The organism is Caulobacter sp. LjRoot300 (genome assembly GCF_964253875.1).
Classification (GTDB): Bacteria; Pseudomonadota; Alphaproteobacteria; order Caulobacterales; family Caulobacteraceae; genus Caulobacter.
Map to the genome: position 1 here is coordinate 795,976 of NZ_CAXUSA020000003.1, position 57,671 is coordinate 853,646.

The 57,671-nt window shown below is 68.2% G+C and carries 31 protein-coding genes and 3 pseudogenes (2 of these 34 only partly in view); 14 read left to right on the top strand and 20 right to left on the bottom strand.

Annotated features, from left to right (window positions below):
• On the top strand, positions 1 to 127 hold the 3' portion of the coding sequence (locus tag ACSQ2G_RS13840) for a type I secretion system permease/ATPase (RefSeq protein WP_436031729.1). It extends 1,670 nt beyond the left edge of the window; the window shows 127 of its 1,797 coding nt (coding positions 1,671–1,797); its start codon lies beyond the left edge, outside the window; it ends in the stop codon at positions 125 to 127.
• A complete protein-coding gene (locus ACSQ2G_RS13845; RefSeq protein WP_436031730.1) occupies positions 124 to 1,500 on the top strand; it encodes an HlyD family type I secretion periplasmic adaptor subunit in 1,377 nt (458 codons plus the stop codon). Before ACSQ2G_RS13840 ends, ACSQ2G_RS13845 begins: the two co-directional genes overlap by 4 nt.
• 90 nt (positions 1,501 to 1,590) lie before the next feature.
• Here the strand turns inward: ACSQ2G_RS13845 and ACSQ2G_RS13850 are convergent, their stop codons facing one another.
• From ACSQ2G_RS13850 to ACSQ2G_RS13875, 6 genes are all read right to left on the bottom strand, one after another.
• Positions 1,591 to 3,795: a beta-glucosidase family protein gene (locus ACSQ2G_RS13850; protein WP_436031732.1), complete on the bottom strand. Its 2,205-nt coding sequence runs from the start codon at positions 3,793 to 3,795 to the stop codon at positions 1,591 to 1,593.
• 405 nt (positions 3,796 to 4,200) lie between these two features.
• On the bottom strand, positions 4,201 to 6,195 hold the full coding sequence (locus ACSQ2G_RS13855) for a TonB-dependent receptor (RefSeq protein WP_436031733.1): 1,995 nt from the start codon (positions 6,193 to 6,195) through the stop codon (positions 4,201 to 4,203).
• 195 nt (positions 6,196 to 6,390) lie between these two features.
• Entirely contained in the window at positions 6,391 to 8,082 is a 1,692-nt protein-coding gene (locus tag ACSQ2G_RS13860; RefSeq protein WP_436031735.1) for a peptide-N4-asparagine amidase, read from the bottom strand.
• Positions 8,083 to 8,117: 35 nt separating this feature from the next.
• Positions 8,118 to 11,288 (bottom strand): TonB-dependent receptor, encoded by a 3,171-nt coding sequence (locus tag ACSQ2G_RS13865; protein ID WP_436031737.1) that lies wholly within the window; start codon positions 11,286 to 11,288, stop codon positions 8,118 to 8,120.
• Between the two features lie 128 nt (positions 11,289 to 11,416).
• Positions 11,417 to 12,373: a FecR family protein gene (locus tag ACSQ2G_RS13870; protein ID WP_436031739.1), complete on the bottom strand. Its 957-nt coding sequence runs from the start codon at positions 12,371 to 12,373 to the stop codon at positions 11,417 to 11,419.
• On the bottom strand, positions 12,351 to 12,926 hold the full coding sequence (locus ACSQ2G_RS13875; RefSeq protein WP_436031741.1) for an RNA polymerase sigma factor: 576 nt from the start codon (positions 12,924 to 12,926) through the stop codon (positions 12,351 to 12,353). The genes ACSQ2G_RS13870 and ACSQ2G_RS13875 overlap by 23 nt, the downstream gene beginning before the upstream one ends.
• 388 nt (positions 12,927 to 13,314) lie before the next feature.
• Between ACSQ2G_RS13875 and ACSQ2G_RS13880 the strand changes: the two genes are divergently transcribed.
• Positions 13,315 to 16,233: a TonB-dependent receptor domain-containing protein gene (locus tag ACSQ2G_RS13880; protein ID WP_436031743.1), complete on the top strand. Its 2,919-nt coding sequence runs from the start codon at positions 13,315 to 13,317 to the stop codon at positions 16,231 to 16,233.
• A gap of 126 nt (positions 16,234 to 16,359) precedes the next feature.
• Here ACSQ2G_RS13880 and ACSQ2G_RS13885 read toward each other — a convergent pair whose 3' ends face one another.
• The 11 genes and pseudogenes from ACSQ2G_RS13885 to ACSQ2G_RS13935 all read right to left on the bottom strand — a co-directional run bounded on the left by ACSQ2G_RS13885 (position 16,360) and on the right by ACSQ2G_RS13935 (position 37,720).
• Complete coding sequence (locus tag ACSQ2G_RS13885; RefSeq protein WP_436031745.1) at positions 16,360 to 18,435, bottom strand: alpha-L-fucosidase; 2,076 nt, start codon at positions 18,433 to 18,435, stop codon at positions 16,360 to 16,362.
• Positions 18,436 to 18,500: 65 nt separating this feature from the next.
• A complete protein-coding gene (locus tag ACSQ2G_RS13890; RefSeq protein ID WP_436031747.1) occupies positions 18,501 to 20,828 on the bottom strand; it encodes a GH92 family glycosyl hydrolase in 2,328 nt (775 codons plus the stop codon).
• Positions 20,825 to 22,276: a glycoside hydrolase family 125 protein gene (locus ACSQ2G_RS13895; RefSeq protein WP_436031749.1), complete on the bottom strand. Its 1,452-nt coding sequence runs from the start codon at positions 22,274 to 22,276 to the stop codon at positions 20,825 to 20,827. The genes ACSQ2G_RS13890 and ACSQ2G_RS13895 overlap by 4 nt, the downstream gene beginning before the upstream one ends.
• A complete protein-coding gene (locus tag ACSQ2G_RS13900; protein WP_436031751.1) occupies positions 22,273 to 24,900 on the bottom strand; it encodes a glycoside hydrolase family 3 C-terminal domain-containing protein in 2,628 nt (875 codons plus the stop codon). The genes ACSQ2G_RS13895 and ACSQ2G_RS13900 overlap by 4 nt, the downstream gene beginning before the upstream one ends.
• Positions 24,901 to 24,909: 9 nt before the next feature.
• Positions 24,910 to 26,883 carry a beta-mannosidase gene (locus ACSQ2G_RS13905; RefSeq protein WP_436031976.1) on the bottom strand — a complete coding sequence of 658 codons (1,974 nt, stop codon included), beginning with the start codon at positions 26,881 to 26,883 and terminating at the stop codon, positions 24,910 to 24,912.
• A 63-nt stretch (positions 26,884 to 26,946) separates the two neighbouring features.
• Positions 26,947 to 27,549: pseudogene (locus ACSQ2G_RS13910) on the bottom strand (glycosyl hydrolase 2 galactose-binding domain-containing protein); the annotation flags it as partial.
• Positions 27,550 to 27,567: 18 nt separating this feature from the next.
• A complete protein-coding gene (locus ACSQ2G_RS13915) occupies positions 27,568 to 29,883 on the bottom strand; it encodes a beta-N-acetylhexosaminidase (RefSeq protein WP_436031753.1) in 2,316 nt (771 codons plus the stop codon).
• Positions 29,884 to 29,892: 9 nt separating this feature from the next.
• Entirely contained in the window at positions 29,893 to 30,966 is a 1,074-nt protein-coding gene (locus ACSQ2G_RS13920) for a glycosyl hydrolase family 18 protein (RefSeq protein ID WP_436031755.1), read from the bottom strand.
• 14 nt (positions 30,967 to 30,980) lie between these two features.
• Positions 30,981 to 32,630 carry an alpha-L-fucosidase gene (locus ACSQ2G_RS13925; RefSeq protein ID WP_436031757.1) on the bottom strand — a complete coding sequence of 550 codons (1,650 nt, stop codon included), beginning with the start codon at positions 32,628 to 32,630 and terminating at the stop codon, positions 30,981 to 30,983.
• On the bottom strand, positions 32,630 to 34,786 hold the full coding sequence (locus ACSQ2G_RS13930) for a glycoside hydrolase family 2 protein (RefSeq protein WP_436031759.1): 2,157 nt from the start codon (positions 34,784 to 34,786) through the stop codon (positions 32,630 to 32,632). The genes ACSQ2G_RS13925 and ACSQ2G_RS13930 overlap by 1 nt, the downstream gene beginning before the upstream one ends.
• Before the next feature lie 189 nt (positions 34,787 to 34,975).
• On the bottom strand, positions 34,976 to 37,720 hold the full coding sequence (locus ACSQ2G_RS13935; protein WP_436031761.1) for a TonB-dependent receptor: 2,745 nt from the start codon (positions 37,718 to 37,720) through the stop codon (positions 34,976 to 34,978).
• A 554-nt stretch (positions 37,721 to 38,274) separates the two neighbouring features.
• On the opposite strand from ACSQ2G_RS13935, the gene ACSQ2G_RS13940 reads away from it, so the two are divergent.
• A complete protein-coding gene (locus tag ACSQ2G_RS13940; protein ID WP_436031763.1) occupies positions 38,275 to 39,015 on the top strand; it encodes a GntR family transcriptional regulator in 741 nt (246 codons plus the stop codon).
• Between the two features lie 96 nt (positions 39,016 to 39,111).
• The gene (locus tag ACSQ2G_RS13945) at positions 39,112 to 39,303 is read left to right on the top strand and encodes a hypothetical protein (protein ID WP_436031765.1); all 192 of its coding nucleotides are present in this window, start codon (positions 39,112 to 39,114) and stop codon (positions 39,301 to 39,303) included.
• 118 nt (positions 39,304 to 39,421) lie between these two features.
• Here the strand turns inward: ACSQ2G_RS13945 and ACSQ2G_RS13950 are convergent.
• A pseudogene (locus ACSQ2G_RS13950) lies at positions 39,422 to 42,305 on the bottom strand (TonB-dependent receptor).
• Between the two features lie 39 nt (positions 42,306 to 42,344).
• On the opposite strand from ACSQ2G_RS13950, the pseudogene ACSQ2G_RS13955 reads away from it, so the two are divergent.
• From ACSQ2G_RS13955 to ACSQ2G_RS13995, 9 genes and pseudogenes are all read left to right on the top strand, one after another.
• Positions 42,345 to 43,427: pseudogene (locus ACSQ2G_RS13955) on the top strand (phosphatidylinositol-specific phospholipase C1-like protein); the annotation flags it as partial.
• A gap of 183 nt (positions 43,428 to 43,610) precedes the next feature.
• The gene (locus tag ACSQ2G_RS13960; protein WP_436031978.1) at positions 43,611 to 44,090 is read left to right on the top strand and encodes a phosphatase PAP2 family protein; all 480 of its coding nucleotides are present in this window, start codon (positions 43,611 to 43,613) and stop codon (positions 44,088 to 44,090) included.
• A 1,103-nt stretch (positions 44,091 to 45,193) separates the two neighbouring features.
• Positions 45,194 to 45,751 (top strand): hypothetical protein, encoded by a 558-nt coding sequence (locus tag ACSQ2G_RS13965; RefSeq protein ID WP_436031767.1) that lies wholly within the window; start codon positions 45,194 to 45,196, stop codon positions 45,749 to 45,751.
• A gap of 152 nt (positions 45,752 to 45,903) precedes the next feature.
• On the top strand, positions 45,904 to 52,479 hold the full coding sequence (locus ACSQ2G_RS13970; protein ID WP_436031768.1) for a YadA-like family protein: 6,576 nt from the start codon (positions 45,904 to 45,906) through the stop codon (positions 52,477 to 52,479).
• A 37-nt stretch (positions 52,480 to 52,516) separates the two neighbouring features.
• Entirely contained in the window at positions 52,517 to 52,969 is a 453-nt protein-coding gene (locus ACSQ2G_RS13975) for an outer membrane protein assembly factor BamE domain-containing protein (RefSeq protein WP_436031769.1), read from the top strand.
• A gap of 16 nt (positions 52,970 to 52,985) precedes the next feature.
• Positions 52,986 to 53,516: an OmpH family outer membrane protein gene (locus ACSQ2G_RS13980; protein ID WP_436031770.1), complete on the top strand. Its 531-nt coding sequence runs from the start codon at positions 52,986 to 52,988 to the stop codon at positions 53,514 to 53,516.
• 255 nt (positions 53,517 to 53,771) lie between these two features.
• A complete protein-coding gene (locus ACSQ2G_RS13985) occupies positions 53,772 to 54,584 on the top strand; it encodes an MlaA family lipoprotein (RefSeq protein ID WP_436031771.1) in 813 nt (270 codons plus the stop codon).
• Positions 54,584 to 55,141, top strand: coding sequence for a hypothetical protein (locus ACSQ2G_RS13990; RefSeq protein ID WP_436031773.1), 558 nt, complete (start codon positions 54,584 to 54,586; stop codon positions 55,139 to 55,141). The genes ACSQ2G_RS13985 and ACSQ2G_RS13990 overlap by 1 nt, the downstream gene beginning before the upstream one ends.
• An 89-nt stretch (positions 55,142 to 55,230) precedes the next feature.
• Positions 55,231 to 56,334: a sensor histidine kinase gene (locus ACSQ2G_RS13995; RefSeq protein ID WP_436031775.1), complete on the top strand. Its 1,104-nt coding sequence runs from the start codon at positions 55,231 to 55,233 to the stop codon at positions 56,332 to 56,334.
• On the opposite strand, the gene ACSQ2G_RS14000 is transcribed toward ACSQ2G_RS13995, so the two are convergent.
• On the bottom strand, positions 56,286 to 56,981 hold the full coding sequence (locus ACSQ2G_RS14000; protein ID WP_310080596.1) for a response regulator transcription factor: 696 nt from the start codon (positions 56,979 to 56,981) through the stop codon (positions 56,286 to 56,288). The genes ACSQ2G_RS13995 and ACSQ2G_RS14000 overlap by 49 nt on opposite strands.
• Before the next feature lie 5 nt (positions 56,982 to 56,986).
• Positions 56,987 to 57,671 carry the 3' portion of a MipA/OmpV family protein gene (locus ACSQ2G_RS14005; protein ID WP_436031777.1) on the bottom strand. It continues 116 nt past the right edge of the window, so only the last 685 of its 801 coding nucleotides appear in the window; its start codon lies off the right edge, out of view; its stop codon occupies positions 56,987 to 56,989.

The window sequence follows — 57,671 nt, forward strand, 5'->3', positions numbered from 1 at the left end:
GCGCGAGGGCGTGGTTGATCTCTACGGCCCAAGACGTGACGTGCTCAAGGCGCTGGAGGCCCGCGTCGCCAGCCTGCCGCGCGCCGCCAACAGCGAGGCCGACCTTCGCGCCACGAGGCAGCCATGACCAGTTCGCTGATCCGCTCGACCTATGACGACATCATCCCGGCCGGGGTGCTGGAGGACGACGGTCCCAGCGACGGGACCCGCTGGGAGCTGCGCGTCGGCCTGGCCGCGGCGGGGGCCTTCTTCGTCGGCTTCCTAGGCTGGGCGGCCCTGGCCCCGCTGGACGCCGGCGCCTACGCCCCCGGCGTGGTGGCGGTGTCGGGCAGCCGCCAGGCGGTGCAGCACCGCGAGGGCGGGGTGATCTCGGCCCTGCGCGTGCAGGAGGGCGACGTGGTTCGCCAGGGCCAAGTGCTGCTCGAGATCAATGTCCAGGACATCCGCGCCCAGGAGCGGGCCCTGGCCTCGCGGCTGTTCGCGGTCGAGGCCCAGCGGGCCCGGCTGATCGCCGAGCGCGACGGCCTGGCCGAGCCGCCGGTTCCCGTGGCCTTCATCGGTCTGGTGCCCGAGGACAAGCTACTGGCCGACGAGGCCCTGGCGCTGGAGCGCCGCCAGCTGGCCGCCCGGCGGGGCGCGCGGGACTCCCAGCACGGGGTGCTGGGCGAGCGCGCCAGCCAGCTCAGCGAACAGATCCATGGCTACGAGCGACAGCTGGACGCCAATCGCGAGCAGCAGCGGCTGATCGGCGAGGAGCTGGAGGGCATGAAGAAGCTGGCCGCCCAGGGCTATGCGCCCCTGACCCGGGTGCGGGCGCTGGAGCGCGCCGCCGCCGACCTAGCCGGGGCCGACGGCGCCTTCCGCGCCCAGGCCGCCAGCGCCCGCGAGGGCATCGGCGAGACCCGGATGCAGGCCCTGCAGGGCGACCGCCAGCGGATGGACGAGGTGATCGTCGACCTGCGCGCCGCCGAGGTCGACCTCAACGAGCTGAAGCCCAAGCTGTCGGCGGCCCGCGACCAGCTGTCCCGCGGCATGGTCCGCGCCCCGGCCTCGGGCCAGGTGGTGGGGCTGAAGGTGTTCACGGTCGGCGGCCTGGCCCAGCCCGGCGACACCCTGATGGAGATCGTGCCGCGCCGCGCGCCGCTGGTCATCGAGGCCCGGGTCGCGGCCAACGACGCCGACGACATCCATGTCGGCCAGACCACCGACGTGCGGCTGAGCGCCTTCCATGACCGCCACCTGCCGCTGCTGGAGGGCAAGGTGACCAAGCTGTCGGCCGACGGCTTCACCGACGAGAAGACCGGCGCCCGCTATTTCCGCGCCGAGGTCGCCGTGCCGCCGGAAGAGCTGGCCGCCCTCAAGCAGCCGGGCCGCGAAGCGCCGATGCTGAAGGCCGGCCTGCCGGTCGAGGTGGTGGTGCCGCTGCGCAAGCGCACGGCCCTGCAGTACCTGGTCGAGCCGCTGCAGCAGCGGCTGTTCCGGGCCTTCCGCGAGCAGTGAGCGCTGCGCGCATCGTCTTACGCGAGGCGTCCACTCCGCAACCGGGGTCCAAGTCTTCTCGCTAACGTCCGGCGGCTCCTATGCGACGAGTCAGGGTTTCAGGGTTCCGGCCTTGAGGTTCGCCGCGCCGCGCAGAGCCAGGTCGTTCGACGCGCCGCCGACGCCGACCTGATAGCGGCCGGCGTCGAGCACCCAGCGGTTGGCCTTGGCGTCGAAGCGGCCGAGCACGCGCGCGTCGGCGGTAAGGGCGACGCGGCGCGTCTCGCCGGGCCTGAGATCGACCTTGTCGAATCCGATCAGACGCTGAACCGGCCGGCCCGCCGCATCGGTGAGATAGACCTGCGGCGTGGCCTTCCCCGGACGCTGGCCGGTATTGGCGACATCGAAGCTCACCGTCAGGGTCGGGCCGCCGGTCACCGTCAGGTTCGCGAAGCTGAAAGTCGTGTAGGACAGGCCGTAGCCGAAGGGGAACAGAGGCTTCTCGCCCGTCCCGGCGAAGCGCCGGTAGCCGACCTCCGCCCCCTCGGAATAGACGACGTCGAAGCGCGTCTTTTCCGGCAGTCCCAGGCCTGGCAGTTGGGCGCGAGGATACTGGCCGATGGCGGCCGGAAAGGTCATGGGCAGGCGACCCGAGGGATTGACCGCCCCGAACAGGACGTCAGCGATCGCCTCGCCGCCCTTGGCGCCCGAATACCAGGCCTCGACGACCGCGCCGGCCTGGCCGAGCCAGGGCATCGACACCGGGCCGCCGGTCTGCAGCACCACGACGGTGTTGGGATTGGCGGCCGTGACCGCGGCGATCAGGGCGTCCTGGCCGTTCGGCAGCGACAGGTCGGGAGCGTCCTCACCCTCGCCCATCCATTGGTTGCCGAACACCACCACGATGTCGGCGGCCTTGGCGGCGGCGACCGCGGCGGACACGTAGCGCCCGTCGTCGAAGGTGACCTTGGCGTCCGGCGCGGCCTTGCGGATGGCGGCCAGGGGCGAGGAACCGTTGAAGTATTCGCTGCGGAACGGCCCCATCATGCCCTCGCCGCCCAGCGGCACCACACGCTTGGCGCCGCCCGGCGGCACGACCTGGGACGAGCCGCCGCCCGACAGCACGCCGGCGTCCGCGTGGCCGCCGATCACGGCGATGGTCTTGGCGGCGCCGGCCAGCGGCAGCAGGCCTTCGCGGTTCTTCAGGAGGACGATGCCCTCGGCCGCCGCGGCGTGAGCTATTTCGGCGTTGGCCGCGTAGTCGATCGCGCCGCCAGGCGCCACCGGCTTCTCGAAAAGGCCGACGGCGAACATCGAACGCAGGATGCGGCGACTGGCGTCCGACAGTCGCGCGGCCGGGATCTCGCCCTTCTCGACCGCGTCCCTAAGCGGCGCGCTGAACCAGACCTTGGCGTCCAGCTGTTCACCCGACTGCTGGTCCAGCCCCTTGACGATATAGTCGGTGGCATGGACCGCGCCCCAGTCCGACATCACCCAACCCTTGTAACCCCAATCGCGCTTGAGCACGCCGTTCAGCAGGTGGTCGTTGCCACAGCTGTAGTCGCCGTTGACCAGGTTGTAGGCGCACATCACCGAACCGGGCTGGCCCTTCTCGATGGCGATCTGGAAGGCCAGCAGGTCGCTTTCGCGGTGCGCGGCTTCATCGATCACCGAATTGGCGAAATGGCGGCTGGTCTCCTGGCCGTTCAGCGAGAAGTGCTTGATCGTCGAGACGATCCCTTGGTCCTGGATGCCCTTGATCGACGCGCCGGCCAGATTGCCGGCCAGCCAAGGGTCCTCCCCCAGATATTCGAAGTTGCGGCCGTTGCGGGGATCGCGCGCCAGGTTCACGCCGCCGGCCAGCTGGACGTTGAAGCCTTTGGCCCGCGCTTCGCGCCCAACCACCGCCCCGCCCTCATAGGCCAGCTTGGCGTTGAAGGTCGCCGCCAGCGACAGGCCCGACGGCAGCGCCGTGGCGCCGTCGCCCGGCCGCACGCCCAGCGGGTTGGTGACGCCGAGACTGGCGTCGCTTTCCTGCAGGGCCGGCACGCCCAGGCGCGGAATGCCGGGAATGTAGCCGGCCGAGCCGATCGCGCCCTCGGGCTTGGTGATGCCGAAGATCGGCATCGACATCGGCCCATGGACCAGCCCGATACGTTCGTCCAGGGTCAGCTCTTTCTCCAGCAGCGCCGCGCGTTCGTCCGGCGAGAGCTTCGGATTCATCCAAGGCCTGTCGGATGGCGTCGCCGCATGGGTCGAGGTCGTGGCCGCCAGGACGACGAGGCTTGAGGCGAGCGTGAGGGTGCGAATGATCATGAAATGCCCTGTGTTTCCTCCGGCCCCTCCGGCGGAGGCCTTCCGTCGGACGGGTTCGAGCGCCGCAACGACAACGTTGTCGTATGAGACTGCGACAACGTTGTCTATACCGCCCGCGAAAGACACCGCTGTCGGAAGCGTCGCGGGCTTCAAGCCTGTCAAATGATCGGCCGTGCCGGGCCAGCCCGGAGCCGCGCTTCGATTGGATCTAAACCCGTTTGTGACGCCCGTTGTACGAACGCCGCCAGGCCGCCCCGCCGTCCCCCGTCCCCCGTCCCCCAGAAACAAGACGACCGCATGATGTGGACGTCACGACGTCACATCATGCGGTCTATTGAGTCTCGAAAGCGAGCAGACCGGCTCGCCAGCGATCCCGCCTCGTGGGAAGGCGGGATCGCCGTCTCGTCAGAACTTGGCGCTGAGCACCAGGCGCACGTCGCGGCCCGGCATGACGACCGAATCCTTGTTCAGCGCCGTGGCGTTGCGGATCGTCTCGTCGGCCAGGTTGTGGCCGACGAGCGTCAGCGCGATCCCCGGCTTGGCCTTGAACGGCTTCCAGCGGACCTGGGCGTCGACCGAGGTGTAGCTGTCGGTCGCCAGGTCGGCCACGCCGACATGGTCCTGCGAGGACACGGCCAGCACCAGGAAACTGGCGTCGACGACGTCGTTGTCCCAGTCGAGGCCGCCGCCGAACCGGCCGGGCTGGATGCGCGGCACGTCGCCGCCGCCGCCCGTGAACTTGGCGCGGACATAGTCGCCCAGCACCTGGCCCGACAGCTTACCGCCGCCCACCGAGGCCAGCGGGAAGAACGCCTTGGCCTCAAGGCCCCAGAAGTTGGCGTCGCGCTGGCCGTAGTTGAGTTCCTTGAGCTCGCCGTCGCCGCCGACTTCGCAGACCCCATCCTCGTCGCACAGGCGCCCGGTCAGCGCGCCGTAGATGTAGTTGTCGAAATGCGCGGCCCAGGCCGAGGCCTCGATGCGGCCTTCCGAACCGAGCTTGTAGCGCGCCGTCGCCTCCAGAGAGTTGGCGCGCTCGATCTTCAGCTCCGGATCGCCGGTCTCGAACGTTGCCGGGCCGTCGTGCGGCCCCCGGGCGAACAGTTCGGTCTGGGCCGGCGCCCGCGCCGCCGAGGCGACCGTCAGGCCCAGGCGTAGGGCGTCGGAAGCGTCGTATGTGAAGCCGGCCGACAGGCTGAAGGGCGTGTAGTCGCGGCTCGTCTCGATCCCCGTGGCCGGCGTGCCGTCGATCTTGACGTGCTCGACACGCGCCGCGCCCTGGAACTGCAGGGCCCCGACCGGGGCCTCCACGAAGGCGAAGGCTGCGGCGCTCTGGGTGTGGGTGGGCAGCAGATAGTCGGCCCCTTCGCCCAGGGCGCTGAACTTTCGGTCCTGGAACTGGACGCCGAGCGCCGAGGCCGAGAGCGGGCCGGTGGCGCCGAACAGGGCCTCCATCCGTCCGTCCCACTCCTTGTTGTTGAAGGTCGACAGGACCGCGTTGGTCTCGGGATCGATCTCGCTGTGGGTGTAGTCCGCGTAGCCCGCGTCGACGTTGATCCGCTGCAGCAGGCCTTGGCTAAACTTGAACGACCCGCCCACGGCGCCCTTGTCCTGCTTCATGCGGATGAAGGTGTCGTCGGACGGAATGCCGTAGCGCGCTTCGTAGTGCGTGCCGCTGGCCCCGACGCGGCTGTCGTCGCCGAAGAAGTAGGACGCGCCGCCCGAATAGCCGTTGCCGCGGAAGAACGAGTTGGGCTGCACGCCGTCGGGCGTGTCGTAGTTGCTGGCCCGACGACCGAAGCCGTCCAGGTGGACCGCGAACGGTCCCTGCCCCGCGTCGAGGCTGACCGTGCCCTCGCCGGTCGCCGAACTGGTGGAATAGGCCGCCGTTGTTTCGCCTTCGATCCCGTCGATCGGCTTGAGCGGGATGCGGTTATTGATGACGTTGACCACGCCGCCGATCGCCTGGCTGCCGTAGCGCAGGGTGGCCGCGCCGCGAACCACTTCGATCTGCTGCGCCGCCAGCGGATCGATCGGCACGCCGTGGTCGGGACCGACGTCAGAGACGTCCGAACTGGACAGGCCGTTCTCGGCCAGCTTCACCCGCTGGGCGTCCATGCCGCGGATCACCGGGCGGCTGGCGCCCGCCGCGAAGCCCGTCCCGGCCACGCCCGGCACGTTGCGCAGGGCGTCGGCCAGGCTGGCCCCACCGTTGCTCAGAACCTGGTCACGGCTCACCTGTTCGACGATCGTCGCGAAGCGATCGGGGTCACCCGCCAGGGGCGAAGCGGTAATCACCACCTCGGACACCGAATGGCCTAGATCCTGGGCTCCGGCTTGGCTCGCGCAGGCCAACAGGCCCCCGGCTCCGGCCGCCGCCAGCAACATCGTACGCAGTCGCATTTGACCCTCATGAAAGAATGCTCACGCCTCCATTATGTTATACCGTAACGCTCTCCAAGCAAATTCTTGGGGCCATGAAAATGGCGGGTCTCGACGCCGCCGGCCGACGGCCGCCAATGTCAGCGGCCTCGGCCAGACGCCGTCGCGGAGTCTCAGGTCCGCTTCATGCGAGACGCCCGGTCGCGATCCTTCGGGTCAGCATCCGTCCCGCGCCGTGACCACGGCGTTGTCCTTCACGACGACGGTGCGGCCATAGCAACCGATGGCGCTGTCCTCGAGCCGATATCGCTGGACCGACGCTCCCGAAGCGTTCTGGAAGCGCCGGGCGGCGCGGTTGAACTGGCCATGGGCGGTGGGCGCGACGTGGTTGCTGAGCGCGCGGGTCCAGACCCGGCCGTCCGAAGCGACTTCGCGCTCGGTCCGGGCCAGGGTCAGGTCGACGGCGGCGGTCTGGTCGGTCCCGTCGGCCGTGACCGTCTCCTGGGTGACTGTGCTCAACGGGTAGGACAAGGTTTCCCGGCGCGTCGCGGTTCCGGACGGGTCGGTGCGCCGCGTGTCGATCCGCAGGCGCGTCAGTTGTCGCATCCGCCCGATCTGGGTCTTGTCGTTGGAGACGTAGTCCTGGCGGTTCGAGAACGACATGACGTAGCGCACGCGGGTGGCGACTTCGCCGTGGGAGGTCTGGAGGACGCCCGCCACTTCCCCATCCTGGACCAGGCGCGTGTCGATGCGCCCATTGAGGCCCTGCTTGTCGGCCTTCACGCGACGGGCGTCCGTGGTCTCGCGCGGCGCGGTCAGGGTGTTGCGCACCAGCCGTCCCCGGGTCGAGCTGGCCCCGGCATCACGCCAGACCAGCAGGCTGGCGGTGACCAGATAGTAGTTGCGCACGCCAGGGACGGAAACTTCGATGCGGTGCGGCCGGCCATCGTTCACCACGCCGGCGAACGGCGTCAGGTCGATCCTGGACGGTGTGAAGTTCAAGGTCTCCGGCGCGGGGACGGGGAACCACAGGTATGGATTGATCCCGCCCGTGAAGATCCAGGGAAACAGCGAGGCCAGGCCAGCGCGTTGGCCGTCGATGAACACCTCCACCTGCCGGAAGGCCCCGCCCCCGCATCGCCCTTCCTTGTCGGAGGCCAGGGCGTCGGGAACGCAGTCGTACCAGAACTCGTCGTCGGCCTGCCCTTGAGCGACGACGTCCAGGGCCAGGCGCTCGACATTGGTCGGCAGCACCACGGTCTGAACCAGGCGGTCGTTGTCCTTGGTGAGCTTGGCCAGGCCGTTGGAGACCGGCTGCACGAGCTGCGGCGCGGCCGGGGCCGGCGTCGAGGCCGCGGCGGGATAGAACAGCAGGCGCGCGCTGGCGGTCAGGCGTCCAGTGTAGGTCTCGTTGACGACATTGGCGATCAGGACTTCGCCGGCGCTCGGCTGGGCCAGCAGGGCGGCGTAGTCGGTCACGTCCCGCTCGACATGCCAAGCCGGCGCGATGGCCTTCCGCGGCTCCATCGTGGTGCCGTAGTAGAGGTTCACGCCGCCCAGGTGGATGATGGCGGTGCGGTCGAACTGCCGGCCGGCGCTGACGTCGAAATCGGCTTCCAGCACGATCTTGGCCCAGGGGCCGTGACAGCCGGTGGGCGGCGCGTAGGCGAAGGCGACCGGGCCCACGCCCTCGAACTGTCTTGGGGCGAATAGCGGCGCGACACAGGGTTCGCCGGGCGGCCGCGGCACGCGCGGCTCGACGTCGGCGACCGTATTGACGCCGGGAGCCGGCAGCGGCGGCGCGGCGAAACCCGCGGGGACGGCGCCTTGCGCCCAAGCGGCGGTGACGGGCGCCGCGAGCCCGAGCGTGATGGCGATAATGGAGATCAAGGGGCGACGACGCGTCATGACAGAACTCAAGGAAAGGATGGAAAAAGGCCGGTCTAGAAGCCCAGGCTGAAGGCGAGATGCAGGTCGCGCCCCAGCGGGTCGTAGGTTCCGGTGTAGGTGTTGGGGTTATTGGTGGTGCCGTCCACGAAGGTCGACGGAACGACCGGCGGAGTCCGGTCGAACAGGTTGTTGGCCACTAGGCGGACGGTCAGGCCCGGGCGCAGCCGCACCGAGACCCCGAGGTCGATATAGTCGTAGGCCTCGAGCCTGGTGAACGGCCCATAGGCGTAGGGCGTCGCGCCCGCGCTGATCGTCGGATCGGCGCTGTTGGCGGCCAGCCGCGTCGGGCCGATGTGGCGCCAGGTGAGGGCCACGACCGTCTCGCGCCAGGGCGGCCGCCAGGTGGCGCCGAGGTTGTGACGCCAGAGCGGCTGGGGCGCGTAGCACTGGGGCGGCCCGAAATAGCCGGCGCAGTTGCGCAGGGGATCGTCCGGCGCGCTCTTGCCGCCGGTGGTGACCAACCGCACGCCGGTCAGGTCTAGACCAAGTCGCCCGAGCGCGCCCAGCGACAGGTCGTAGCTCGCCTGGACGTCCACGCCCTCGTTGATCAGCAGGGCGGTGTTCTGGGCGCCGGTGGCGATGTACCCGCCGGCCGCCGGGCTGCCGAACAGGCCGCCCGTATCGGCCGCGCGGTGCACGAACTGGCAATAATAGTCCCCACCCTTGCTCAGGCAGTTCTGGAACACGCCGTCGGCCAGGACCGGACCGATATAGCCCTTCACCGCGATCCGGTAGTAGTCGGCCGACAGGCTGAAGCCCGGCATGGCTTGAGGCGTATAGACCAGGCCGATGGTCCGGGTCCTGGCGTTCTCGGGGCGCAGGCTCCGGTTCCCGTTGCCGCCATAGGTCTGGCACAGCTGGTCCGGACAATCGGGGATGTGGCCGTACTGGGCGGCCGTCACGCCGGTGCGCTGGCAGGCGACGAGGCTGGCCATGGGAGAGGCGCCCGAACAGGGATCCGACAGGCCGATCACGCCATAGGTCGAGGCGGTGTAGAGCTCTGAGATGTTGGGCGCCCGCGCGGCCTTGTTGAGGCTGGCGCGGACCAGCCAGTCCCGCGTGGGCTGATACTGCAGCTCGTATTTCCGGGTGGCCAGAAGGTCGTCGTTGGTATCGTACTTGGAATATCGGACGCCCGCATTGACCTCCAGTCGTTCGATCCCGGGGCGTCCCTCGGCGATCGGCGCCTGCATCTCGCCATAGACCTCATAGACCGACTGCCGGCCGCGCAGCGGCGGGCTCAACTGCTCGAAGGCCAGTGTCGCCGCATCGATTTTCTGCTTGAGGGAGTCCGCCCGATATTCGAGGCCAAGCGCCACGGCGAGGCCCCGGCCGGCCCACGGACTCTTCGCGCCATAGCCGGTCAGGTCCCCCGACAGGTTGGCGACAAGATCCGTCTGGCCATAGTGGTTGGCCCAGACATAGTCGCGATAGGCATAGGCGAAGAAGCGCGGGTCCAGGCCGTCCTGTCGGAAGATGTCAGCCGGCACGCAGGCCGGATCGACGCCGCTGAGCTTGGCGACGCAGGTCGGGGATCCATCGACCAGTTCGACGTTCAGGGCGTTGTTGAGCCGGACCGGGTCGATCTCGTTGCTGTCGGACAGCGAGCTGAACACGACCGAGCGGATCCCCGACAGGTCGTAGCGCCAATGTTCGAACACCTCGCCGCCGACGCCCAGGCTGATCCGGTAGTCCTGGTTGATCGCCTCGGCGCGCAGCGGCCGGCTGGCGGGGCCGCTCATGATCGCGGTGTATGCGGTGGAGACAAGCTGGCTCGATCCGGCCGCCGGACCGCAGAGCCGCGCCGCCTGGCTGGCCGACAGGAACGGGTTGCGGCAGTTGATCTGGAAGCCGCCCGCCGGGACGTCGGCGGTGTTGATGTAGGGGTAGAACTGACTGTAGGTCGCGTCCTTCATGTAGAGCAGGCTGGCGTGGAGCTCGGCGACCTCGGAGGCCTTGAAATTCACGAAGGCGCCCGCCGATCGGCGCTCGTCGGACCTCATGAAGTTGAAGCTCTCACGCGTGTTGGTCGCGTAGAGGTCGCCGTCGGCTTCCGGGGCGAACACGCCATCCGCGCCGGTATAGAAGACCTGCCCCGCCGAGGGACCGGTGATCGGCCTGAACCGGCCATGGTGCGTGTAGAGCGTGCTGACCGCGCAAGACGGTCCGCCGTCGGTCTCGGCCGCGACGATCCGGCAGGCGGAGAAGTCGCGGTCCTTCCACCGCACGGGATCCTGGCTGCGGTAGGCGCCGAAAAGCGCGATCTCGCCGCGCCCTCCCGCGAACCGCGTCCCCGCCGCGATCGTCAAATCCTTGCGGACGCCGTCGGTCATGCGCCAAGCCGGGTTCTTCACATTGGCGAAGCGGGCGGCCACGCCGCGAACCGCGACATCGTCGTTGGCGTGCTGGTAGACGCTGTAGCCGCCGTCGATCCGGACGCCCTCGAAATTGCGATCCAGCACGAAGTTGGCGACCCCGGCCACCGCGTCCGAGCCGTAGGCGGTCGAGGCGCCGCCGGTCAGGATGTCGATACGTTTGACCAGGGCGGCCGGGATGATGTTGAGGTCGACGGCCTGCACGGGAGCCAGGCGTTCGCCGTCCAGCAGGATCAGGGTCCTCTGATGCCCTAGGTTGCGCAGGTTGATCTGGGCCCGGCCGTCGGCGTCCGAGCCGTTGGTGAACTGCGTCGTGTCGGCGCGCGCCTCGGGCAGTCGGTTGATCGCCTCCTCCAGATTGAGCACGCCGCCCAGGCGCAGGTTCGCCTGGGACAAGGTTGTCACCGGCGCGGCCGCGGCGGTGTTGGCCCGGCGGATGCGCGTGCCCGTCACCACCAGCGCGTCGATGGCCGACGGCGTGACGTGTTCGGGCGGCGCGCCCAGCGGGATCGCCACGGGCTTCACCGGCGGAGCCCTGGCCTCCTGGGTGACGACATAGATCCCCGGCGCTAGCCGACGCGCCCGCAGACCCGTGCCTTTCAGCATCAGTTCCAGCCCCTCGCCGACATCGAAGGCGCCGTTCACGGCGTTGGTGCGCTTGCCTCTGGCAGCGGCGGCGGACAGCACCAGTTGCACATCCGCCTGGCGGGCGAATTCCGTCGCGGCCGGTCCAGCGTCCTGGGCCTTGATGTGGAAGGTCTTCACGCCCGCCAGGGCCGGCTGGGCCAACCCCGCCCCGATCGCGACCAGGCAGACCAGAAGGCGTCGCCGGCGTCCAGGCGAAGACCGCGTTTTCGACCCGGAGCAAGGCGACGCGCCCGCGCCGTGCGCGACGTCTTCTGGAGCATGCGGCGAAGCTATGACGCGCGCCTCCGTCCCAAGATGATTTCGCTGTCGCGGACCTCGACTTCAACGCCCAGGCTGGCGCCGACCGCCGCGGCGAACGCGTCTGGACCGCCCGTGTTGAAGGCGCCATAGAGCCGCTCGCTGGCGATGCCCGGATCGGCGATAACCAGCTTGCGGTCGTTGTAGCGATTGAAGTCGGCCACCGCCTCGCCCAGGGTCTCGCCGGCCAGGTCGATCTTTCCGTAGCGCCATTCCAGCTTTCGATCGACGGCTTCGGGCCCGGCGAGCGCCGGCCGAACGACGGCGGTCGCGTCGACGAAGGCGCCCTGTCCGGCCCTCAGGCGGGCCGGGGGACGGGTCGCCCCCTCGGCCCAGACCTCGACGACGCCCTCGGTGACCAGGACGTCGGCGCCGTTCGCCCGTCGCCGCACCGAGAAAGCCGTGCCGACGGCGCGCACGCGGACCGGGCCGGCCTCGACCACGAACGGGCGCTGGACGTCATGGGCGACCTGGAACCAGGCCTCGCCCTCTCGCAGACGGACGGTGCGCTGCGTCCGCCGGAAAGCCACTTCCACCGCCGAGGCGGTGTTGATGGCGACGGCCGAACCATCCCCCAGCGGTACGCGGCGAACCTCGCCGAGGCCGGTGCTGAATCGCTCCTCACGCAGGATCAGGACCCCGGCCCCGACCATCGCCGCCGCGATCGCTCCGCCCGCGCCGGCCAGCAGCGCGCGGCGCGACACTGGCCGCGCAGGCCTGGCGAGCGGCCGCGACCCGGTTTCCCGCGCCCGGTCCAGCAGGGTCCAGACCGACTCGGCCTTCAGGAAGGCGCCGCGGCGGCGCGCGTCGCCCGCGAGCCAGGCCTCGAGCTGGGCTTCCAGTTCCGGGGCGCGGCCGTCGCGGTCCAATCGCCAGACCCATCGGGCGGCTTCCGCCTCGATATCCTCAGCCTTTTCGCGATCGGTCATTCGTCTTTCTCATCCGGTCGCCGCGCAAGTCGGCGCCCTCTTCCTCGAGCGCGCGCATGATCAGGCGCATGCCTTTGACCGCCTCGTTCTCGACGGCGCTTTCGCTGATGCCCAGCCGTCGAGCGATTTCACGTTGCGGCACGCCCAGCACCTTTCGCAGTTCGAATACCCGCCGGCAGCGCTCCGGCAAAGCTTGGATCAGGGCCTGAACCCTGGACAGTTCGCGGCGCGAGGCCGTGGCCTGTTCGGGTGAAGGCTCATCTGAACAGACGGACAGCGCTTCGATTTCCGTAACCGCCTCGATGCGAACCACCTTGGCGCGCCGCAGCTTGTCCGTGAGCAGGTTGCGGACCACCTGGAAGAAATAGCCGTCCGGGCTCTCGATCTGGTCGACCTGCTGCAAGCCGACCAGCTTGGCGTAGGCCTCCTGCATCAGGTCGTCGATCTCGTCGGCCGGCACGCGCGCGCGACGCAACCAGGCGCGCACCCCCGCCTCGTGCGGCATGACCTGTTCGGCGACCCATCTGACGATGTGTTCCCGATTGGAGGTCACGACGCGCCTCGCCTCGAAAGGCCGAGCAGCGGCCGCGCGGGCGGCGCCGGAAACTTTGGCGCGGTCTGGTCGATCATCGGGAGGGGCGACTCTGAGGCAAGCGGCGCTATTAGGGGCGCCCTCAGGGGGCGACGAGTCAAGAACACTGTCCGCCCTCCCCTTTTTCGCCCCTGCCTTTGGAAGGTGCAGCGAACCGCCGATTTCGAGGCCGCCCGACGTCGGCGCCGGCGGCGAACAAGGATTGTCGTGAAAATCACATAAATTCGTCAATTCGCCCAAGGAACCGCAGCGGGCGTCCGTCTTGACCTCTAGGGGACGCCGGGAATTCACCCGCGCCTAGGGGTCTATCAAGATGGTTGGCAAATCTGCTCGGTTCAAAGCGGGACTCATGGCGTCGATCGCCATGTCGGCCCTGGCCTTCTCCCAGGCGGCACAGGCCCAACAGGCCGAAACGAAGGCCGACAAGGGCGACACGGTCGAGGCGGTCATCGTCACCGGCACGCGCATCCGCCGCCCGAACGCCCAGTCGGCGGCGCCGATCGTCAGCATGGACAAGCAGGAACTGCAGTTCCAGGGCGTGGTGAACATCGAGGACGCCCTCAACCGCCTTCCGCAGGTTCGGGCCGACAACAACCAGTTCGGCGCCGGCTTCGACAATGGCGGCCAGGCCAAGGTCAACCTGCGCCGGCTGGGCAACCAGCGCACGCTGGTGCTGCTGGACGGCGAGCGCCTGCTGCCCGTCCAGGCCATCGATCTCAACATCGTGCCGGTGGCCCTGATCTCGCGCGTCGACGTGCTGTCGGGGGGCGCGTCCTCGACCTACGGCTCGGACGCCGTGGCCGGCGTGGTCAACTTCGTGCTGAACAAGAAGTTCGACGGCGTGCAGGTCAACTCGTCCTACAGCTTCTACCAGCACACCAACGACAACACCGCCATGCGGTCGCTGATCTCGCAATATCCGAACTTTCCGCTGCCCTCGAAGCACGTGACAGACGGCGGCCGGTGGAACATCAATTTCGCCGCCGGCAAGAACTTTGCCGACGGCGACGGCAATATCAGCGTCTTCGCCGACTATCGCGACCAGAAGCCGGTGAAGTGGCATGAGCGCGACTATTCGTCCTGCCGCGTCGCCAACACCACCACCGCGCTGTCGTGCTCGGTCAACACCGCCTACACGCCCTGGGGCCGCCTCGATACCGCCAACAACGGCTACTATATCAACAAGGACGGCACCCAGAGCTTCGCCTCGACCGCCAATGCCTCCGACTACGCCAGCAACACCCGCAAGGACTGGAATTTCATCCGCGCCGACAAGCGATTCACCGGCGGCCTGTTCGCCAACTATCGCTTCAACGACGCGCTCGAGGTCTACAGCAACCTGCTGGTGATGCGCGACGTCTCCATCGAGCAGCAGTCCGGCGCCTTCGATCAGGATGTCAGCATCAATTGCAGCAATCCCTTCCTGTCGGCCAGCCAGGCTCAGAGCCTCTGCGGCGGGGCGGCCGGCAGTTCGAGCGTCGTCGGCGCCCATTACTATCTGCTGCAGGAAGGACCGGGCAGCACGCCGGTTCGCAACCGCATCGTCAACGCCGACTATCGCGTCAGCGGCGGCGCGAAGGGCGACCTGTTCGACGGTTGGCACTATGACGTCAACTTCATCGCTTCGCGCGTGGAGAACACGCTGTCCGACCGCAACGAGATCAACAGTACGCGCTTCGCCAACGCCGTGAACGCCGTCAACGTCAACGGCACGCCGACCTGTCAGTCGGTCGTCGACAAGACCGACACCAACTGCGTCGCGGCCAACATCTTCCAGGCCAACAAGATCGACCCCAAGGTCTATCCGTATATCTATGACAACTATCGCTGGACGAACGTCGTCGAGCAGCGGGACGTGACGGCCAACATCGCCGGCGACCTGGGCCAATACGGGATCAAGAGCCCGTGGGCCAAGGAAGGCGTCGCCGTCGCCCTGGGCGGCGAGTACCGCCGCGAAAGCCTGAAGGTCGTCGCCGACCAGGCCACCGTCGATTACGAGGGCTGGTTCAGCACCACCGGCGGCCACTATGGCGTCAAGGAAGTCTATGGCGAGGCGCAGTTGCCGATCGCCAACGACCTGCCGCTGGTCAAGAGCCTAGTGTTCAACACCGGCGGCCGCGCGTCCAAGTACGACAATCAGAAGAAGGAGCTCTACACCTACAAGGTCGAGGGCCTCTATCGCCCGGTCAGCGACGTTCTCGTGCGGTTCAGCTACAACACGGCCGCGCGCGCGCCGAACATCTCCGAGCTCTATTCGCCACGGAACTTCAGCCATAACGGCGCCGACCCCTGCTCGACGACCTCGCTCAGCCAGCCCGGCGCGCCGACGGCGGCCCAGTGCGCCAACACCGGCGTCACCGCCGCTCAATACGCCAACAAGTCGATCCAGGACTGCGGCGCCGACGGCTGCCGCCGCTACGCCGGTGGCGGCAATATCAACCTGCTGCCCGAGAAGGCCATCACCCAGACCCTGGGCCTGGTCTACACGCCGTCGGCGGTGCCCGGTCTGCTGATTTCGATCGACCACGTCGATATCAAGGTCAAGGACTTCATCGGCTATATCGACGCCAACGTCGCCCTGTCGAACTGCCTGACCACCGGCCTCCAATACTACTGCCGCTTCGTCAAGCGCGACCCGACGACCGGGCGTCTGGACGGCACGTCGCCGACCACCGGCTTCATCTCCGGCGGCACCGAAAACACCAACATCCTCAACTACAAGGCCGACGACTTCCAGGTCAGCTACAACTTCGACATCGGCAAGTACGGCCGCATGGACCTGAGCATGATCGGCACGCTGCTGATCAACAGCAAGGGCCAGGACTCGCCGACTACCCCGGTTCAGGACTGCGCGGGCTACTACGGCCAGCCCAGCTGCTACGCCCCGGCCCCCAAGTGGGCGCATAACGCGCGCGCCACCTGGAGCACGCCGTGGCGCAACAGCAACATCTCGCTCGCTTGGCGCTATATCGGCGACACCAAGCTTTCGGCCAACAGCACCGACAACGCCCTTAACGGCGGCGGCGGTCCCCAGGGCTACAAGATCCTGACCAAGATGAAGGCCTACAGCTACTTCGACCTGGCGGCGTCGGTGATGGTGGTCAAGGACATGACGGCGCGGATCGCGATCAACAACCTGTTCGACAAGTCGCCCCCCGTCGTCCCCGCGACCTTCGTCGACGGCACCACCAACAACCCCAACACCTATACGGGTCTCTATGATCCGCTGGGCCGGGCCGTGAACATCAGCCTGCAATACAACTTCTGAGGTGAGCGAGCCGCGTCGTCCCAGGACGACGCGGCTCGTGCCTGACGTCGGCAAGCGTCTGTCTACAAACCGTTTCTTCACGTGAAGCCGGAACGGGTTCCGCGTGAAGAAACGCGTCAGGCAGGCTTACGCGTCGCCCGAGGTGATGACTCCCAGTTCGGCGAACGCGACCTGCGCCTCGTCCGCCGCCGCCCGCGTCACTTCCAGTTTTAGATACCGCCCCTCCCGACGAGCGAAGGTCACGCGCTGAGGCGCCAGGCTGGCCGCGATGTTGGCGAATTCGCCCTCGCCCGCCGTCGTCCAGGCGACGCCATCGGCGCTGGTCGCGACCCGATAGCCCGCCGGCGCGCCCGCGCCCTGTGGTCGGTCCCAGGCTGGTTGCAGCGTAACGCCGGACAGCGACCTGTCCTGTCCCAGATCCAGCACCACGACCGCGGGAACCGGCGCCCGCCAGACGGTGCCGCGTTCGTCGTCGATCAGCGCCTCGGCGCCCGGAGCGCTGGCCTGGGCGATTCGCCAGTCGGATTTCCGCACGTCGAAGGCCCCTCGCGCCGGCGCGCTGGCCACGCCGCTGGCCGGCTCGACCGCAATGGCTCGGACCTGTCCGCCCTCGGGTAGCGGGAAAGGTCCATTGAAGCGCAAGGCCTCGCGCGTCGGCAGGGAGCCGTCCACGGTATAGCGCAGCTCCAGCCCCGGAGCGTCGCCGATGATCGACACCAACCCCTCGCGGTCGCGCTGGATGGCCGGCGGATCGACCAGGACCGGCTGCTTGAACAAACTGATCTCGCTGATCGCCGGGCCGGCCGGCGCGTCGAGCACGCGCAGGCGCAGCTTGCGCGTCGTGACCGGGGCGGCCAACCGCACCAGCCGCTGGGCCCCGATCCCCTGATGCCGGGCGATCTCGCGCCAGTCGCCATCCCAGACGTCCAGGGCGAACTCTGTCACCCGCAGGCCCAGCGGCAGGTGCTCGCGCAGACGCACGACGTCGAAGGTCCGCGCCTGCGGCAAGGTCAGGGTCAGCTCGGGCGTCGCCGCGCCCTCGTCGCAGGCCCAGTAGGTATCCCGCACGCCGTCCAGCACGTTGGCGGCGGCATGTCCGACCCGGGCGTTGCTGGCCTGGGCTCCGCCCCCGTCGGCGAGATTGCGGGCGAACAACTCGCGTCGGGCCTTGCCCCAGGCGGTCAGGGCGGCGACGTCCTCGTCGGGGATGCGGCCGCGCCGATCTGGCGGCAAGTTGAGCAGCAGGTTCGCACCGCGGCCGACGGACTCGAAATAGATCTTCTGCAGTCGCCCGGCGGACTTTACCTCGGCGTCCTCATAGGCGTGCCAGAACCAGCCGGGGCGGATCGAGACGTCCACCTCGGCCGGCCACCACACCGATCCGCCGCGCACGCCGCTGGTGCCCTTGGCCTCGGTGTAGGGTCCGTCGTCCATGGTCGCCCAGCACGGATCGCCGGCGAAGCCGCGCTCGTTGCCGACCCAGCGCAGGTCCGCGCCCTTGGGGTCGAAGGTCACGGCCATCGGCTGCAGCTCATGAACGAAAGAGATGATCGAGGGCCAGTTGTAGTAGTTAGGCCCGATCTTTCGCACCTCGCGGGCTCCGCCGTAATAGCCGTCGCCGCCATTGGCTCCGTCGAACCAGACCTCGAACAGCGGGCCGTACTGGGTCAGCAGCTCGCGCAGCTGGTTGCGGTAGTGGGTGACGTATTCGGGGCGGCCGTAGTCGGCGTGGTTGCGATCCCAGGGCGACAGGTAGAGGCCGAACTTCAGCCCTCCGCGCGCGCAGGCCTCGGACATCTCCCGGACGATGTCGCCCTTGCCGCCCTTGTAGGGGCTGTTCTTGATGCTGTGTTCGGTGAACCGGCTGGGCCAGAGACAGAAGCCGTCATGGTGCTTGGCTGTCAGGATCAGGGCCTTCAGCCCAGCCGCCTTGGCCGCGGCGACGATCTGGTCGGCGCTGAAGTCGGTCGGGTTGAACAGGGCCGGCGACTCGTCGCCATAGCCCCATTCGCGATCGGTGAAGGTGTTGATCGAGAAATGGACGAAGCCGTAGGTCTCCAGGCCGTGCCAGGCCAGTTGCCGGGCCGAGGGCGTCGCGCCGTAGGGCGTCAGACCGGCCGCGAAGGCCATGCCCGGCAGGGCCGAGGCGGCCGCGCCGGCCAGCATCAGGCGGCGGCGGGAAAGATGAAGTTCGGGGCGCATCGTTCGGCTCCGGCCAGTGAGGAACGGGGGAAGAAACGGGATCGGGGATCAGCCAGGCCTCGGCGTCACGCGAACTTCGGCGCCGAGGGCGGACGCGACGAGCGCGCCGCGCCGAACGCCGGGTTCGGCCGCTCGCCCATCCGGAACACCAGCCGCCCGCCCTCGACCAGTTCGTCGTGGCCGATCCAGCAACGATCGTGCGGCGCGCCGTTCCAGGTCGCCGACTGGATGTAGAAGCGGTCCGGCGCGACGCCCTGGGCCTCTATCACCAGCCTGCGCCCCTGCCCCACCGCGATCTCGGCGCGTGCGAACAGCGGCGAGCCGAAGACATAGGCGCCCATCACCGGATCAACGGGATAGAGGCCCAGGGCGCTCATCACGTACCAGGCGCTCATCTGGCCGCAGTCCTCGTTGCCCGACAGACCGTCGGGCTTGGCCTGGTACTGGCTCTTGAGCAGCATTCGGACCTGGGCCTGGGTCTTATGGTGCGCGCCGCAATAGGCGTAGAGATAGGCCACGTGGTGGCAGGGCTCGTTGCCGTGGGCGTACTGGCCGACCAGGCCGGCGATGTCGGGCGGCGAGCCCGGCGGCATCTCCGAACTGGCGGTGAACAGCGCGTCGAGCTTGGCCTCCAGACCCTTCTCGCCGCCGAACAGCTCCATGTAGGCGTAGAGGTCGTGCTGGGTCAGGAAGGTGGCCTGCCAGGCGTTGGCCTCGGTGAAGTCGCGCCATTTGTCCATGTGGCCGATGGCCCGCGGCTCGAACGGCGTCACCCACGAGCCGTCGGCGTTGCGGGGGCGCATGAACTGGGTCGCGGCGTCGAACTGGTTGCGATAGTTGCGCGAGCGGACCAGCAGGGCCTTGGCGTCGTCGTGGGCCCCGGCCGCGGCGGCCAGGTGCGCCATGGCCCAGTCGTCATAGGCGTATTCCAGCGTACGGCTGGCGCCTTCCATGACCTCGTCGACCGGGATGAAGCCCAGGCGCTTGTACCAGTCCAGGCCCAGCACGTCGTCGTCGAAGGCCCGCTTGCGGAACGCCTTCCAGGTGCGGACCGGATCCAGGCCGCCCAGGCCCTTGCCCTGCGCCTCGGCCAGGACGACGGCGGCGTGCCAGCCGTTCATGGTGCCGGTCTCGATGCCCTGCAGCGGCCAGACGGACGGCCCCTTGGGGCTCTCCTCGGCCATCGGCACCAGGCCGGCGACCACGTCCGCGGCGCGGGCCGGCTGGGCCAGGGTCAACAGCGGATGCAGGGTCCGGTAGGTGTCCCACAGGGAATAGGTGCTGTAGTTGCGGCGGCCAGCCGAAACCTTGTGGTCCTTCTGGTCCATACCCCGGTAGCGGCCGTCGGCGTCGCTGAACAGGGTCGGCGCCAGCAGGCTGTGATAGAGGCCGGTGTAGAAGATCTTCGCGTCGGTGTCGGACGCGCCGTCGATGCGGATCGACGACAAGGCTTTTTCCCAGATCTGGCGGGCCGAGCGCCGCGCGCTGTCGAAATCCCAGCTGGGCGCCTCGGCCTGCAGGTTGGCCAGCGCGCCCTCGATGTCGACGCCCGACAGGCCGACCTTAACCAGCAGCGGAGCCTCGCCAGCGTCGGGATAGCGCAGCACGCACTTGAGGTTCTCGCCCTTGGCCTCCCGTGTCTCGGTCGCCAACGGCTGGTCCGCGGCATAAAGCTGGGCCTCCTTGAACGGCCGCGACAGCTTCAGGGCGAAATAGATCCAGCGCCCCGGAGCCCACTGGAACACCTGGCGGGCGCCGACCAGCGTGTCATCGCCGACCAGGCGCAGGCTGGCGTTCTTGACCCGGGTCTCGGGCGACTTCTCCCACCAGTCTTTCTGGCCATGTTGAAGGTCGATCAGCAGGTGGCCCGGCTCGCCCTTGGGGAAGGTGTAGCGGTGCAGGCCCACCCGCTCGGTGACGGTCAGTTCGGCGTCGATCCGCGCGTCGGTCAGGCGGACCTTGTAGTAGCCCGGCGAGGCGTGCTCGCTGGCCCGGTCGTAGCGCGACCGATAGCCTTCGTCGGGCTTGCCGGGTTCGCCCGGCGTCAGCAGCACCGGACCGGTGGCGGGAACTACCAGCACGTCCAGCAGGTCGGCGCAGCCCGTTCCGCTGAGGTGGGTGTGCGAGAAGCCCATGATCGAGCCGTCCTGCTGGTGGTAGCCCGAGCAGGAGTCCCAGCCGTTGTTGCTGGTGTCGGGGCTCAGCTGCACCATGCCGAACGGCAGGGTGGCGCCCGGATAGGTGTGGCCATGGCCGCCCGTGCCGATGAACGGGTCGACGAAGTCGCAGAGCGACTTGCGGGGCGCCGAACAGGCCGGCGCGGCGGCGACGAGCCCGGCGAGGCCGGCGCCAGCCATCAGGGCGCGACGATCGAGGGTGGGAACTTGGGTCATGCGGTCGGGTCCAGGGGGCGGGCCAGGAGGGCTGGCCGGCGGTCGGCGATCTCGACGATCAGCTCGCCGAACAGGGTGTTGGCCCAGGCGAACCAGTCGCGGGTGAACTTGGCCGGATCGTCCTTGTGGAAGGCTTCGTGCATAAAGCCTGCGCCGGCGTGGGTGGCCTTCAGGCTGCGCAGGCAAGCCACGACCGTGGCGTCGTCGCCGTCGGCCAGGGCGTTCAGCGCGCGCATGATGATCGACATCGGCCAGATCATGTCGAGGCCGGCGTGCGGCCCGCCGATCCCCTCCGCTGCCCGTCCCTTGAAGAAGTACGGGTTGCGGTCGCTCCAGGCCAGGCGCGCGGTGCGGCGGAAGACCGGGTCGTCGTGCGGTACGCAGCCCAGATAGGCCAGGCTCAGCAGGCCCGGCGCGTTGGCGTCGTCCATGAAGATCGCATTGCCAAAGCCGTCGACTTCGAAGGCCCAGACCGGCTGGCCGTCGGCGTCGCGGGTCAGGCCATGGGCCTGCAACGCCGCCGTCACCTCGTCGGCGAAGGCCGCGCAGTCGGCGGCGAAGGCCGTGTCGTGCATCACCTCGGTGGCCAGTTCCGCCAACTGCCGCAGGCTGGCGGCGGCGAATAGGTTGGACGGGATCAGGAACGGATAGACGCAGGCGTCGTCGGAGGGCCGGAACATCGAATGGATCAGCCCGACCTTGCGGGTCGGCGCCCCCCTGCCCTCCAGCATCAGGGTTTCGGTCGCCAGGGTGGACGGCCGTTGGAAACTGTAGGGACCGGGACCAGTCTTACGCTGCTGCTCGCGGAAGGTGCGCTCCACCACGGCCATGGCCTGGCGCCACTCGGCGTCGAACGGGGCGGGATCGCGGGTCGCGCGCCAATAACCGTGGGCCAGGCGGATCGGATAGCAGAGGCTGTCGATCTCCCACTTCCGCTCACCCACGCCGGGCCGCATCTCGGTGACGTCCTGCTGCGACCACTTCAGGTTCGTCCGCGCCGCCGGGTCGCGCATATAGGCGTTGGCGTAAGGGTCTATCAGGATGCAGCGGGCCTGCCGGGCGATCACGCCGCGGAACAGGGTCCGCAGCTCCGGCGCCTTGGCCGCCAGCGGCAGGTAGGGCCAGACTTGGGCCGAGGAATCCCGCAGCCACATGCAGTCGATGTCGCCGGTGATCACGAAGGCGTCCGGCTTGCCGCCGACTTCGCCGAGGAACACCGTGGTGTCCAGGGTGTTGGGGAAGCAGTTCTCGAACAGCCAGGCCAGCTCGGGATCGGCGACCTTGGCCTTCACTTGGCGGATCAGGGTCTCGACAGCCGGGCTGGCGAAGCGCCGGGCCTCGACCGGAGGCCGGTGCGAGATGAACGGAGCTGCCTTCGCCGGCGTGGCGGCTAGGGCCGCAGCCGCGCCGGCCAGCAGGGCCTGGCGACGGGAGAGACTGAGACTCATCGCGGAAGCTCCTGCTGGCCTTCGATCGTGAAGTTCACCTCGTGACCAGGCCCTTTGCCCGGCTGCCCGCCGCCCACGAACAGCGTGTACTGACCGGAGACCACTGCCCGCGCGCCGTTACGGGCGACCTGCGAAAGGTCGCGGGGCGACAGCGTGAAGCGGACCTTGCGCCGCTCGCCGGGCTTCAGGGTCACCCGATCGAAGCCGACCAGGGTGCGCAGCAGCAGCCGATCGGCCTGCCGCCCGCGATAGTCCGCGGGCTTGGGCGGGGTCAGATAGGCCTGGACCACCTCGTCCCCCGCCCGATCGCCGACATTGGCCACCTCGGCCTCGACAATCAGTTCCTCGCCGGCCTTCAGAGCGACCGACGACACGCTCGGCGCGCCGTAGTCGAAGCGCGTGTAGCTGAGGCCGTAGCCGAACGGATAGGTCGGCTCGCCCTCGAAATAGCGATAGGTGCGCCCCTTCATCGCGTAGTCGACCAGAGGCGGCAGGTCGCGGGCCGATTTGTAGAAGGTCACCGGCAGCCGGCCGGCCGGGTTGTTGAGGCCCGCCAGGGTCTCGGCGATGGCGACGCCGCCGGACTGGCCCGGATACCAGGCCGCCAGGATCGCGTCGGCATGGGTCTTGGCCCAGTCGAGCTCGACGGCGCCGCCGGCGGTCAGCACCACGACCAGCGGCTTGCCGGTGGCGGCCAGCGCCTCCAGCAGCCGCCGTTGCGGCGCGGGCAGCGCGATGTCGGTGCGGTCCCCGCCGTCGAAGCCCGGCACGGTGACCTGCAAGGCCTCGCCTTCCACGTCGGGCGACAAGCCAACGACCGCGACCACCACGTCGGCTTGGTTCGCGGCCTTGACGGCCTCGGCCAGTTGCGGCGCGGCCGGGGCGCGCCATTGCAGGCGAACGCCCTGGTCCTCGCCCGTGTGCGACAGCTCCAGGCGGATGCGGCGCGGACGTGTGTCGGCGAAGTTCAGCACGGCTTCGACCGCCTTGCCCGAGCCGTCGTCGTCGACCACCAGCTTGTCGTCCACCCAGAGCCGGACGGGATCGTGGCCCTTGCAGTCGAAGCAGCGGGCGACGCCGACGACCAGAGCGTACTGGCCAGGCCCCGGCGGGACCAGCGCGCCGGTCCAGCGCACGCCGTAGCGGGCGGGATCCAGGCCCGGGGCCGGCGCGGCGCGGTCCCAGTCGAAATTGACGACGCGATCGGTACGGGTCACGCGCGGCGCGCCGCTCAGGGCGGGATCGTCGAAATAGGCGCCGATCAGACCCTGGATCGCGTCCGGGCCAACGCCGGTGCGCAGCGCGGTCTCTGGCACGGCGACCGGCACGCCCTCGGCGACGCCGGAGCCCTGGGCGTAGCGGATGTTGCCCTCGCCCCACTGGGCGCGCAGACCCTGCAGCGGCGTCACCGGGTCGACCGCCGCGCCGTGATAGTTGGCTTCCAGCACCTCCAGGGCGTCGGCGTCCGGCCCGATCACCGCGATCCTGGTGGTCGCGGCCAACGGCAGGCGCTTCCTATCGTTTTTCAGCAGCACGATCGACTTGCGCGCCGCCTCCAGCGCCAAGGCTTGGTGGGCGGGACTGTTCACGGCGTCAGCGCCGATCCTGGCGTAGGGATTGGCTGGATCAGGCGCGAACAGCGCGCCCAAGGCTGCTCGGGCCTCGAACAGCCGGACGACGGCGCGGTCGAGCATCGCCTCGTCGAGGTCCCCCCGGCGGACCGCCGCCGGCAACTGGGCGTAGGCGTTGCCGCAGTTCAGGTCGTCGCCGGCCGCCAGAGCCGCAGCCGACGACGCGGCGTTGTCGAGGCGGAAATAGTGGAACTGGGTCATGTCGTCGACCGCGTCGCAGTCGGAGACGACGAAGCCCTTGAAGCCCCAGTCGCGGCGCAGGGTCTGGTCCAGCAGCAGCGGCGAGGCGCAGGCCGGGAACCCGTGGATGGCGTTGTAGGCGCACATCACCGACCGCGCGCCGCCCTCGACCACCGCCTGGCGGAAGGCCGGCAGGTAGGTGGCCTCCAGGTCCTGCGGCGATACATCGACATCGAAGCCATGGCGGCCGGCCTCGGGTCCCGAATGGACCGCGAAGTGCTTGGGCGTGGCGATGGCGCGGGGGTGTTGCGGATCAGGCCCCTGGATCCCGCGCACGAAGGCGGCGGCCAGGGTCCCGGTCAGGTGCGGGTCCTCGCCATAGGTCTCCTGTCCTCGTCCCCAGCGCGGATCGCGATAGATGTTGATGTTCGGCGACCAGATCGTCAGGCCCTCGTAGCGCCCCGGGTCGCGGTCGCCGACCGCGTTGAACTTGGCCCGCGCCTCGATCGACACCGCCTCGCCGACCCGGCCCATCAGGCCCTCGTCCCAGGTCGCGGCCAAGCCGATGGCCTGAGGGAAGACCGTGGCCGGACCGTTGCGGGCCAGACCATGCAGGCCCTCGTTCCACCACTCGTAACCGCGGATCCCCAGCCGCGGGATCGGCGGCGCGGCGCTCTGCAGCTGGGCGGCCTTCTCCTCGAGGCTCAGGCGCGAGACCAGGTCCGCCGGGGTCTCAGCGGCCCAGGTTTCGGCCAGGGGGGCGGCGGTGGCGAACAGCAGCAGCAGGGCCGCCAGGGCGTGAGGTCGAACCATCGTCGGCTCCTAGGGCGTCACGGGCTTGGTGGCGCCGTGGAGGCTGCGCAGGGTCAAGGCCCGCTTCAGCTGAGCCAGCGAGGCCTTGGACGTCACCTGGACGGTGATGGCCTCGCCCGGCGGCAGGTCGAAGGCGTTGTCCGACAGGGTGGCGTCAAGGTCGCCGAAGCCCAGCCAGACGGCCCGCGCCAGCTTGGCGGCCTTGATGGTCACGGCATAGCCGTCCGCCGTCTTCGACCAGGCCGCCTCCAGGCGCGGGTCGGGCAAGGCCATGGCCTTGCCCGGGACCTGGGTGACCACGCCGCGCGAGACCGTCCGGCCGTTCTCGATCAGCTCGACCACGGCGAAGGTCCGGGCGGGGTCGGCGCCCTTGAACAGCTCCGCGTCCGGCAGGTCGGCGACCTGGGTGGCCGCCAGCGGCTTGAGCTCGGCGTCCGAGGCGCTGTCCGACAGGACCTTGCCGTCGACGTCCATCACCCGCACCCGCCAGCGGACCGGCGCGGCGGTCGTGCGGTCGGACAGCAGGGTGATCGTCGTCGCGCCCTTGTCGTGGATAGCCGCGAGGGCGACCGGGGCATAGAAGCGGCGCGCATGGTACTGCAGGGCCTTCCAGCGGCCGTAATAGTCCACGCTGGACCATGAGGCGCCCGGCCAGACGTCGTTGAGCTGCCAGTACAGCGACCCCATGGTCTGGGGCCGCGAGGACCGATGGTGCAGCGCCGCCAACTCGATGCCCTCGGCCTGCATCACCTGGCTCAGATAGACGAAGTCCTCGAAGGTCTTCGGTTCGCCGTAGTTGCGACGGATGTAGAACAGGATCCGCTCGTTGCCCTCGCCCTTGGCGTATTTCTGGTGGGCGCGCATGACGGCGGAATTGACCGACATGTCCTCAGGCTTGGCGACGGTCCTGAGCGTCCGCATCTCCGGCTGCGACTGCAGGCCATATTCCGACATGAAGCGCGGCGTGACGTGCAGATACTCCTCGACCGGCAGCGAGCCGCCCCAGACGCTCCAGTAGTGGCGGTCGCCATCGGTCAGCAGGTCGGAAGCGCCGTCATAATCCGTACTGGGCGACCCGGCCCAGTAGGGCGTGTCGGGGTCGTTCTCGGCGACCGCGCCGCGCAGCACCTGGCCGAACAGGGTGGTCATGCCGACGACGATGCGTTCCCGCTCCTCCGGCGGGATCGAGGTCTTGAAGGCGACCCGGTCGCTCCAGTTCTCCCAGCCGGTCTGCACCTCGTTATTGCCGCTCCACAGCACGATGCTGGGATGGTCGCCTAGGCGCTTGACCTGCTCGACGGCCTCGACCCGCGTGTTCTCGCGGAACGCCACGTCGTAGGGCGGAATGGCCCCGCCGAACATGAAGTCCTGCCAGATCATCAGACCCAGTTCGTCGGCCATCGCGTAAAAGGCGTCGCTCTGATAGTGGCCGCCGCCCCACATGCGCAGCATGTTCATGTTGGCGTCGCGGGCCGAGGTCAGGATCTGCCGCATCTTTTCGTCGGTGACGCGCGGCGAGAAGCTGTCGAACGGGATCAGGTTGGCGCCCTTGGCGAACACCGGCACGCCATTGACGACGAAGCCCATGCTCTTGCCCCAGGCGTCGGTCTCGCGGCGCAGCTCGACCGTGCGCAGGCCCGAGCGGCGCTCGGCCTTGGCCACGACCGCGCCGTCCAGGGCCACGGACGCATTGAAGCGATAGAGGTCCTGGGCTCCGTAGCCCGCCGGCCACCACAGCTTGGGCGCGGCGATCGGCACCGGCACGGAAATGCGGTTCAAGCCCGGAGCCAGGGTTACGGTCTGGCGGACCACGGGCAGCGCGGCGCCGTCGGGCGCGGTGGGGGTAACCGTCAGCTCGACCGTACGCGTTCCGTCGGCCTCGATCTCGAACTCAGCCGACAGCCGGGCGTGGTCGGCGGCGACCTGGTCCTGGCGGATGCGGAAGCCGTCGATCCGCGCCTCGTCCCAGGCCTCCAGCCGCACCTCGCGCCAGATGCCTTCGGTGACATAGCGCGGCCCCCAGTCCCAGCCGTAGTGGTAGGGCGATTTGCGGACATAGGTGGAGGTGTGCTTGGCCGGCGGCTCGTCGCCGAACGCGGAGTCGTAGGCGCCGGGCAGCACGTAGGGCTGCTTGAGCAGGTCCGGCTGAAGCTTCTTGATCGGCGACTTGAAGGCGATGGTGATCAGGTTGGCGCCCGGTTTCAGGACCGACTTGACCGGCACGCGCCAGCGGCGGTGCTGATTGGCGGCCGACAATAGCTTGACGCCGTTGACGAAGACCTCGGCGAAGGTGTCCAGGCCATCGAACACCAGGTCGACATGGTCCCGGGCTAGCAGGGCCGCGTCGACGTCGAGCGTGCGCTGATACTGCCAGTCGGCCAGACCGATCCACTGCAGCTGCGCCTCGTTGGTCCCCACGAACGGATCGGGGATGCGGCCGGCGGCCAGCAGGTCGGTCTGCACCGTGCCCGGGACGCTCGCCGGCCGCCATTGCGCCGCCTCGGCCGCGTGGGTCTTGGCCGCGGCGTCGGCCGGATCGAGCCGGAAGCTCCAATCCTGGTCTAGGCTTCGGGTCTCGACCGGTCCGGCCATGGCGGTCGACGCCATGGCGGCCAGGGCGAAGGCGGAAAGCAGCGCGGATCGAAGCATGGTCTCGCCTTTACCAGGTCAGTGGGAAGAACGGGGCGTCAGGGCCAGGGCCTCGACCGCGTAAAAAGGTCCCGACAGCGGCGCGGTGAACAGCAGGCACAGGTCGGAATCGCCTGCCCCCTGCGGCAAGGCGCCCTGGAACTTCAGGCGATTGTCGGCCGTCGCGGGATCCGGCAGCGGGAAGGTCGCCACCACGCCCCCCTCGCAGCCGCCCGCGCGGACGACCAGTTCGCCGAAGCGGGTGGCGTTGTAGTGCCAGCGGACCTTGTCGGTGTCGGCCGCCAGGCCGTAGTGGCGCGGCGCGCGCGCGACCTTGACCTCGAAGCCGCCGGCTAGGTCGAGCGGCGCGGCCGGGTACATCGCGCAGGTGTCGAACAGGTTGACGTTGAAGGCCGGCGCGTCGGCCTGGGCCTCCGAGGTCAGCGGCACACGCAGGCCCAGAGCCCCCTTAGGGCAGGCCGTCAGCTCGGTGTTGCTTCGGGTCAGCAGCGCGATCCTGCCGGCGTCAAAGGCGCGCGGCTCGGCGGTCGGCCGACCGTTGGCGGTGAAGGCCGCCGCGCGGACCGTGGCGCCGACCGGAACCTTGAGCGGCTTGCCGTACAGCGGCGAGCGGGCGGTCGGGACCTTGCCGTCCAGGGTGTAGCGGATCTGGCCGAAACCGGACTGGGTCGACAGGGCCAGGGTCGCCTGGCCCGACCGCAGCGCCGCGCCACGGCCGCCGTCCAGGGCGAAGTTGACCGCGAAGGCGCCGTCAGCGGCGTTGATCCCCTGGCGCGCATAACGCAGGCGCTGAATGTCGAGGCGATCGAGGAAGCCCGTCCAGTCGCGCCGGTCCTTCGGCGACCAAGTGATCTCCGAGACAGCGTCCAGGCGCGGGAAGATCGCGTGACGCACCTGGCTCGGCGTCACCAGGTACTCGGTCCAGGCGTTGGCCTGGGCGCCCAGCACATGGCCGGCCTTGTCGGGGGCGATGCCCTTGGGCATCGGCTCGTAGGCGTAGACGTCCTTCAGAGTCACTATCGACAGCCGGCCGGGCGGCTCGTCGGCGCGGTCGCTCTGCAGGCTGTCCAAATAGAGGGTCGGGGCGGGCGACAGCACGACGTCGTGGCCCGCGTTGGCGGCGTCGATCGCCCCCTGCTCGCCCCGCCACGACATCACGGAGGCCGAGGCCGGCAGGCCGCCTTCGAGGATCTCGTCCCAGCCGATCAGGCGACGGCCGTGGGCGGCCAGGTACTGGCCCAGGTGCTCGATGAACCAGCTCTGCATCTCGTGCTCGTTCTTCAGGCCCAGCTCGCGCATGCGGGCCTGGATGGAGGGCGAGCCCTGCCACTGGTCCTTGATCGCCTCGTCGCCGCCGACATGGATGTAGGTCGAGGGGAACAGGTCCATCAGTTCGTCCAGCACGCCCTCGATGAAGGTCAGGCTGGGTTGATCAATGTCGAACAGGTAGGGGTTGACGCCCCAATCGACGGCGACGGGCGGGCGGTCGCCGAAGACACCGATCTCGGGATAGGCGGCGACGGCGGCCTGGGCGTGGCCCGGCAGGTCGATCTCCGGCACGATGGTCACCGACCGCTCGCGGGCATAGGCCACCAGGTCGCGGACCTGGTCCTGGGTGTAGAAGCCGCCATAGGGCTGGGTCGAAGGCGCCTCGCCCGCCGTCGGCGGGGTGCGCCAGGCGCCGATTTCCGTCAGCTTGGGATAGCGCTTGATCTCGACCCGCCAGCCCTGGTCGTCGCTCAGGTGCAGGTGCAGCACGTTCATCTTGTGCGCCGCCATGGCGTCGATCAGCGGCTTCAGCGATTCCGCCGACTGGAAGTGTCGGGCGACGTCGACCATGATCCCGCGCCAGGCGAAGCGCGGCTGGTCGCGGACAGTCAGGGCCGGGATCTTGACCGGCCGGCCGAACGCCGCATCGGGGCTGAGCAGCTGGGCAAGGGTCATGGCGCCGTACAGCAGGCCGGCGTCGTCCTTGGCGGCGATGCGCGCGCCCTTCGGCGTCACGGTCAACACGTAGCCTTCGGCCGCACTCACCGACGGATCGCGGATCAGCACGACCGTTCCGGCCCCACCCTCTTGCACGACGAGGTCCAGACCGCGCGTCTGCTTGACCTGGCTGGCCAGCAGCCGGGCGGCCGACAGGGCGGCGGCGTCGCCGGCCGGGACCGAGATCAGGGCCCCAGAGCGGACGAAGAGCGCGCCGTGGCCGGGCGTCAGCTCGGCCGGGACCGGAATGATCGGCGCCGGCGGGGCCGCGGCCAATGCGGTACCCGCGGCCAGGGCCAGGGAAAGGGTCGCCAGGCTGGCGGTCGCGAGACGATGAGCGGGTCGCATCGGTGATCCTCAGCGCTTGACGACGGGCAGGACGTCCCAGATCGCGGGATCCTCGGACCCCAGCACCCAGGCGCTGAACCCGGCCAGGCCCTGCTGCTTGACCACGTCGTAGCGGGCCTTGAAGCTGCGGGCGTCGGGCATCGAAACCCACTCGTTCATCTGGTCGCGGTAGAGCACGTACCAGCTCTCCTTCTGGACATCGTCCCACTGGACCTTGACGCCGTATTCGCGGGCCATGGGCATGGACTCGTCGGCGTCGAAATAGACGCCGCTGATGTTGACGGCTTCGGTCCCGTCGGGGCGTACCGGATTGTCGGCGAACCAGCGGTAGCCGTAGAGCGGGATGCCCAGCGAGATCTTCTCGCGGGGAACGACCTTCAGGGCGTAATCGAGGTTCTCCATCACCCACGGCATGCCGCCGACGGGGCCCGGCGGGGTCCAGCGGGTGTGCTGGTCATAGGTCATCAGGCTGACCTCGTCGGCGATCTTGCCCAGGGCCTCGATGTCATAGGCGCCGCGCCAGTACTCCCACATCCACTTGGAATAGGCGCCCTTGCCTGGATGGCCGGGGGCGTTGGGCACGATGGCGACGCCCATGGTGAAGCCGTTGGCGTGCAGGGCGTCCGCGGTCTGTTTGGCCATCAGGGTGAAGGCGTCGCGGTCGAGATAGCTGATGTTTTCGAAGTCGAAGTGGAAGCCGACATAACCGTTGGCCTTGGCCTCGCGGACCAGGGCCTCGTTCATCGCCTTCTTGGCCGCCTCGTTCTGCATCAGCTGATGCAGGCCGGCCCGCTCGGTCAGCGAGATGATCGGCATCACCGGCAGGCGCGCGGCCTTGGCCTTGGCCAGGATCCCCGGATTGGGCGCGCCGGTGACCAGGCCGTCCTTGGACACCCCGTACCAGGTGGGGACCAGCAGGCCGATCTTGTCCATGTGCTGCTCGAAGGAGCGCGTCGATTTGGGCGTCTCCATCAAATAGAACAGCGCCACGGGCTGGGTCGCCTTGCCCTGGGCCTGGGCCGCGCCGGTCAAGGCGCTCCCCAGGGCGGCGGCGAGAAGTACGCGGGTCAGAATGCGGCGCATGACGGCTCTTTCACTCAGGCGAGTTCGATACGGTAGACGTAGGCGGCGTGGCCGGCGGGCTGTCCGCCGACCGCCAGCCGCAGGCCCTCTGCCGTCTGGCTGAAGGCGACGGGTCGGCCGGTGCTGAGCGCGGTGACGGAGCGGACCTGGTCCGCCGGCTTGATCGAGGCGATCAGGGCCTGATCGCCTTCCGGCGCGTTCAACTGCAGAGCGTAGAGCCGCCCATCCCGGGTGGTGAACCGGAAGTCCTTGGCCGTGTAGGGCTTGGTCTTGGTTTCCTGGAACGAGCCGTCGGCGATCTCGGTCGGCCCCTCGCCGAACACCCGCCAGGGCCGCGAGCCGTAGATCGCCTCGCCGTTCAGGTCCAGCCACTGGCCCATGGCCAGCAGGGTGTCGCGGGCCGCCGGCGGGATGCTGCCATCGGCGTGCGGGCCGACATTGAGCAGCAGGTTGCCGTTCTTGGAGACCACATCGACGAGCAGGTGGATCAACTGGCCGGCGCTCTTGTAGGTGTCGTTCTCGATGAAGCCCCAGGCCTTGTCGCTGATCGAGGTGCAGGTCTGCCATGCGGTCGGCTGGATGCCCGGCGCCTGGCCGCGCTCGATGTCCAGCACCCCGGCCCCGACCGGCATCGAGCCCAGCTTGTAGTTGACCACGCCCTGGCGGCCCCGGGCGGCCTTGGCGTTGTAGTACTGGGCCAGCATCGCCGGCAGGGCGGCGCGGAACTCGGCCTTGCCGATCCACCAGTCGAAATAGATCAGCTCGGGATCGTAGAGCTCGACCAGCTCGGCGGTGCGCGCCAGCCAGTCGTCGACCCAGGCCTGGGAGACGGCGGTGAAGTCGCCATAGAGGTCGGCGTCGTCCTTGCCCGACAGGCGCAGTTGGGCCGGGCCGTAGAGCTCCAGATAGCGCGGATCATTGACGTCGGAGGGGATCTTGCGGCCCTCGTCGAAGAACCAGTCGTGCTCGGCGCGGTGGCTGGAGAGGCCGAAGTGCAGGCCCTCGGCCCGGGCGGCCTTGGCGAAGGCGCCGATCAGGTCACGCTTGGGGCCGGTCTTGACCGCGGTCCAGTCCGACAGGCGGCTGTCGTACATCGCATAGCCGTCGTGATGCTCGGCCACCGGCACGACATAGCGCGCGCCGGCCTGCTTGAAGAGCTTGGCCCAGCCGGCCGGATCGTGGGCCTTGGCGGTGAACTGCGGGATGAAGTCCTTGTAGCCGAAACGGTCCTGCGGACCGTAGGTCGCGATGTGGTGCTCGTACTCCTTCGAGCCCTTCTGGTACATCAGCCGCGAGTACCATTCGCCGCCGAAAGCCGGCACCGAATAGACGCCCCAGTGGATGAAGATCCCGAACTTGGCGTCCTGGTACCAGAGCGGCGGCTCATAGGTCTTCAGCGACGGCCAATCGGCGCGGAACGGGCCGCTGGCGGCCACGGCGCGGGCCCGCTTGAGCACCGCGGCGCGCGGCGCGTCGAACTTGGCCGCCGCCCGGCGCCAGGCCTGGTCGATCTTTTCCGGACTGAGGGTTTGGGCGGTCGGCGCGGTCGGGGAGACGCCCGGCTCGGCCGCCGAGCCCGGCGTGGCGACCGCCGCCGTCGCGCCCGCCGCGGCCACGGCCAGGAAGGCGCGGCGATCGAGGCTGTTCAGATCGGTCTTGGACATCAACGCACCGCCGGGTTGCTGGTAAGCTGCGCGGGATCGGGCGGGAACGGCGCCGAGCCCAGCTTGAAAGGTCGATACTCCGCCGTCTCGCCCCCGGCGCGCACGCCGGTCGGCGTTAGGACGTCGAGGCTGAGACGGACGATCCCGTCGACCGGCTTGTCCCATGCGCCGGTGACGATCGCGGGGGCCGAGAGGTCGAGGTCCGTGGGCGGGCTCTCGGCGACCACCGCGCCGTTCTGGTCCAGCGCCTTCCAGCGGACGCGCTGGCCAATGAACGGATAGGACGGCAGGGTTCCCGCCCCGCGCGGCGCGACCTTGGCGGTGAAGCCCTTGAGACCGCCCTCGCCCACCGTCCAGGACACCGACACCTCGAGCGCGCGGTTTCGCTGCTCCCAGGCCGCGTAGGACGGCTTGCGCTGGCGGTACTCGTCCACCACGCCGTGATCCACATAGCCGTCGACGGACCCGGCATAGAGGTTCCGGTTGGAATGGTAGTCCTGGTAGGTCCAGAAGATCGCGCCGCCCACGAACGGGCGCTTCTCGAACGCCGCCATCTGGCCCAGCAGGTTCTCGACCCGAGCCGCGTCGGCGGCCTTGGAATCGGCCGAGAACGGGCCCGGCCAGCCGAATTCCGAGATCACCAGCATCTTGTCGGGATAGGCCTTGTCGAAGAAGTCCAGCCACGCTTCCACCGAGCCGGCCCCGCCGCTCCAGGTGCCGAAATAGGCGTTGGCCATCACAAAGTCGGCTTCGCGCAGGGCCTGGGCCGGTTTCCATGGCGCTATCGAGACGTCGGAATCGGCGAAGGTCACGAAGCGGCCGGGATCCAGCGCGTTGATGTGCGCCTTCATGGCGCGGAAGAACGCCAGGCCGCCGGGCTTGGAGGCGTCGCTCTCGTTCATCACGCTCCAGGCCAGCACGCTGGGATGGTTGCCGGCCTCGGCGATCATCTCGTCCATCTGGCGCTTGGCCAGGGGCAGCAGGCGCGGATCGGCCAGCTGGGCCTCGGTCATCTGCCAGATCGGGATTTCCGGGACCAGCAGGACGCCCTGGCGGTCGGCCTCGTCCAGCACGGCCTGCGGCTGGGGATAGTGCACCGGCCGGGTCAGGGTGACGTGCAGGGCCGCCAGATCGTTCCAATCCTGGCGGATCGTGCCCGCGCTCTCGGCTTGGCCTTCCCACGGGGAGTCCTGGTGGCGGGTCATGCCGGTCAAGCGCACGGCCTGGCCGTTCACATAGAGTCGGCGGTCCCTGATCTCGATCCTGCGGAAGCCAACCGTATCGGCGCGCTCGTCGAGCAGCCGCCCGTCCTCGTCGCGCAGCTGCGTCGACAGGCGATAGAGCTTGGCGGCGCCGACGTTCCACAACTGGGGCCGCTCGACCCGCAGGCTGAGCGAGGGCTCGGCTGCGCCGCCCGCCGCGACGCGCATGGACTGTTCGGCGCGGGCCACGACGCGGCCCTCGGGGTCTTCGATGGCGGCCGTCAGGCGATAGGCGCGGGACGTCGCATCGACATTCTCGACCCGCACGCGGGCGGTGGCGGTCGCGTGGTCGGCGGATAGGGTCTGGGTGATCGTCTGCTGGCGGATCAAGCCCTTGTCGGCGACGCTCAGCCAGACGTCGCGCAGGATGCCGCCATTTCGCCACCAGTCGTACCAGACATTGCCCGAGGCTTGCAGCCGCATGGCGTAGCCGGGGATGGTGGCGAAACTCGGCCGGTTGTCGATGGCGACGGCGATGCGGTTCTCGCCGGGCCGCACCAGCTTGCTGACGTCCAGGTGATAGGCCGTGAAGCCGCCCTCGTGGCCGCCGGCCTCGACGCCGTTCACGAAGACCCGGCTCTTGTAGAAGGTCCCGTCGAAATTCAGCTCGACATGCCGGCCCACCAGGCCCTCAGGCAGGACGACGGTCTTGAAGTACCAGCCGACGCCGTCGAAGGCCTGGTCTTGGCCCAGGTTCCAGGTGTGGGGCACGGCGACCGTCCGGGCGCCCTCTGGCGGGCCCATGCGCCAGCCAGCAGACAGTCCGTCGCCGTTCGGGTCGGTTCGGAAGCGCCATGCGCCGTTGAGATCAAGGCGCGTGGCGGCGTTGGCGGCGTGGCCGCCCAGGGTCAGGACAAGGATCAGGAGGCGTAGGAAATTGCCAAACGTCCTCATCCCCGCTCCCACCGCTTCGGCCTTGCTGGCCGATCGTCAAAAAGGACCAAGCCTACGCCTTGGTCCGCCCTTGCCAGGCATAGTCTTCGCCCGGCGTCAGTGATGTCGAAACTTCTGTTTTCCCCAGAAAAAGAGGGCTGCCGCCGTCTTGCAGTCACGACGGCAGCCCAGTCGGGGAGAAAAGTAGAGCTACATCTTGTAGCTGAAGTTCAGGGAGACCACGCGGCCGTTCTTGTAGAGCGCGGTGGGCGCGCTCTTGACCGAGCTGTATTGGAAGTAGGTCTCATCCAGCAGGTTCGAGGCGTTCAAGGTCAGCGTCATGCGATCGGTGAACTTGTAGGCGCCCTGGAAGTCCAGCTGCGTATAGGCGTCGCTGTAGTCCGCCGACTGCAGACGACCGAACCGGTTGAAGTACTTGGAACGGTAGTTGTAGCTGAGACGGGCCTGCCAGGGGCCATGCTCGTAGTACGGCACGAGATTGACCGTGTCGCGCGACAGGAAGGGGATGCCGAGGCCGTTGTCCGTCTCGGACGAGGTGAAGGTGTAGTTCGACTGAATGCCGAAGCCGTAGCCCAGATCAGCCTGGTAGGAGAGCGAGAAGCCCGTGACCTTGGCCTTGCCGCCGTTGACCGGCGTCGAGACGTCGTAGGTCCGGACCTTGCCGGTCGAGTCAGCCAGGTCCTGCTTGGACGACTCGTTGCCGACATAGTTGGTGATGTCGCGATAGAAGACCTCGCCCGACAGCAGGCCGCCCGGTGCGAAGTACCATTCGGCCGACAGACCGAAATTGGTCGCTTCGTAGGGCTTCAGGTCGGGGTTGCCGCCGCCGGCCGTCAGGCGGATGTCGTCACGGCTGAAGGCGCCGGCAAGATCCGAATAGCGGGCCCGGGCGATGACCTTGGCCGCGGCGGCGCGCAACACCACCGTCTCGCCGGCGTCATAGGCGAAGTTGAAGGCGGGCAGGAACTTTGTGTTGCTGTTCTTGACCGTCGTCAGGTTGGTGGTCGTCGTGGACGGATCGCCCGGATTGGGGCCCGGCTTGGTTTCCGAGAGGTAGAAGGTGGAGGTGTCCTCGGTCTTGACGAGACGGCCGCCGATGTTGCCGCGGTACTTCTCGCCCTTGAAGTCGCCCTGGACGTAGGCGGCGGTATTCTTCTCGTTGACCTGGAAGAACGACCCGGTGTCCAGGCCCCAGTTGACGTTGATCGTCTGCCCCGGCACGGAGGCCAGGGTCTTGATCACCGTTTCCTTGGACAGGGTGGCGAACGGCACGCCGTTGCCGGTGGTGTTCAGGCCGTCGAACAGGCCGTCCGGTGTCGAGAACGAGCCCAGGTCGGCCAGGGTGAACGCGCGGTTGGTGAAGGTCGCGCCACCCATCGTGGTCTGGCTGTTGTCGTGGTCGCTGTACTTGGCGCCGAACAGCAGCTTGGTGAACGGGCCAAGATCCAGGTCGCGCGTGAAGTCGACCTGGCCGTATTTTTCCTTGTCGATGGTCTTTTCGGCGTAGGTGATCCCGCCGATCTGGGCGCCAGTAAACGGCTGTCCGCCGTTGGCGGCGAGCACGCGCGGGTCATTCTGCACGCTGTTCTCGGCCGGCGCGGTGCCCACCCACTGGGTCGCGTCCGTGCCCGGATTGGCCCAGTTCAGGACGGTGTTCTTGCCGTCGAAGCCGTACGAGAAACCTTGCAGGGTGCGGAAGCTCAGCAGGTATTCCGGGTTCTTGCCGCCGCTGGCCTTGGTATAGCCCGTGTTGGCCGACACCGTCCACAGGTCGCCGGTCCACTTGCCGTCCAGGTTGATGCTGTCGTTCTTGACCTGGGTCTTGCGATAGTTGGTGTCGAGTTCGCCGTTCCAGTTTTTGCCGGTTGCCGCGCCGTAGCTGGCCGCCGTGACCAGTCCGTCGGCCAAGGTCGCGTTCTGGAGAAGATTGCCGCGGACGTTATAGCTGTATTCCGACTGGCTGAGATTGTTGTACTGGCCGCGGATCGAAAGACCCGTCAGGGTCAGTTGAACGCTGTCGACCGGCTTCCATTGGATCGCGCCGGACAGGCCGACGCGCTTGCGGACCTGCTGGAAATATTCATGGGCCAGGAACGCCGGATAGCGGGCCGCGTTGAGCGCCGCCATGCTGGCCGTGGTGGGGGCCGCGCCGTTGATCGTGGCGTTGGCCGACTTCATGCCGATGATATTGCCGTTGTCGTCCTTATTGAGGAAATCGCCGCCCGAGCTGTAGCCGTAGACGGCTACGCCCGCCCGGCTGAGGTTTTCCCGGTCATAGGTCACGGCGCCGAGGATGCCCAGGGTGCCGGCCTCGTTCCGCCAGCTGTAGAGGCCCGACAGCTTGCCGTTCCCCTTCTCGGAGCGGTCGTTGTACGAGTAGCCGCCCGACAGGCTCAGGGTGTTGGGGTCCAGGTCCAGCGGCTTGCGCGTACGGATGATGACGGTGGCGCCCAGGCTGCCTTCGTCGAGCCGGGCTTCCGGCGTCTTGTAGAGTTCCGCGCGGCCGATGATGTCCGGCGACAGCAGCGAATAGTTGAAGGTCCGGCTCGAACGGTCCGAGGGGTTGCCGCCCCAGTCGGCCGAGGCGATGGCGTGGCCATCGACATAGATGCGGTTCAGCGACGGCTCGGTGCCGGCGATGGAGACCTGCTCGCCCTGACCGAACTGGTGGTCGACGGTGACGCCGGGCAGACGCGAAAGCGATTCGGCGACGTTGGTGTCAGGGAACTTGCCGACCGCCTCGGCCGTGATCACTTCGACGATGGCGTTGGTTTCACGTTTGAGCTGGATCGACTTCTTCAGGCTCTCGCGAATGCCGGTGACGACCACTTCGTCAACCGTCGTCGCCCCGCCCGTCGTCTGCGCCGAGGCCGCGCCGGCCACGAACACCCCCGCCAAAGCGGTCGTCAGCAGAATATGTGATCTGAGGCTCATTTTGAGTCCCCTCCCCTTGGGCGCCGCAGCTCCCACTCTCACCAGACCGTCGCCACGACAGCCGCCCAAGCGCCCCAGGGTCTCTAGATACCAATCCAAGACCATTGGGATACCTGATGCGAGCCTGAGCCTACGTTTGGGCTCGCACATTCGTCAATTAGTAAATTAAATTTCATATATAATTCTGAAAGGCGCACCGAATTGCCACAGCCCGCCGCGCTTGCGTAGCGCAGATCAAATTCCATATTTTCGTAAATATCTGGAATTGTTCAGTTATATTTGACACGCCCAGCAGGTCGGGGGAACGAGCTGGCGCTGCGATCTGCCCTTGACCAGAGCGCCCGAGCAGCCGGCGTAGTAATTAAAGCAAATTGATGATAGTTATTATTTGGGCTGAAAATGGTCTCATGGGTGGTATGCATCGCTGGTTCTCGCGCCAGGACGCCCTGCATGATCCCTCCCCGCCCGCCTCTTATTGGTAGGGAGCAGGTCGCTCCATTCCGATCCCGCGACAGCTCGAGACCTCGCTCCGAATGAAAGACCTAGGGAATTCCATGTCCTTCTCCGACATCGTGGGTCGACTTGAAGCCGACGACACGACGCCGCTTTACCTCCAGCTCCAGCGTGTGGTGCGGAGCGCGATCAAGCGCCGCGTCCTGACGCCGGACGTGGCGATTCCCCCCGAGCGCGACCTAGCCGAGGAATACGCCGTCTCGCGCATCACCGTGCGCAAGGCGCTGGGCGGCCTCGTCGAGGAAGGTCTTCTCAGCCGCCGCCGAGGCGCCGGCACCTTCGTCACCGGCCGCGTCGAGAAGAGCTTCTCCAAGCTGTCTTCGTTCTCGGAGGACATGCTGTCTCGGGGGCGTCGCCCGCACAGCGCCTGGATCAACCGCTCGCTCGGGGCGGTGACGCCTGAGGAATCCCTGTCCCTGGTGTTGTCGCCCGGGACGCCGGTTTACCGTTTTCACCGCATACGCTATGCCGACGACGCCCCCATGGCGTTGGAGTATTCGACCATCCCGGCCTACTGCCTGCCGTCCCTCGATGTGGTGGAGGATTCGTTGTACGACGCCCTGCACAAGGCCGGCTATCGGCCCGTGCGGGCCTTGCAGCGCCTCCGCGCCGTCACCTTTTCCCCGGAGCAGGCCGAGACCCTCGGCGTCCGTCCGGGCGACGCCGGATTGCTGATCGAACGGCGCGGCTTTCTGCCCGACGGCCGCGCGGCGGAATTCACCCAGTCCTACTATCGTGGCGACGCCTATGACGTCGTCGCGGAGCTCAACAGCAATCTCTAAGCCCCGGAAAGCGCTTTCCGAGACCCGATCCCGACGAGCCGTCCTGGCGCCATCCATGCACCGCGCCGACCTAATGTATCGAGTTGGGAAGCGACGATGAGCAAAAGCAAGTCCATTGCGGGAACCGCGGCGGCGTCATTGGCGCTGCTGGCCTTTGGTCAGGCGGCTTTCGTGCGCGAGATTCCCAGTTCCCAGGCCCAGGACACCTCGCGGGCGTGGTTTTCGATCGGCGTCCTGCTGGCCTGCGTCGTGTTGTTCCTGATCGCCAGGCGGCGTTCCAGCTACTGAGCAGCACGGCCGTTTTCGGCCAGGGCCATACCGGAACCGCCCTCGCGAATGATCAGGCGGCCCGAAGGCCGCCCGGAACGCTGTCCGAGCGGCCTCGCCAAGCCTCTCGTTGGGAAGCCTAGAACTGCATGTTCGCGCCGATGAACACCGTCCGTCCGCTGGTGGTGTCGTTCCACAGCCGGCGCGCGCCGGTCGCGCCGAACCCATTGTTATAGCTGTTGTATTGGGACTCCCGTTCGTTCGACAGGTTCACGGCGTCGAGCGACAGGCGGATCCTCGGCGTCAGCTGATAGAAGGCCGCCGCGTCGATATAGGTCGTGGCTTTGAAACCGCCGCTGTCGATGGTGTAGTCCGAGCGATAGTTCGAGGAGATCCGCGCGCCCCACCTGGCCGTCTCGTAATAGAGCGTGACGTTGTGGTTCAGGTCCGACATCCCGTAGATCGCGCCCTTCTGGTTCTTGCCGTTGACCAGGTTGGTCGTCTCGGAGTCGATGAAGGTGACATTGGCCACCACGCCCATGTTCTTGAACGGACCCGGCAGGAAGAAGAAGTCGCTCTGGGCGCTGAGCTCCAGGCCGGTCAGGGTGGCTTCGTTGAGGTTCACCGACCGGGTGTAGGACGCCACGTTCGTCGAACCTGTGACGCCCGGATACAGCCCTTCGGCCAGGCCCGTGCTGGCATAGGTGACGTTGTTGACGGTCTGGCTGCTGACCAGGCCGTCGATCTTCTTGTGGAAGACGCCAGCGGTCAGCATGCCGATGCTGCCGAAGTACCATTCGGCCGACAGGTCGAACTCGTCCGACGTGTAGGGGTTTAGGTTGGGATTGCCGGTCGACACCGTCACGTTGCTCCCATCGACGCTGATCGTGCCGTTCATCGCATAGGCGGCCAGCGACGGGCGGTTGATGTTCTGGGCGGCGGCGGCGCGGATCTGGAACTGGTCCGACACTTCCAGCACGGCGTTGAAGGCCGGCAGCACGCCGGAATACTTCTTCTTGGCCTCGGTCGGGGTGTTGACGCCCTTGACCGCCATGACACCCAACGAGGTCAGTTCGGTGTCGTAGCCGCGCAGGCCGGCGTTGCCGCGCAGCGGCTTGCCGAACAGGGTGGCCTTCCAGTCCAGTTGGACGTAGCCGGCCTGGGTGTCTTCCTTGACCTCGTAGATGCTCTTGGGCGCGCCGAGCACGCGGGTGACGTTGTAGGCGGCCAGGGCCTTGTCGAAGTCGACGTTCACCCACGACTGGTCGTGGTGCTTGTCGAAGATCGTGTAGTAGCTGGTCACCCGGTCATCCAGGGTTCCCTTTTCCCAGGCCGTCTTGTTCACGTCGTCATTGGTCTGGCTGAAGCCCGAATTCGTGAAACCGCGATACGAGACGCCGCCCTTCAAGGTCAGGGCGTCATTGAAGGCCCAGGCCCCGTTCAGCTCGCCGTTCTTCAGCTCGGTGCTCTGGTAGGTGGCCGAGAAGTCGATCTCGTGGGCCCGGTAGTTATTGGGATCGGTGGTGTTCCACTTGTAGGTGTTGTGGCCGGTGTCGCCACGATAGTCGGTGATCAGGCCGCCGAACGCCTCGGTGTAGAACTTGTCGGAGATCGGGATGTCGTAGTCCGAAGTCTCCCGGCCGATGTGACCGTCGAGGGTCAGCTTGTCGGTGATCTTCCACTCGCCGGTCAGCACCAGCTGGTCGAAGGTGTTCTTGGTCTGCTGGCGACGGGTCTCGGTGGCGAAGACGGTGTTGTCGACGTCGGCGTAGATCACCGAATTGTACCGGTCGTACTGGATCGAATTCAGCACCGGCGGCGGGCTGACCAGGGTCCCCGAGTGCGGCGTGGCCGCACCCAGGATGGTCGAGTTCAGGGTGGCGCGGGTGGCCAGGCTGTTCTCGCTGCGGTCGTTGGTGAACTTGCCGTGCAGGGCGTCCAGGGTCAGGGTGACGTTCTCGACCGGCCGCCATTGCAGAGCGCCCGTCACGCCCAGGCGCTCCTGGTCCGAACCCCATGCCGTCAGGCGGTTGCCGCGCTGGAAGATCAGCTCGCCGTTCGTCGCCTTGGCCTGGTCGCCGGCGCTGAGATTGACGACGTTGGCGGCGAGGGCCTTGGTCGTCGGGGCGGCGTAGGTGTTGTAGCCCTGCTCCTGCGTCTGGCGCTTGGAATAGGCCACCGAGACCAGGACGCCGAACCTGTCGTCCCAGTTCTTGCTGAACATCGCCGCGCCGCGCGGCTGGAAGTCCTTGGTGGCGCTGTTGGTGCCGCCCTGCAGCGACAGGGCGCCCTTGGTCCCGGAATAGTCGAACGGCTTGGCGGTGTAGAGGCCGACCGTACCGGCCATGCCGCCCTCGTCCTGTTCGGCCGAGAACGACTTGCGCACGTCCACCTTCGAGAACAGTTCCGAGGCGAAGATGTTGAAGTCGAACGCCCGGTCGCGCGAGGTCTGGCCCCGGCTGTCCATCGGCGAGTCGACGTTGCCCAGCACTTCCATGCCGTTCAACTGCACACGGGTGAAGTCGGGACCCAGGCCGCGCAGCGAGACGCGACGGCCCTCGCCGCCTTCGCGGTTGATGGCCACGCCCGGCAGGCGCTGCAGCGACTCCGCCAGGTTGAGATCGGGGAACTTGGCCATGTCCTCGGCGACGATCACGTCGGCGACGATGGCGCTGTCCTTCTTGGCCAGGCGCGCCGCGCCGAGCGACTTGCGGAAGCCCTGGACGACGACCTCGTCGACGGCGTTGTCGGCCGAGGAAGCCGCCGGCGCGACGTCGGCCGCCTGGACCGATCCGGCGAACAGGACCGTGGCGAGGACCCCGACCGCGGCGCCCATCACAAGCGTCTTCTTGATAGGTGACATTGGAAAACCCCCTGTACTGGCGCCGGAGGGAGAAGGCCCAGGCTGGACGTCCGGCGAGAGGCCGGGCGTTAGGGGTGTTCCGTGACTCTGGGTTCTCGTTTCGAATAAGGGTTTGTGACGACGGCGGGCGGGCGCCCGAGCACCGACGCGAAACCGTCATCGAGCGTGGCTAGTCGGACCGCGATCTTCGGAGGGCCCCATGCTGAGTCTCGTCGCCGCGCTTCTGATGGGCGCCAGTCCCGCCGCCGCCGAGCTGCGCATGAACGACCTGACCGCGGTCGGCACGCACAACAGCTACAAGCTGGCCGTTCCGCCCGAGGAGATGGCGGCCATGGTCGCCGCGCGCGGACAGGCCGCCTTGGGTATCGACTACGCCCACCGGCCGCTGGCCGAACAGCTGGACGCCGGCGCCAGGCAACTGGAGATCGACGTGGTCGCCGACCCGGGCGGCGGACTCTACGCCAAGCCCCTGACGGCCCTGGGGCGCGGGACGGTGCTGGCGCCCAGCGCCGCCGAGGCCCTGGCCCGGCCGGGCTTCAAGGTCCTGCACATGCCGGACGTCGACTTCCGCAGCTCCTGCGTGACCTTCGTCGCGTGCCTGACGCAGGTGAAGGCCTGGTCCAAGGCCCATCCCGGCCACGTGCCGATCCTGATCCTGCTCAACGCCAAGGACGGCCAGGCCAGCCTGCCCGGCGGCGTCACCCCCCTGCCCTTCGACGAAAAGACGTTCGACGCGCTCGACGCCGAGATCCGCTCGGTCTTCGGCGACGACCAGCTGATCACGCCCGACCAGGTGCGCGGCCGGCGCGCCACCCTGCGCGAGGCGATCCTGGCCGACGGCTGGCCCAGCCTGTCCGCCGCGCGCGGCAAGGTGTTCTTCGCCCTGGACGAAAGCCCGACCAAGGTGGCGCTCTATCGCGGCGCGCGACGCTCGCTGGAAGGCCGAGCGATGTTCGTCAACACCGACGAGGCCTCGCCGGCGGCGGCCTATCTGACGCTCAACGACCCGATCGCCGAGAAGGACCGCATCGCCGCCGCCGTGAAGGCCGGTTTCATCGTCCGCACGCGCGCCGACGCCGACACCTGGGCCGCGCGCACCAATGACGTGAGACAGCGCAGCGCCGCCCTGACCAGCGGCGCGCAATATGTCTCGACCGACTACGTCTGGCCCGACCCGCGCCTGCCCGGCGGCTACACGGTGCGGCTGGCCGGGGGCGACGTCGCCGTCTGCAACCCCATGCGGGCCGCCGATCGTTGCGACGGCCTGGCGTTGGAGGCACAGCCCGGCGTCCCGGCGCGCGGCTACCTCTCGCCCCAGGACCGACCCGACCTGGCGACGATTCTGGCGCCGCCCCCCGCAGCCGGTTCGCCCCTCGCCGTCGCCGACGCCGCGATCTTCGACCAGACCCGCGCCCTGAAGGACACGCCTCGCTGGACCCTGGCGACCGCCGACGTCGACGGCGCCATGTACGATCACTTCGCCCAGGCCCTGGGCGTGCGGCTGACGCCTCAGAGCGCGCCGGTCCTGACCGCCCTCCTGGAAAGGGCCGGCGAGGATCGCTCGGTGGTCGGCCTGGCCAAGACCTATTGGGGAACCAGGCGGCCCTATATCGGCAAGGACGCCGCCCCGATCTGCGAGGCCAGAAGCGATCACCTGGCCAGCAATCCGGACTACCCTTCCGGGCATGCCGCCCACGGCGAGCAGGTCGCGATGATCCTGGCCGAACTGGCGCCTTCGCGCGCCGCCGCCCTGTACGCGCGCGGCCGGGAGTATGCCGAAAGCCGCTATGTCTGCGGCTCGCACACCTTCAGCGCGGCGGAAGCGGGCCTCCAGGCCGGCGCGGTGATCTATGCGGCGGAACACGCCTCGCCGATCTTCCGGAAAGACATGGAGATGGCCCGCGCGGAACTCGACGCGGCGCTCGGATCTGCGCCTCGAAGATAGGCTTCCTGGAATCCGCGACCCGCGAAGGCCGACGCCGGCCCGTATCCGCTCCACACCACCGTAGCGATCGAGCCTCGGCTCGCGGGGCGATCTGGGCCAGATGCGGGTCGCTCACACTCTCCCCGCTAGCCTCTCGCCAGTACTCGCCTTTGCGGCGGCGGCCATTAAGCAAACCGCCGTTTTAAACATCGCCCAACCTCAAATTCTCAAGAGGACGACTTTATCGATAATAATCTTGCCATTTCGGCATCAATTTTTGATAAAATCCGTCTATATCGCGCAAATAAATCACATATACTTACAATGTAACATTAATTTACTTTCCAATTCTGATTATATACATCAATCCCCGGGTCATTTGCGCCGATCGCTTACGCCGAAAGAGGATGAAAGCTTCCATTCTTGACGGATATGTAAAAACAACCGCCGACTGGTCGCATGATTTAACCATGATCACGTTATAGCGGAATTATTTTCCGAGAATTTTTCAGAAATCTTCGCCCGCTCGCGTATAGCACAAGCCCCATCACGGTGAACTTTGGAAAGTCCACATCTATACAAAATATCCCAAGAATGAGCGACAAACACCAACGACACTGGACATGAATTCACCCGATATAGTCATAAAGGTATCGCTAAGTATACGATTTATACTACATATCTGGAGCACGAATTTGCACAAAACATTCGATTGGCGCCAATCGGCCCAGATGGATCACCTCGTCGAAAATGCACATTTCAGTTGCGCGAGATATACTCTTATATATACCTATATAATGCGGAATATTTAAAAAATGACGCGATAAATTGGCTATTTCTCTGAGGACACACTGTGTGTTGGCAGTAGTTCACTCGGCACCATCAAATGTCTACTTTCATATAGTACAGTTTTACTGAAATTTCGGACCTATTAGCAGATGATATCGATAAACCCCCGCCTGTGAACATTCTCAGATTAACTTTTTGTTAAGAGTTTTGGCCGCTCGCTTGCCCAAATCTGCCACTTAAGCGCGAAACTGACGTCATTTCGGAGCAAGAAAGCCTCCGGCATCGCGACGGTCAGCGCCAGACGGGAGTTCAGGGCAAAGATGATTCGAGTATTGGTGGGTAGCGATGCCCGACGTCGCGCCTTCTCGGCCCTTCTCGGGCTCGCGCTCATCGGCAATATGTGCGCCGTCGCGCCGGTCGCCGCCGCGGCGGCGAAAGTCGCGCCGGCCAGCGTCGATGTCTTCCGCGACCAGGCCAACAAGGTCGGCGCGCGCAACTGCGCGGATCTCTACGAGGCGCTCGGCCAGGGCCTGACCCGGGGCGCGGCCTATTCGGTCAAGACCGAGGCGGACAAGACCGCCCCCGACGCCCACCTCGTCCAGGGCGTCCTGGGCATGACCTACGACCAGCCCGACCTCAAGGGACCGGCGGGCGGGGTGGTGCTCGCCGCGCCCGGCCAAGGCGGATGCGAAGGCTACATGGTGCGCGTGGCGCCCTTCCAGAAGCCCTGCGCAGAGGTCGTCAGCCTGCTGCCGGCCGGGAGCACCGCGGGCGAGGCCCTCTCGGGCGTCTGGCGGTACCAGCTGGCCGGAAACCAGGGCCAGGCGCTGATGATCCCCAGCGGCGCCGCCTGCGTGGTGGTGACCCTGTCCGGAATGACCCAGCGCCGATGAAGCCGCGCTCGCCAGCCAGGCGAAGCGAGTTTGCAAGATCGACCGTGCGGAGAGGCGGCCCGTCCGCACGGGAGAAGTGAACCGGGCCCAGATCGCGGCTCTCGCCGACGCCCAGAAGGGCTGGCGGGCCGACATTGAGGGGTAGCGTTGCCATGAATACCTACGTGTCGAAGAAACGTCGCGGCGCCGGCTTCGTGCGCAACTGGATGGGCGGGGGCGGCCGGGGCTGGTCGCAACTTCGCCGGCTGATGGCGATCCTGCGCCGGGCCCACCAGGTGCTCGGCGTCAACCGCAAGGGTCTGGGACTCGGGACCCTCGGAGTCGGCGGCGGGCTGCGCCCGGCCGGCGCGCTCGGCGGCCTGGCCGCGATCCTGGCGCTCGGCCTCTCCGCTCCGGCCCAGGCGCAATACCAGGTCGCCGGCGGCTCTGCGACGGGCGGCGGCTCCATCGCCATCGGTTCGAGTTCGACGGCCTCCAATGTCAATGCGATTGCGATCGGAACCTCAACCGTCTCGTCGTCGCAATATACGGTGGCGATCGGTCAGGGCGCGCAGGCCACGGGCCCTGGCGGCGCCGTGGCCTTGGGCGCCGGCACGGTCTCGAACAACATCAATACGACCGCGATCGGCGTCAACGCCAACGCCACGGGAGCCGGGGCCAGCGCGCTGGGCACCGCTTCCCTGGCCTCGGGCGGCAACTCCACCGCGGTCGGCGTCGGCGCCACCGCCAGCGGCAACTTCGCATGGGCGGGAGGCTATCAGTCCGTCGCTGGCGGGTTGCGCACCCTCGCGCTTGGGTATCAGGCAAACGCGTCCGGAATCGATTCGATCGCCCAGGGCAGCACCGCCACCGCAAGCCAGCAGAACGCCGTGGCGATCGGCTTTGGGACAATCGCATCGGGCATAAACTCTGTCTCGCTCGGCTCGCGCACCGTCGCTGGAGCCGGCGCCCTCGGCCAGAGCGCCATCGCCATCGGTACGGATGTGACAGCATCCGCAGCCGACAGCCTTGCGATGGGACGCGCAAGCAAGGCGACCGCCCAGTTCGCCACCGCGATCGGGACAAGCTCCCAGGCGGCGGGGACAAGCTCTGCCGCGTTCGGCCCCAACGCCAACGCCTCGGCCAACTTCGCGCTCGCCCTGGGCAACGCATCCGTGTCGAGCGGCATCGGTTCTCTCGCGGTAGGCTCGGGAGCCCAGGGTACGGATGTCGGGACCGTGGCGGTCGGGAACAACGCTCTTGCGTCCGTCGCGCGCGCAACCGCGCTGGGCGTCAGCGCTTCAGCGAGCGGGCAGAGCGCGCTGGCCCTCGGCGACACCGCGCTCGCCAGCGGCGCGAACTCCATCTATCTCGGCACGCGCACTCAGGCGGGCACGGGCGCCCTTGCCGTGAACGCCGTCGCCATCGGCACGGAAGTGAAGGCGACCCAGGCCGACACCACGGCGATCGGCCGCCTCGCCGTCGCTTCGGGCGCGAGCGCCACCGCCGTCGGCTCGAACGCCTTGGCTTCCGCCACCAACGACGTCGCCCTGGGCTTCAACGCCGTGACCGACGGCACGCTGAACGGCGGGACGGGCAGCGCGGTCGCGATCGGGGACAGTTCCTTCGCGGGCGGCTCCAACGCCATCGCCATGGGCACGACCGCGGTGGCCGACACCGCCGACGCCGTGGCCATCGGCACCGGCGCGAACGCCACGGGCGGCAAGGCGGTCGCCATCGGGGCCGGCAACGCCGCCTATGGCGACGGCGCGGTCGCCATCGGCGATCCGAGCTATGCCAGCGGCACGGGCGCCTTCACCGGCGGCGCCAACAACATCGCCAACGCCGACGGCACGCAAACCGCCACGGCGGCCAATGCGGCCAACGGCGCGGTCGCCATCGGCAACAACAACGTCGCGGTCGGCCAGGGCTCGGTGGCGCTGGGCAACGCCAGCCGCGCGGGCGCCGCCGGCGCGCTGGCCTTCGGCGACACCGCGACGGCCAACAACGCCGGCGACGTCGCCCTGGGCTCGGGCTCGGTCACCGCGACTGCGGTGGGCACGACCAGCACGGTGATCGGCGGGACGACCTACAACTTCGCCGGCACCGCGACGCCGAGTTCGACGGTGAGCATCGGCGCGGCCGGCGCCGAGCGCACCCTGACCAACCTGGCGGCGGGCCGGATCTCGGGCGGCTCGACCGACGCGATCAACGGCTCGCAACTGTTCGCCACCAACCAGGCGGTCAACAGCCTGGCCACGACGCTCAACGCGACCACCATCCACTATCTCAGCGTCAATGACGGCGGCGTCACCGGGGGCAACTACAGCAACAACGGCGCGACTGGGACGAATTCGGTCGCCATGGGAGTGGGCGCCGCTTCGGCCGGCAGCAATAGCGTGGCCATCGGCAATGGCGCTTCCAATCTCCTCACCGGTCCCTCGGGTAACCGCACGATTGCGATCGGCGACTTGGCCCGGACCAGCAACGACGGCGCGGCGGCGATCGGCGCGAACGCTTCCGCACTCGCTGTAGGAGCGACTGCACTCGGCCAATCGGCGTCCGCGACCAACGCCTTCACTGTCGCCATCGGGGCCGGGACCGTATCCGGCCAAGGCGCCAGCGCGACAAACGGCGGAGCCATCGCGATCGGCGGCGGTGGTGGCACGGCCGGCTCAGGCATCGCGGCCCTGGCGAGCGCGCAACGCGCCATCGCCATCGGCCAGAACACGGTCGCCGGCTTCGCCAATTCTGTCGCTCTCGGCTACCGGTCCACGACCGGCAGCGCGTCCTCGGTCGCGGTGGGCGACCTCGCCAGCACCGGCGCGACCGGCGTCAACGTCGCCATCGGCAATCTGAGCACTGCCAACGCCGGCACGGCCGGCGGCGGGGCGGTGGCGATCGGGCGGTCGAACACCGCCTTCGGCGACGGCGCGGTGTCGATCGGCGACCCCAGCTACGCCAGCGGCACGGGCGCCTTCACCGGCGGGGCCAACAACATCGCCAACAGCGACGGGACCACCACGGCGACGGCCGCCAACCAGGCCAACGGCGCGGTCGCGATCGGCAACAACAACCGCGCCATCGGCCAGGGCAGCGTCGCGCTCGGCAACGGCTCGACCGCCGGGGCGGCCGGGCTGGCGGGCAATGTCGCGCTCGGCGACGGCGCGACCGCGACCGCCAGCGCTGGCGACGTGGCCCTGGGCTCGGGCTCGGTCACCGCGACGGCGGTGGGCACGACCAGCACGGTGATCGGCGGGACGACCTACAACTTCGCCGGCACGGCGACGCCGGGCTCGACGGTGAGCATCGGCGCGGCCGGCGCCGAACGCACCCTGACCAACCTGGCGGCGGGCCGAATCTCGAACGCCTCGACCGACGCGATCAACGGCTCGCAACTGTTCGCCACCAATACCCAGGTGACCAGCAACACCACCGACATCGCCAACCTGGGGACCACCGTCACCAATCTGGGCAACCAGGTCACCCAGAACACCACCGACATCGCCAATTTCGGCGGCGCGATCACCAACATCGCCGGCGACACGTCGAGCGCCTATACGGACGCCAACGGTGACGGCATCCGCTACGCCCGCACCAACGAAGTCGGGCTGACGCAGAGCGACGCCTTCGCCCAGGCGGCAGGCTCCACCGCGCTGGGTTACGAAGCGCGCACGACGGCCGGCGACGCGGTGGCGCTGGGTCGCGGGGCCCAGTCCAGCATCCTGGGCGGGATTGCGCTGGGCTCCGGTTCGCTGTCCGACCGGGCCATCGCCCCGACCTCGGGCAGCATCATCGTCGGCACCAACCTGGTGCCCTACAACACCAGCGACCTGACGCTGCTGGGCGCTCTGTCGGTCGGCAACGCCACCAGCTATCGCCAGATCACCAACGTCGCCGACGGCACCCTGGACCAGGATGCGGTGACCTTGCGCCAGCTGAAGGGGGCGATGAGCTCGTTCTCGGTGACGCCGATCCAGTACTTCCACGCCAATTCGACGGCGTCGGACTCCCTGGCCGGCGGCGCTGAATCCGTGGCCATCGGTCCGCAGACCACGGTCAACGGCGACAATGGCGTCGGCCTCGGTAACGGCGCGGTCGTCCAGATCACCGCCCCGGGCGGAACCGCGATCGGCCAGAACGCCACGGTGAACCTGGCCGACGGCGTGGCCCTGGGGACCAATTCGGTCTCCAACGGCATCCAGGCCCTGGCCCTGGGGGCCGGCGCCAACGCCGGCTTCGCGGGCAGCGTGGCCCTCGGCGCGGGCTCGACCACCGACGCCGCGGTGGGCACCGCGAGCACGGTGATCGGCGGCGTGACCTACGCCTTCGCCGGCACGACCCCGGGCTCGACGATCAGCATCGGCGCGGTCGGCGCCGAGCGCACGCTGACCAACCTGGCGGCAGGCCGGATCAACGGCGGCTCGACCGACGCGATCAACGGCTCGCAGCTGTTCGCCACCAATACCCAGGTGACGGCCAACACCACGGCCATCGGCAACAACACGACCGCCATCACCAATCTCGGCGCCCAGGTCACCCAGAACACGAGCGACATCACCAACCTGGGCAACCAAGTCACCCAGAACACCACCGACATCACCAACCTGGGCAACCAGGTCACCCAGAACACGAGCGACATCGCCGGCAACACCACGGCGATCAACAACAACACCACCGACATCACCAATCTCGGAACCCAGGTCACCCAGAACACCACCGACATCGCCAATATGGGCGGCGCGCTGACCAACATCGCCGGCGACACCTCCACCGCCTATACCGACGCCAACGGCGTGGGCATCCGCTACGCCCGCACCAACGAAGTCGGGCTGACCCAAAGTGACGCCTTCGCCCAGGCTGTGGGCTCCACCGCGCTGGGCTATGAAGCGCGCACGACGGCCGGCGACGCCGTGGCCCTGGGCCGCGGGGCCCAGTCCAGCATCCTCGGCGGCATCGCGCTGGGCTCCGGATCGGTCTCAGACCGCGCCATCGCCCCGACCTCGGGCAGCATCGTCGTCGGCACCAACCTGGTGCCGTACAACACCAGCGACCTGACGCTGCTGGGGGCTCTGTCGGTGGGCAACGCCACCAGCTATCGCCAGATCACCAACGTCGCCGACGGCACCCTGGACCAAGACGCGGTGACCCTGCGGCAGCTGAAGGGGGCGCTGAGTTCCTTCTCGGTGACGCCGATCCAGTATTTCCACGCCAATTCGACGGCGTCGGACTCGCTGGCCGTCGGCGCCGACTCCGTGGCCATCGGCCCGCGGACCACGGTCAATGGCGACAACGGCGTCGGTCTTGGCAACGGCGCCGTCGTCCAGATCACGGCCCCGGGCGGCGTGGCCCTCGGTCAGAACGCGACGGTAAATCTGGCCGACGGGGTGGCGCTGGGGACCAATTCGGTCGCGAACGGCATCCAGGCCCTGGCCTTGGGAGCCGGCGCCAACGCCAGCTTCGCGGGCAGCGTGGCGCTGGGCTCGGGCTCGACCACGGCGGTCGGCGCGCAGACTGGCTATGCCGGTTATGGCCTGGCCGCGCCGCAGACCTCGGTCGGCGAGGTGTCGGTGGGCAGCGCCGGCGCCGAGCGGCAGATCACCAATGTCGCGGCCGGTTCGGCCCCGACCGACGCGGTCAATGTCAGCCAACTCAATCAAGTGGCCCAGAACACCGCCACCGCCCTGGGCGGCGGGGCGTCCTACAATTCGACGACCGGAGCCTATACCGCGCCCACCTACACGGTGGGCGGGAACACCTACACCAATGTCGGGGACGCCCTGGGCGCCCAGACGACGGCGGTGACCAATCTCGACAACCGCGTGACTACGGTCGAGGGCAATGTCACCAACCTCGGCGGCAGCGTGGCGGCCGGCCTGGGCGGCAATTCCACCTACGACAGCAGCACGGGAACGGTGACGACCAGCCTCAACGTCGGCGGCAACAACTACAGCAACGTCAACGACGCGCTGCAGGCCCTGAACCAGACGGCGGGGGCGGGGTGGAACATCCAGGCCAATGGCGGCCCGGCCACCAACGTCCCCTCGAACGGCACGCTCAACGTGACGGCGGGCACGAACACCGTGGTGACGCTCAACGGCAACCAGCTGCAGATCGCCATGGCCGACAACCCGACCTTCAGCGGGGTGATCAACGCCAATGGCGGTCTGGCCGTGGGCCAGAACACCAGCGTGGACATGGGCGGCAATGTGGTCCGCAACGTCGGGGCCGGCGCCGTGACCGCCACCTCGACCGACGCGGTCAACGGCTCGCAGCTCTACCCGACCCAGCAGTTGGCCAGCAATTCGGTGCAGTACGACGCCGGCCACAACGCGGTGACGTTCAATCCGGGCGGCCAGGCCACGACGCTGCACAATGTCGCCGCCGGCGTGGCGCCGACCGACGCGGTCAATGTCCAGCAGCTCAACGACGGGCTGTCGAACGCTGTCTCCACCGCCAACGCCTATACCGACGCGCGGCTGCAGGGCTTCGTGGTCGACATGTCGCAAGCGCGGCGCGAGTCCTTCGCCGGGACCGCTGGCGCGCTGGCGGCGGCGGGCCTGCCCCAGGCCTACGAACCGGGCCGCAGCATGTTCGCCCTGGGCGCGGGGACCTATGGCGGGCAATCGGCCTTCGCCATGGGCCTTTCGCGGATCATGGACGACGGCCGCACCATCCTCAAGGCGGGCGCGACCTACGACACCCAGGAACGCACCGGCGCCAATGTCGGCATCGGCTTCCAGTTCTGATCCGCATCGTTCATTCGATCATTCCAAGGAGGACACGATGAAAGCCCAGCGCCTCATCCTTACGATCCTTTCGGGGCTCAGCCTCGTGAGCCCGGCCGCGGCCGTCGCGCGAGACGCCACGCCCCCGTCCGCCGCGGCCCCCTCCCCTGCGCTCTATGTGGCGACGGTCGATCCCGGCGCGTTTCACGAAGTTCCGGGCGAACGCGACAAGCTGGGCGTGACGGTCAGCCCGGCCTCCGTGCGGCTGATCACGCCGGGGGTCGACAAGTTCAGCATCTATCCGCTGCTCGGCCCGCCGCATTTCGCCGAGAGCGTCAGGCGGAAGTGGAACTACGTGCTGTTTTTCCCGGTGGTCCCGGGCAGCGTGGATCGAGTGCGTTGCCGGGTGGAGATCCGCTTCACGCGCCCGCGCGGACACTACAACGTCACTGTGTCCGAAGTGGTCTGGCAGGAGAAATCCTGCGCGGATAGGGTCGCGGCGGCAAGCTGATCGAATGAGGATCCAAATGCGTCTGATCGGACTGTCGATCGTCGGCCTGGTGACGCTCGTCGGCGCGTCGGCTTCCGCCCAGACGTTCGGACCGCCCATCGCGGGCGTGTGCCTGTTGTCCCGGGCCGGCGCCATCAGCGCCTCGCGCGCCGGCCAGTCGTTGCAGGCTCAACTGCGCCAGATGCAGGTGTCGTTGAACGCCGACCTGGCGCAGCGCCGCGCTTCCCTCGACCAGCAGCGCCGGGTGCTCGAAGCCCAGCAAGGCGTGATCGCGCCGATCGAATTCCAGCGTCAGCTGGCCAGCCTCAACCAGCAGGCCCAGACCCTCGACCAGCAGCAGAACGCCCGTTTCGTCGCCGCCCAGACCCGCGGCCAGCAACAGGTCGACCGCACGCTGAACGAGGCGCTCAGCCGGGTGATCACCCGCAACGCCTGCAGCGTCGTGATCGAACGCGACAACGCCTATGGCTGGAACAACGCGATGGACATCACGCCGGTTACCGCCCGAGAGATGGACGGCGTCCTGCAGGCTGTCTCGATCCAGTGACCGTGAGCCAAGGAATGCTTTTACGCATTGCATCGATCCAGACCCGCTAGGAACGGGAACCGCTCAACACGGCCCCAGGCGCGATCAAGCGATCGATGGATGACGGCCTAGAAGTTGGGACACGGCGGATGCTTGCCCGCTGTGGAAGACGAGTCGAATAATCGTATGGCGCGGGATCGTATCGCCACGGCCCGGAAAGGTTCGCGCAAGCCAGGCCGCGCATTGACGTAGGCATCCCTTCTGGAGCCCCTCGTCATGATCCGTTCGTCGTTCTCCCTCGCCCGCCGTTGTGGGTTGCTCGTCGGCCTGGCCTCGCTCGGCGCCGCCCCTCACGTCGTGTCGGCCCAGCCGCTTCCAGATAGTCTTGCGCCTGACGGCGCGTCCGAGTTGGCGCAAACCAACGCCCCGACACCCGACGATCCGTGGGAAGGCTTCAACCGCGGAGCGTTCAAGTTCAATCGCGGCTTCGACCGGTTTCTGATCGGCCCGATGGGCCGCGGCTATATGAAGGTGACGCCGCGCGTCGTGAGGGGTCGGGTGTCCTCGTTCGTGGCCAACCTGTCGGAGCCGCGCACGGCCATCAACGACCTGGCGCAAGGGCGGCCCCGAGCCGCCGGCGTGACGGCCTCGCGCTTCCTGATCAACTCGACAGTCGGCGGCCTGGGCTTGTTCGACGTCGGCGGCAAGCTCGGTCTGGAGGGCCACGAGGCGGATTTCGGCCAGACCCTGGGCCGCTACGGCTCGGGGTCGGGCCGCTATCTCGTGCTGCCGTTGATGGGGCCCACCACCCTGCGGGACGCCGCCGGCGGGCTTGTCGACACGATGACCGATCCCGTTTCGCTGGCCACCGCCGGCGGCTCCAAGACTTTTGGCATGGTCCGTTCCGGACTCACGGCGGTGGATGCGCGCGCCTCGGCCGACGGCCTGATCCGCGCCCTCGACGACGCCGCCGATCCCTACGCCATGATGCGCTCGGCCTACCTGCAGAACCGCGCCGACATGGTCCGCCAGGCTCGCGGCGGCGTCCAGGTCCTGCCCGATTTCGACGCGGCCAGGATCGAGCCCTGATGGCCTATCTCTCCAGTCCCTGGCGCATTCTGACCGGGTGCGCGCGCCCCGCGCCCTGGGCGATCGTGACCGACCAGCCCGACGCCGAGGCGTTCGTGGCCATCGCCGCGCGGGATCTCCTGCGCATCCTCGGGGACGCGCGCCTGACGCCATCCGGACGAGCGCAAGCCTTCGCCTTGGCCGTCAGCCGCCTGACGGACGTCGACATCGTCGCGGATCTCCCCCTGTGGGCTTGCGCGCCGGAGCGCCCACAGTCGCGAGGGTTCACGGCCCAGCCCGGCGCGCCGATCGGCTGGGCCTATGACGGGAGCCTGTGGCGGGGGTCCGTCGACATGACACTGCTCAGTTCGCACAGCCCGAGACCAGACGAGGTCGTCGTCACCTTCACCCTACCCGACGACCGGGCCTTCAGGCCGACCCAGATGTCCTGGCGGGTCTTGCGGTCGACGGGCGGATGGCGACTGATCGACGTAGAGTGTCGCGGAGCCCGGCTAGAGCATCGCGCGGAAAAGTGGACGCCGGTTTTCCGCAAAAGCGACGCGAAAACAAAAGTCTAGAGCAAGGGGCGCGATTCCTATATCGCGCCCCTTGCTCTAGCGCGCCGCTCGGCGCCGCCGAGGCGAAGTCGCGAATACAGGACGTGCCGATGATGCGCGCGCTGACCAGACCCCTGACGCGCCGGCGTGGCGGACGGTCGCTGATGCGGATGCTGTTTCCGCTGGTCCTGTTCGCCGTGAGCACGACCATCGTATTCGCGGCCGTACACGGCAAGGATCCCGAGGACCTTGGAGTGCCGATCCTGCAACGCCTGCGTCCCGCCTGGATCGCGGCCCAGTTCCGCGACGCGACGCCGGAGATTATGCTGCTCCTGGTCCTGATGATGGGCGGGGTCTATGTGACCTTGCACATCGGCCTGCGGCCGCTACGCCATCTTTCCCTTCTGGCCGGCGACATCGCCCCCGCCACCATTGAGGCTCGGCTGCCCGCCGAGGCCGCGCCGCGCGAGGTGGCGCCGCTGGTCGAGGCCTTCAACGCCGCTCTGGACCGCCTTGAGGTGGGCCTGCGCGCGCAACGGGACTTCTCCGCCAACGCCGCCCACGAGCTGCGCACGCCGCTGGCCACCTTGCGGGCCCAGGTCGAAAGCCTGCTGGAGCCTGCCGAACGCCGGACGGCCAGCGAGGAGTTCGAGCGCCTGGGCCGGCTGATCGCCCAACTGCTTGCCCTGGCCGAGGCGGAGGGCGGCGCCTCGGCGGCCGCCGCGCGCTTCGACCTAGTCGCCCTGTCGCGCGACGTGGCCAGCGACATGGCCAGCTTCATCCTTTCGAGCGGCCGCGGCGTCGGCTTCGACAGCGCGATTCCGACGATGATGGTCGACGGCCAGCCGGGCTTGGTGGAGACCGCCCTTCGCAACCTGCTCGAGAACGCCGTCCGGCACACCCCACCTGACGCCGAGATCCTGGTCACGGTGGACGCCGATGGCGTCGTCCGGGTCAGCGACGACGGCCCCGGCGTTCCGGCGGCGATCAGGGACCGTGTGTTCGACCGGTTCAGCCGCGGCGATCCGCGCGGTTCGGGCGCCGGCCTTGGCCTGTCGATCGTCCGCCAGATCATGGAGCGGCACGGCGGCCAAGTCCGGCTGGCGGATTCAGCTCTGGGCGCTTGTTTTGAGCTCGACTTCCGGCCGCGCGACCGGCGCGACGGTCACTCGCCCGCGCCGGCTCGTCCCTCGGCCAGCCGCACGGCCATGTAGCCCAGCCCACGAAGGGCGCGGATCGTCACGTCGGCGCCCAGGTCGGCCATCTTCCGGCGCACGCGGTGGACATGCACTTGGATGGAGTTGTCGGTGTAGTCCTGCTCCAGGCTGTGCAGGCTGTCGCCGAGTTGGGCCTTGGTCACCACCCGGTCGGGATGGCGCAGGAAGCGCTCGAGCACGATGCTTTCCCCACGCGACAGGGGCAGGCGCGCGTCGCGCACGCTGATCTCGCGCGCGCCCTGGTCATATTCGAGGTCGCCATAGCGCAGGACGTCGGCGGTCAGGGCCGGCCGACGTCCCAGCGCCCGCAGGCGCGCCACCAGTTCCTCGATGGCGAACGGCTTGACGAGATAGTCGTCGGCGCCGCGTTCCAGCCCCTGGACGCGCTGGTCGACGCTGCCCAGGGCGGTCAGCATCAGCACCGGCGCGCGCAGGCCGGCCGCACGCGCCCGCGCCAACAGGTCCAGCCCGCTCTCGCCGCCCAGCATGATATCGAGAACGACCACGTCGTAGCTGACGCTGCGCCAGGCGTGCCAGCCATCCTCAGCCGCCGCGAAGAGGTCGACCGTGAAGCCGGCCTTAACCAGCGACCGGACGGTCGCCTCGCCCAGCCGGACGTTGTCTTCGATCAGCAGGGCGCGCATGGCCGTCAGAAGCTGTAGAGCAGGATGAAGGCCAATTGACCCTGGTCGGCGGAGCCTTCGCTCACGACTATGGAGCTGTCGGCCGCGCTGTCAACGAGCCGGCGATAGCCGCCATGCGCCAGGACGCTCCAGCGGTCGCTGATCCGGTAGCGCAGGCTGGCGCCAAGCTCGACGTTCTCGATTCCCGCCTTGGCGGCGTAGGGCGACAGGCCGCTGGCCAGGGATCCGGCCGGCGAGACGCCATAGTAGGTCTGCATGTATTTGCGGTCGGCCCAGGTGGTCGACAGGTTGGCGCCCAGGCTCCAGCGGTCGGAGAGCGGGCGATCGTAGTCGACGCCGACAGTGGCGAGCACGCCCTTGTGGACCTTGCCGGTGTCGGTCAGCGCCTCCGCGCCGATCGTCAGCGCGCCGTTCCCGACGTCGAAACGCTTGCGCGCGAAGACGCCCGCGTTGACGGCGCCGTCGATCTCGCCCAGCCGGCGCACCGCGAGGTTCTTGACGTCGTCGTCGCGCCCACGCTCGTAGGAGAGCATCGGGCCGGTCTCCAGGAAGCCGCCGGGCAGCAGGTTGGCCCGCAAGGCGGCGCCCTCGAGCGCCAGGTAGTAGTCGCCGCGGCCGTAGCGCAGGCCCACGAACGGCAGGGGTTTGAACTCGTAGTCCTTGGACCCCTTGAACTCGGGCCGATAGACG

Coding starts and splice junctions, on each gene's coding strand:
- ACSQ2G_RS13845 (WP_436031730.1), top strand. CDS start 124: ATGACCAGTTCGCTGATCCGCTCGACCTATGACGACATCATCCCGGCC.
- ACSQ2G_RS13850 (WP_436031732.1), bottom strand. CDS start 3,795: ATGATCATTCGCACCCTCACGCTCGCCTCAAGCCTCGTCGTCCTGGCG.
- ACSQ2G_RS13855 (WP_436031733.1), bottom strand. CDS start 6,195: ATGCGACTGCGTACGATGTTGCTGGCGGCGGCCGGAGCCGGGGGCCTG.
- ACSQ2G_RS13860 (WP_436031735.1), bottom strand. CDS start 8,082: ATGACGCGTCGTCGCCCCTTGATCTCCATTATCGCCATCACGCTCGGG.
- ACSQ2G_RS13870 (WP_436031739.1), bottom strand. CDS start 12,373: ATGACCGATCGCGAAAAGGCTGAGGATATCGAGGCGGAAGCCGCCCGA.
- ACSQ2G_RS13880 (WP_436031743.1), top strand. CDS start 13,315: ATGGCGTCGATCGCCATGTCGGCCCTGGCCTTCTCCCAGGCGGCACAG.
- ACSQ2G_RS13885 (WP_436031745.1), bottom strand. CDS start 18,435: ATGCGCCCCGAACTTCATCTTTCCCGCCGCCGCCTGATGCTGGCCGGC.
- ACSQ2G_RS13890 (WP_436031747.1), bottom strand. CDS start 20,828: ATGACCCAAGTTCCCACCCTCGATCGTCGCGCCCTGATGGCTGGCGCC.
- ACSQ2G_RS13895 (WP_436031749.1), bottom strand. CDS start 22,276: ATGAGTCTCAGTCTCTCCCGTCGCCAGGCCCTGCTGGCCGGCGCGGCT.
- ACSQ2G_RS13900 (WP_436031751.1), bottom strand. CDS start 24,900: ATGGTTCGACCTCACGCCCTGGCGGCCCTGCTGCTGCTGTTCGCCACC.
- ACSQ2G_RS13915 (WP_436031753.1), bottom strand. CDS start 29,883: ATGCGACCCGCTCATCGTCTCGCGACCGCCAGCCTGGCGACCCTTTCC.
- ACSQ2G_RS13920 (WP_436031755.1), bottom strand. CDS start 30,966: ATGCGCCGCATTCTGACCCGCGTACTTCTCGCCGCCGCCCTGGGGAGC.
- ACSQ2G_RS13925 (WP_436031757.1), bottom strand. CDS start 32,630: ATGTCCAAGACCGATCTGAACAGCCTCGATCGCCGCGCCTTCCTGGCC.
- ACSQ2G_RS13930 (WP_436031759.1), bottom strand. CDS start 34,786: ATGAGGACGTTTGGCAATTTCCTACGCCTCCTGATCCTTGTCCTGACC.
- ACSQ2G_RS13935 (WP_436031761.1), bottom strand. CDS start 37,720: ATGAGCCTCAGATCACATATTCTGCTGACGACCGCTTTGGCGGGGGTG.
- ACSQ2G_RS13940 (WP_436031763.1), top strand. CDS start 38,275: ATGTCCTTCTCCGACATCGTGGGTCGACTTGAAGCCGACGACACGACG.
- ACSQ2G_RS13945 (WP_436031765.1), top strand. CDS start 39,112: ATGAGCAAAAGCAAGTCCATTGCGGGAACCGCGGCGGCGTCATTGGCG.
- ACSQ2G_RS13960 (WP_436031978.1), top strand. CDS start 43,611: ATGTACGATCACTTCGCCCAGGCCCTGGGCGTGCGGCTGACGCCTCAG.
- ACSQ2G_RS13970 (WP_436031768.1), top strand. CDS start 45,904: ATGAATACCTACGTGTCGAAGAAACGTCGCGGCGCCGGCTTCGTGCGC.
- ACSQ2G_RS13975 (WP_436031769.1), top strand. CDS start 52,517: ATGAAAGCCCAGCGCCTCATCCTTACGATCCTTTCGGGGCTCAGCCTC.
- ACSQ2G_RS13980 (WP_436031770.1), top strand. CDS start 52,986: ATGCGTCTGATCGGACTGTCGATCGTCGGCCTGGTGACGCTCGTCGGC.
- ACSQ2G_RS13985 (WP_436031771.1), top strand. CDS start 53,772: ATGATCCGTTCGTCGTTCTCCCTCGCCCGCCGTTGTGGGTTGCTCGTC.
- ACSQ2G_RS13990 (WP_436031773.1), top strand. CDS start 54,584: ATGGCCTATCTCTCCAGTCCCTGGCGCATTCTGACCGGGTGCGCGCGC.
- ACSQ2G_RS13995 (WP_436031775.1), top strand. CDS start 55,231: ATGATGCGCGCGCTGACCAGACCCCTGACGCGCCGGCGTGGCGGACGG.
- ACSQ2G_RS14000 (WP_310080596.1), bottom strand. CDS start 56,981: ATGCGCGCCCTGCTGATCGAAGACAACGTCCGGCTGGGCGAGGCGACC.